At 59.5% G+C, this 55,134-nt stretch carries 56 protein-coding genes and 1 pseudogene (1 of these 57 cut by a window edge); 32 read left to right on the top strand and 25 right to left on the bottom strand.

The genetic code is table 11. From position 1 onward, the window contains the following. The 6 genes from KGB14_RS10330 to KGB14_RS10305 all read right to left on the bottom strand — a co-directional run. Positions 1-655, bottom strand: partial view of an RNA polymerase factor sigma-54 gene (locus KGB14_RS10330; protein ID WP_223486244.1) — the start only. The gene continues 839 nt to the left of window position 1, outside the view; the window shows 655 of its 1,494 coding nt (coding positions 1-655); its start codon is at positions 653-655; the stop codon falls past the left edge of the window. A gap of 184 nt (positions 656-839) precedes the next feature. Beyond that, positions 840-1,565, bottom strand: coding sequence for an LPS export ABC transporter ATP-binding protein (gene lptB / locus KGB14_RS10325; protein ID WP_007901537.1), 726 nt, complete (start codon positions 1,563-1,565; stop codon positions 840-842). Next, positions 1,565-2,113: a lipopolysaccharide transport periplasmic protein LptA gene (gene lptA / locus KGB14_RS10320; protein WP_223486242.1), complete on the bottom strand. Its 549-nt coding sequence runs from the start codon at positions 2,111-2,113 to the stop codon at positions 1,565-1,567. Before lptA ends, lptB begins: the two co-directional genes overlap by 1 nt. Continuing rightward, entirely contained in the window at positions 2,100-2,672 is a 573-nt protein-coding gene (lptC, locus tag KGB14_RS10315) for an LPS export ABC transporter periplasmic protein LptC (RefSeq protein ID WP_223486240.1), read from the bottom strand. The genes lptA and lptC overlap by 14 nt, the downstream gene beginning before the upstream one ends. A 7-nt stretch (positions 2,673-2,679) precedes the next feature. After that, positions 2,680-3,204, bottom strand: coding sequence for a KdsC family phosphatase (locus KGB14_RS10310; protein ID WP_008008625.1), 525 nt, complete (start codon positions 3,202-3,204; stop codon positions 2,680-2,682). Beyond that, the gene (locus KGB14_RS10305; protein WP_223486238.1) at positions 3,204-4,178 is read right to left on the bottom strand and encodes a KpsF/GutQ family sugar-phosphate isomerase; all 975 of its coding nucleotides are present in this window, start codon (positions 4,176-4,178) and stop codon (positions 3,204-3,206) included. The genes KGB14_RS10310 and KGB14_RS10305 overlap by 1 nt, the downstream gene beginning before the upstream one ends. A gap of 276 nt (positions 4,179-4,454) precedes the next feature. Between KGB14_RS10305 and KGB14_RS10300 the strand changes: the two genes are divergently transcribed. The 10 genes from KGB14_RS10300 to hisC all read left to right on the top strand — a co-directional run bounded on the left by KGB14_RS10300 (position 4,455) and on the right by hisC (position 12,447). Continuing rightward, the gene (locus tag KGB14_RS10300; RefSeq protein ID WP_223486235.1) at positions 4,455-5,264 is read left to right on the top strand and encodes an ABC transporter ATP-binding protein; all 810 of its coding nucleotides are present in this window, start codon (positions 4,455-4,457) and stop codon (positions 5,262-5,264) included. Beyond that, positions 5,264-6,061 (top strand): lipid asymmetry maintenance ABC transporter permease subunit MlaE, encoded by a 798-nt coding sequence (gene mlaE, locus KGB14_RS10295; RefSeq protein WP_223486233.1) that lies wholly within the window; start codon positions 5,264-5,266, stop codon positions 6,059-6,061. The genes KGB14_RS10300 and mlaE overlap by 1 nt, the downstream gene beginning before the upstream one ends. Further along, on the top strand, positions 6,061-6,528 hold the full coding sequence (gene mlaD / locus KGB14_RS10290; RefSeq protein WP_223486231.1) for an outer membrane lipid asymmetry maintenance protein MlaD: 468 nt from the start codon (positions 6,061-6,063) through the stop codon (positions 6,526-6,528). Before mlaE ends, mlaD begins: the two co-directional genes overlap by 1 nt. A gap of 11 nt (positions 6,529-6,539) precedes the next feature. Next, positions 6,540-7,211: a phospholipid-binding protein MlaC gene (locus KGB14_RS10285; RefSeq protein ID WP_223486229.1), complete on the top strand. Its 672-nt coding sequence runs from the start codon at positions 6,540-6,542 to the stop codon at positions 7,209-7,211. Further along, entirely contained in the window at positions 7,208-7,513 is a 306-nt protein-coding gene (locus KGB14_RS10280; RefSeq protein ID WP_223486227.1) for a lipid asymmetry maintenance protein MlaB, read from the top strand. The genes KGB14_RS10285 and KGB14_RS10280 overlap by 4 nt, the downstream gene beginning before the upstream one ends. A gap of 114 nt (positions 7,514-7,627) precedes the next feature. After that, positions 7,628-7,879, top strand: a complete 252-nt coding sequence (locus KGB14_RS10275; RefSeq protein WP_038978976.1) for a BolA family protein — start codon at positions 7,628-7,630, stop codon at positions 7,877-7,879. A gap of 22 nt (positions 7,880-7,901) precedes the next feature. After that, the gene (murA, locus tag KGB14_RS10270) at positions 7,902-9,167 is read left to right on the top strand and encodes a UDP-N-acetylglucosamine 1-carboxyvinyltransferase (RefSeq protein WP_223486225.1); all 1,266 of its coding nucleotides are present in this window, start codon (positions 7,902-7,904) and stop codon (positions 9,165-9,167) included. Between the two features lie 127 nt (positions 9,168-9,294). Next, positions 9,295-9,930, top strand: coding sequence for an ATP phosphoribosyltransferase (gene hisG, locus KGB14_RS10265; RefSeq protein WP_007901570.1), 636 nt, complete (start codon positions 9,295-9,297; stop codon positions 9,928-9,930). Between the two features lie 124 nt (positions 9,931-10,054). Further along, positions 10,055-11,392, top strand: coding sequence for a histidinol dehydrogenase (hisD, locus tag KGB14_RS10260; protein WP_030128002.1), 1,338 nt, complete (start codon positions 10,055-10,057; stop codon positions 11,390-11,392). Positions 11,393-11,394: 2 nt separating this feature from the next. Further along, positions 11,395-12,447: a histidinol-phosphate transaminase gene (hisC, locus tag KGB14_RS10255; protein ID WP_223486223.1), complete on the top strand. Its 1,053-nt coding sequence runs from the start codon at positions 11,395-11,397 to the stop codon at positions 12,445-12,447. A gap of 128 nt (positions 12,448-12,575) precedes the next feature. Here the strand turns inward: hisC and KGB14_RS10250 are convergent, their stop codons facing one another. Both KGB14_RS10250 and algW read right to left on the bottom strand, forming a co-directional pair. Further along, positions 12,576-12,962, bottom strand: coding sequence for a hypothetical protein (locus KGB14_RS10250; RefSeq protein WP_223486221.1), 387 nt, complete (start codon positions 12,960-12,962; stop codon positions 12,576-12,578). A 342-nt stretch (positions 12,963-13,304) separates the two neighbouring features. Then, positions 13,305-14,465, bottom strand: coding sequence for a Do family serine endopeptidase AlgW (algW, locus tag KGB14_RS10245; protein ID WP_223486220.1), 1,161 nt, complete (start codon positions 14,463-14,465; stop codon positions 13,305-13,307). A gap of 103 nt (positions 14,466-14,568) precedes the next feature. Here algW and KGB14_RS10240 point away from each other — a divergent pair, with 103 nt between their 5' ends. The 3 genes from KGB14_RS10240 (at position 14,569) to cysN (ending at position 18,404) form a co-directional block, all read left to right on the top strand. Then, a complete protein-coding gene (locus tag KGB14_RS10240; protein ID WP_018927191.1) occupies positions 14,569-15,327 on the top strand; it encodes a Nif3-like dinuclear metal center hexameric protein in 759 nt (252 codons plus the stop codon). Between the two features lie 251 nt (positions 15,328-15,578). Beyond that, positions 15,579-16,496, top strand: a complete 918-nt coding sequence (gene cysD, locus KGB14_RS10235; RefSeq protein WP_008008639.1) for a sulfate adenylyltransferase subunit CysD — start codon at positions 15,579-15,581, stop codon at positions 16,494-16,496. Positions 16,497-16,505: 9 nt separating this feature from the next. After that, a complete protein-coding gene (cysN, locus tag KGB14_RS10230; RefSeq protein ID WP_223486219.1) occupies positions 16,506-18,404 on the top strand; it encodes a sulfate adenylyltransferase subunit CysN in 1,899 nt (632 codons plus the stop codon). Positions 18,405-18,513: 109 nt separating this feature from the next. Here cysN and KGB14_RS10225 read toward each other — a convergent pair whose 3' ends face one another. The 3 genes from KGB14_RS10225 to KGB14_RS10215 are packed head-to-tail and all read right to left on the bottom strand — an operon-like array spanning position 18,514 to position 21,920. Beyond that, positions 18,514-19,422: an acyltransferase gene (locus KGB14_RS10225; protein ID WP_223486218.1), complete on the bottom strand. Its 909-nt coding sequence runs from the start codon at positions 19,420-19,422 to the stop codon at positions 18,514-18,516. Next, entirely contained in the window at positions 19,423-21,522 is a 2,100-nt protein-coding gene (gene pta, locus KGB14_RS10220; protein WP_223486217.1) for a phosphate acetyltransferase, read from the bottom strand. A gap of 59 nt (positions 21,523-21,581) precedes the next feature. Continuing rightward, positions 21,582-21,920, bottom strand: a complete 339-nt coding sequence (locus KGB14_RS10215) for a DUF3565 domain-containing protein (protein ID WP_223486216.1) — start codon at positions 21,918-21,920, stop codon at positions 21,582-21,584. On the opposite strand from KGB14_RS10215, the gene KGB14_RS10210 reads away from it, so the two are divergent. The 3 genes from KGB14_RS10210 (at position 21,889) to KGB14_RS10200 (ending at position 24,264) form a co-directional block, all read left to right on the top strand. Next, positions 21,889-22,374, top strand: coding sequence for a peptidylprolyl isomerase (locus tag KGB14_RS10210; protein WP_201195774.1), 486 nt, complete (start codon positions 21,889-21,891; stop codon positions 22,372-22,374). The two genes, KGB14_RS10215 and KGB14_RS10210, sit on opposite strands and share 32 nt — an antisense overlap. Positions 22,375-22,497: 123 nt before the next feature. Continuing rightward, positions 22,498-22,980 carry a glutathione peroxidase gene (locus KGB14_RS10205; RefSeq protein WP_223486215.1) on the top strand — a complete coding sequence of 161 codons (483 nt, stop codon included), beginning with the start codon at positions 22,498-22,500 and terminating at the stop codon, positions 22,978-22,980. A 180-nt stretch (positions 22,981-23,160) separates the two neighbouring features. Beyond that, positions 23,161-24,264, top strand: coding sequence for an NADH:flavin oxidoreductase (locus KGB14_RS10200; RefSeq protein ID WP_223486214.1), 1,104 nt, complete (start codon positions 23,161-23,163; stop codon positions 24,262-24,264). A 126-nt stretch (positions 24,265-24,390) separates the two neighbouring features. On the opposite strand, the gene KGB14_RS10195 is transcribed toward KGB14_RS10200, so the two are convergent. Beyond that, the gene (locus KGB14_RS10195; RefSeq protein ID WP_223486212.1) at positions 24,391-25,590 is read right to left on the bottom strand and encodes a glycosyltransferase family 4 protein; all 1,200 of its coding nucleotides are present in this window, start codon (positions 25,588-25,590) and stop codon (positions 24,391-24,393) included. Between the two features lie 40 nt (positions 25,591-25,630). After that, positions 25,631-26,386, bottom strand: a complete 756-nt coding sequence (cysZ, locus tag KGB14_RS10190) for a sulfate transporter CysZ (protein WP_223486210.1) — start codon at positions 26,384-26,386, stop codon at positions 25,631-25,633. Between the two features lie 315 nt (positions 26,387-26,701). Here cysZ and trxB point away from each other — a divergent pair, with 315 nt between their 5' ends. After that, a complete protein-coding gene (gene trxB, locus KGB14_RS10185) occupies positions 26,702-27,658 on the top strand; it encodes a thioredoxin-disulfide reductase (RefSeq protein WP_030128629.1) in 957 nt (318 codons plus the stop codon). 187 nt (positions 27,659-27,845) lie between these two features. Here the strand turns inward: trxB and KGB14_RS10180 are convergent, their stop codons facing one another. The 7 genes from KGB14_RS10180 to KGB14_RS10150 all read right to left on the bottom strand — a co-directional run bounded on the left by KGB14_RS10180 (position 27,846) and on the right by KGB14_RS10150 (position 32,396). Further along, on the bottom strand, positions 27,846-29,096 hold the full coding sequence (locus KGB14_RS10180) for an aspartate aminotransferase family protein (RefSeq protein WP_223486208.1): 1,251 nt from the start codon (positions 29,094-29,096) through the stop codon (positions 27,846-27,848). A 194-nt stretch (positions 29,097-29,290) separates the two neighbouring features. Continuing rightward, positions 29,291-29,629, bottom strand: coding sequence for a HopJ type III effector protein (locus tag KGB14_RS10175; RefSeq protein WP_223486206.1), 339 nt, complete (start codon positions 29,627-29,629; stop codon positions 29,291-29,293). After that, positions 29,622-29,918 carry a DUF1244 domain-containing protein gene (locus KGB14_RS10170; RefSeq protein ID WP_223486204.1) on the bottom strand — a complete coding sequence of 99 codons (297 nt, stop codon included), beginning with the start codon at positions 29,916-29,918 and terminating at the stop codon, positions 29,622-29,624. The genes KGB14_RS10175 and KGB14_RS10170 overlap by 8 nt, the downstream gene beginning before the upstream one ends. Positions 29,919-29,986: 68 nt before the next feature. Then, the gene (gene folX, locus KGB14_RS10165; protein ID WP_007942179.1) at positions 29,987-30,358 is read right to left on the bottom strand and encodes a dihydroneopterin triphosphate 2'-epimerase; all 372 of its coding nucleotides are present in this window, start codon (positions 30,356-30,358) and stop codon (positions 29,987-29,989) included. 2 nt (positions 30,359-30,360) lie between these two features. Continuing rightward, positions 30,361-30,936: a GTP cyclohydrolase I FolE gene (gene folE / locus KGB14_RS10160; protein ID WP_223486202.1), complete on the bottom strand. Its 576-nt coding sequence runs from the start codon at positions 30,934-30,936 to the stop codon at positions 30,361-30,363. Positions 30,937-30,958: 22 nt separating this feature from the next. Then, positions 30,959-31,669: a dihydromonapterin reductase gene (gene folM, locus KGB14_RS10155; RefSeq protein WP_223486200.1), complete on the bottom strand. Its 711-nt coding sequence runs from the start codon at positions 31,667-31,669 to the stop codon at positions 30,959-30,961. A gap of 157 nt (positions 31,670-31,826) precedes the next feature. Further along, on the bottom strand, positions 31,827-32,396 hold the full coding sequence (locus tag KGB14_RS10150) for an antibiotic biosynthesis monooxygenase (RefSeq protein ID WP_223486198.1): 570 nt from the start codon (positions 32,394-32,396) through the stop codon (positions 31,827-31,829). 191 nt (positions 32,397-32,587) lie between these two features. Between KGB14_RS10150 and KGB14_RS10145 the strand changes: the two genes are divergently transcribed. Beyond that, positions 32,588-33,553 (top strand): MerR family transcriptional regulator, encoded by a 966-nt coding sequence (locus tag KGB14_RS10145; RefSeq protein ID WP_223486196.1) that lies wholly within the window; start codon positions 32,588-32,590, stop codon positions 33,551-33,553. Positions 33,554-33,556: 3 nt separating this feature from the next. Here KGB14_RS10145 and KGB14_RS10140 read toward each other — a convergent pair whose 3' ends face one another. After that, on the bottom strand, positions 33,557-34,162 hold the full coding sequence (locus KGB14_RS10140; protein ID WP_223486194.1) for a hypothetical protein: 606 nt from the start codon (positions 34,160-34,162) through the stop codon (positions 33,557-33,559). Positions 34,163-34,216: 54 nt separating this feature from the next. Then, the gene (locus tag KGB14_RS10135) at positions 34,217-34,693 is read right to left on the bottom strand and encodes a PAS domain-containing protein (protein ID WP_223486192.1); all 477 of its coding nucleotides are present in this window, start codon (positions 34,691-34,693) and stop codon (positions 34,217-34,219) included. A 103-nt stretch (positions 34,694-34,796) separates the two neighbouring features. Here KGB14_RS10135 and KGB14_RS10130 point away from each other — a divergent pair, with 103 nt between their 5' ends. The 7 genes from KGB14_RS10130 (at position 34,797) to KGB14_RS10100 (ending at position 44,577) form a co-directional block, all read left to right on the top strand. Beyond that, positions 34,797-35,252: a flavodoxin gene (locus KGB14_RS10130; RefSeq protein ID WP_223486190.1), complete on the top strand. Its 456-nt coding sequence runs from the start codon at positions 34,797-34,799 to the stop codon at positions 35,250-35,252. A 184-nt stretch (positions 35,253-35,436) separates the two neighbouring features. After that, a complete protein-coding gene (locus KGB14_RS10125) occupies positions 35,437-36,219 on the top strand; it encodes a class II aldolase/adducin family protein (protein ID WP_223486188.1) in 783 nt (260 codons plus the stop codon). Further along, positions 36,220-37,122, top strand: a complete 903-nt coding sequence (locus KGB14_RS10120; RefSeq protein ID WP_223486186.1) for an alpha/beta fold hydrolase — start codon at positions 36,220-36,222, stop codon at positions 37,120-37,122. A 110-nt stretch (positions 37,123-37,232) separates the two neighbouring features. Further along, positions 37,233-38,144 carry an SDR family oxidoreductase gene (locus tag KGB14_RS10115; protein ID WP_223486184.1) on the top strand — a complete coding sequence of 304 codons (912 nt, stop codon included), beginning with the start codon at positions 37,233-37,235 and terminating at the stop codon, positions 38,142-38,144. A gap of 549 nt (positions 38,145-38,693) precedes the next feature. Beyond that, positions 38,694-40,487 (top strand): DUF1302 domain-containing protein, encoded by a 1,794-nt coding sequence (locus KGB14_RS10110; protein ID WP_223486182.1) that lies wholly within the window; start codon positions 38,694-38,696, stop codon positions 40,485-40,487. Positions 40,488-40,510: 23 nt separating this feature from the next. Further along, positions 40,511-41,878, top strand: coding sequence for a DUF1329 domain-containing protein (locus tag KGB14_RS10105; protein WP_223486180.1), 1,368 nt, complete (start codon positions 40,511-40,513; stop codon positions 41,876-41,878). 140 nt (positions 41,879-42,018) lie between these two features. Further along, positions 42,019-44,577: a LuxR C-terminal-related transcriptional regulator gene (locus KGB14_RS10100; protein WP_223486178.1), complete on the top strand. Its 2,559-nt coding sequence runs from the start codon at positions 42,019-42,021 to the stop codon at positions 44,575-44,577. Positions 44,578-44,591: 14 nt separating this feature from the next. On the opposite strand, the gene KGB14_RS10095 is transcribed toward KGB14_RS10100, so the two are convergent. Then, a complete protein-coding gene (locus KGB14_RS10095) occupies positions 44,592-45,383 on the bottom strand; it encodes an IclR family transcriptional regulator (protein WP_223486176.1) in 792 nt (263 codons plus the stop codon). A gap of 163 nt (positions 45,384-45,546) precedes the next feature. Between KGB14_RS10095 and hmgA the strand changes: the two genes are divergently transcribed. The 3 genes from hmgA to maiA are packed head-to-tail and all read left to right on the top strand — an operon-like array spanning position 45,547 to position 48,807. Next, positions 45,547-46,851, top strand: coding sequence for a homogentisate 1,2-dioxygenase (hmgA, locus tag KGB14_RS10090; RefSeq protein WP_223486174.1), 1,305 nt, complete (start codon positions 45,547-45,549; stop codon positions 46,849-46,851). Between the two features lie 3 nt (positions 46,852-46,854). After that, positions 46,855-48,159, top strand: coding sequence for a fumarylacetoacetase (gene fahA / locus KGB14_RS10085; protein WP_223486172.1), 1,305 nt, complete (start codon positions 46,855-46,857; stop codon positions 48,157-48,159). Positions 48,160-48,171: 12 nt separating this feature from the next. Continuing rightward, complete coding sequence (gene maiA / locus KGB14_RS10080) at positions 48,172-48,807, top strand: maleylacetoacetate isomerase (protein ID WP_223486170.1); 636 nt, start codon at positions 48,172-48,174, stop codon at positions 48,805-48,807. A gap of 513 nt (positions 48,808-49,320) precedes the next feature. On the opposite strand, the gene KGB14_RS10075 is transcribed toward maiA, so the two are convergent. Further along, positions 49,321-50,124, bottom strand: a complete 804-nt coding sequence (locus KGB14_RS10075) for a SirB1 family protein (RefSeq protein ID WP_223486168.1) — start codon at positions 50,122-50,124, stop codon at positions 49,321-49,323. 183 nt (positions 50,125-50,307) lie between these two features. On the opposite strand from KGB14_RS10075, the gene KGB14_RS10070 reads away from it, so the two are divergent. From KGB14_RS10070 to KGB14_RS10055, 4 genes are all read left to right on the top strand, one after another. Then, complete coding sequence (locus tag KGB14_RS10070) at positions 50,308-51,327, top strand: Glu/Leu/Phe/Val dehydrogenase family protein (RefSeq protein ID WP_223486166.1); 1,020 nt, start codon at positions 50,308-50,310, stop codon at positions 51,325-51,327. A gap of 131 nt (positions 51,328-51,458) precedes the next feature. Further along, on the top strand, positions 51,459-52,553 hold the full coding sequence (pdhA, locus tag KGB14_RS10065) for a pyruvate dehydrogenase (acetyl-transferring) E1 component subunit alpha (RefSeq protein ID WP_223486164.1): 1,095 nt from the start codon (positions 51,459-51,461) through the stop codon (positions 52,551-52,553). Next, the gene (locus KGB14_RS10060; RefSeq protein WP_223486162.1) at positions 52,546-53,535 is read left to right on the top strand and encodes an alpha-ketoacid dehydrogenase subunit beta; all 990 of its coding nucleotides are present in this window, start codon (positions 52,546-52,548) and stop codon (positions 53,533-53,535) included. Before pdhA ends, KGB14_RS10060 begins: the two co-directional genes overlap by 8 nt. 28 nt (positions 53,536-53,563) lie before the next feature. After that, the gene (locus KGB14_RS10055) at positions 53,564-54,673 is read left to right on the top strand and encodes a dihydrolipoamide acetyltransferase family protein (protein WP_223486160.1); all 1,110 of its coding nucleotides are present in this window, start codon (positions 53,564-53,566) and stop codon (positions 54,671-54,673) included. Positions 54,674-54,847: 174 nt separating this feature from the next. Here KGB14_RS10055 and KGB14_RS10050 read toward each other — a convergent pair. Next, positions 54,848-55,087: pseudogene (locus tag KGB14_RS10050) on the bottom strand (YebG family protein); the annotation flags it as partial. Between the last annotated feature and the right edge of the window lie 47 nt (positions 55,088-55,134).

Here is a 55,134-nt window from a genome sequence, read left to right as displayed (position 1 = left end):
GGCATTCACCGAGATTGCGAGCGCCGATGCCAGCGGGTTCGAATTGCTGGATGCGGTGCAGGACGGCTTCGATCTCGTCCAGCTCGATGTCCAGCTCCGGATCGAAGGCTTCGAGGATTTCCTCAAGGGTTTCGTCCAGGTAGCCCTGATTGTTGATGCAGTCGATCAGGGTCACGGCGATCAAGCGATCGGTGTCGGACATCGGCGCCAGGTTCAGTTGCCAGAGCAAATGGCTTTGCAGGCTTTCACCGGCCGATGTGCGAGTGGTGAAATCCCATTCGTCGTCATCGTTGCTTGGCAGGCTGCTGGCGCTGGTCTGGTAGACGTCTTCCCAGGCCGTGTCGACGGGCAATTCGTTGGGGATGCGCTCGTTCCAGTCGCCTTCCTCGAGGTTGTCCACCGTCGGAGCGGTTTCCTGGTAGGAGGGTTCCTGAATGTCGGCGTTGGGTTTCTGTTCGGCGTTGTCGGCCAAGGGGTCGGCGTTATCGAAGTCGTCGCCTTCTTCCTGGCGTTCGAGCATCGGATTGGACTCCAGGGCCTCCTGGATTTCCTGTTGCAGGTCCAGGGTCGACAATTGGAGCAGGCGGATAGCCTGTTGCAGCTGCGGTGTCATCGTCAGCTGCTGGCCCATTCTCAAGACTAGCGATGGTTTCATGGCAGGGGCTTAACACCTTATTCGCCGGCGCACATGCGCCATCCACTACAGGGCGCCGAAGCGCCAAACATAAGCAAATTATATGCCTGAAACTGAAGTGTTTGCCTAGAGCGCTGTAACAATAAAAAACTATTGATTTTTTATTGAAACGAGCGCCTGGGCAATTGGCCAGACACCTCAGTGCTTACAGGCGGAACTCATGGCCCAGATACACTTCCTTGACCAGTTCGTTGGCCAGGATGGTGGCGGAGTCACCTTCGGCGATCAGCTGGCCATCGTTGACGATGTAGGCGGTTTCGCAGATATCGAGGGTTTCACGGACGTTGTGGTCCGTGATCAGCACGCCAATGCCCTTGGCCTTGAGGTGATGGATGATCTGCTTGATGTCGCCCACCGAAATCGGGTCCACGCCGGCGAAGGGTTCGTCGAGGAGGATGAATTTCGGGTTGGTGGCCAGTGCCCGGGCGATTTCCACGCGGCGACGCTCACCGCCGGACAGACTCATGCCGAGGTTGTCGCGGATGTGGTGGATGTGGAATTCCTGCAGCAGGCTTTCCAGCTCTTTGCGGCGACCGGCCTTGTCGAGTTCCTTGCGGGTCTCGAGAATGGCCATGATGTTATCGGCCACCGACAGCTTGCGGAAAATCGACGCTTCTTGTGGAAGATAGCCGATACCGGCCTTCGCACGACCATGCATCGGCTGGTGGCTGACGTCCAGGTCGTCGATCAGTACGCGACCCTGATCGGCCTGTACCAGGCCGACGATCATGTAGAAGCAGGTAGTCTTGCCGGCGCCGTTAGGGCCCAGCAGGCCGACGATTTGACCGCTGTCGATCGACAGGCTGACGTCACGCACGACCTGGCGGCTCTTGTAGCTCTTGGCCAGATGCTGAGCTTTCAGAGTTGCCATTACTGGGCCTTTTGCTCGTCGGTTTTCTTCTTCGGCTGGATCACCATGTCGATGCGTGGGCGCGACTCAGTGACCTTGTTGCCTGTCGCACGGCCCGCGCTCGCGAGCTTCTTGATCGTGTCGTAGACGATTTTCTCGCCTTGGGTGGTGTTGTTGTCCTTGTCGACGACTTTTGCCTTGTCGATCAGCACGACGCGGTTTTGCGCGGCGTGGTACTGGATGGTCACACCCCAGCCCTGAACAGGCTTGGTGTCGCCAGCGGTCTGCAGTTGTTCGAAGTAGGCGAGGTTGCCCACCGAAGTCACCACGTCGATGTCGCCGGCAGGCGTACGGGTGATGGTCACGGTGTTGCCCTTAACGATCATCGAGCCCTGAGTGATGATCACGTCACCTTTATAGGTGGCAATGCCATTCTTGTCGTCCAGCTGGGCGTCGTCGGCCTGGATGCGGATAGGCTGCGCTTGATCGGTCGGCAGTGCCCAGGCGCTCACGCTTCCCAGTGCTGCGCCCAGACTGAGCAAAATAGGGAGGGTTTTAACGAGCCTCATACTGTCCTCTTACGTTAGATAGCAGGTGTATCCTGCTTTCTTTCAAGTACGCTTTCATTCCGTTGCCTGTCGATACACCGCCAGCGCCGTCGATTCTAACGGGTTGCTCGGTCTGCGCATATTGCTGCTGCGGGAACACTGTCATACGGGTGGTGGTAATCAGGGTTTTACGGTTTTTTTCGTCGAAACGCGTGATACGTACCGAGTCAATCAGTTCGACCTGAGTGCCATCCGGGTTGACTTCGCCGCGTTCGCTCTGGACGTGCCAGGGGAATTCGGTGCCACGGAACATGTTCAGGTCTGGATTGCTCAGCAACGTCACTTCCGTCGCTTTCAGGTGTTCGACCTTGTCGGACGTCATTTCGTACTGCAACTTGCCATCCGGCAGGTACTGCACGCTGTGGGCGTTGATGGCGTAATAGTCGATCGCGCTTTCATCGACCTTGACCACTGGCTTGTCGAGGAAGCGTTCCGGGCTGATGTTCCAGTAGCCAACCGCCGCAAAAATCGCTGCGATGCAACCGAACATCAGGATGTTGCGAATTTTTTTGCTCAGCATGATGGGCTCACAGGTACGCAGCATTAGCCGCATCGAGGCGGCCCTGGGCGCGCAGGATCAATTCACAGAATTCGCGAGCGGCACCCTCGCCACCGCGGGCCTGGGTGATGCCGTGGGCGTGTTCGCGCACGAAACTGGCAGCGCTGGCCACCGCCATGCCAAGGCCGACGCGGCGAATCACCGGCAGGTCTGGCAGGTCGTCGCCAAGGTAGGCCACTTGTTCATAGCTCAGATTGAGCTGGGCAAGAAGTTCGTCGAGCACCACCAGCTTGTCTTCGCGACCCTGATAAAGGTGTGGAATACCCAGATTCTTCGCTCGCCGCTCAACCACCGGGGTCTTGCGACCGCTGATGATAGCGGTCTGCACACCGGCTGCCATCAACATCTTGATGCCCTGGCCGTCGAGGGTGTTGAAAGTCTTGAATTCGCTGCCGTCTTCGAGGAAGTACAGGCGCCCGTCGGTCAGCACGCCGTCGACGTCGAACACCGCCAGTTTGATCTGTTTGCCGCGTTGCAGCAGGTCCGTGCTCATTACATTACTCCCGCACGCAGCAAATCGTGCATGTTCAAGGCGCCGACCGGACGATCTTCGCTGTCGACCACTACCAGCGCGTTGATCTTGTGGTCTTCCATGATTTTCAGTGCCTCGGCGGCGAGCATCTCGGCGCGGGCGGTCTTGCCGTGGGCGGTCATGACCTGATCGATGGTGGCGCTGTGGATGTCAATGGTGCGGTCCAGGGTGCGACGCAGATCGCCGTCGGTGAAGATTCCGGCGAGTTTACCGTCCGCTTCCAGTATCACGGTCATGCCCAGGCCCTTGCGGGTCATTTCCATCAACGCGTCCTTGAGCAGGGTGCCGCGCTGAACCTGCGGCAGCTCTTGCCCGGCGTGCATGACGTTTTCCACTTTCAGCAGCAGGCGTCGGCCCAGTGCGCCACCGGGATGGGAAAAGGCGAAGTCTTCAGCGGTAAAACCACGGGCTTCCAGCAGCGCCACTGCCAGGGCGTCGCCCATGACCAGGGCGGCGGTGGTCGACGAGGTCGGCGCCAGGTTCAGCGGGCAGGCTTCGTGCTCGACGTGAACATTGAGATTGACCTCGGCAGCCTTGGCCAGCGCTGAATCGGGATTGCCGGTGATGCTGATCAATTTAATGCCCAGACGCTTGATCAGTGGCAGCAGGGTGACGATTTCATTGGTGGAGCCAGAGTTTGACAGTGCCAGGATGATGTCGTCGCGAGTGATCATGCCCATGTCGCCATGGCTGGCCTCGGCCGGATGCACGAAGAACGCCGTGGTGCCGGTGCTGGCCAGGGTGGCGGCAATCTTGTTGCCGATGTGCCCCGATTTGCCCATGCCGACCACGACCACGCGGCCTTTGCTGGCCAGAATCATCTCGCAAGCGCGTACGAAATCTGCGTCGATATGGGGCAACAAGCCTTGTACGGCTTCCAGTTCGAGGCGAATGGTGCGTTGTGCAGATTGAATCAGGTCGCTGGATTGGCTCATGTCAGAAATCGTATAGCCTGATGAAAAGGCGGCGATTATAGCGGTAATGATCAAAACCCTCACGCAAGTTCGTCGCGGTTTGTCATTCCCTGTTACCGAATCCCTCTATATAGATGATTTCAGGCGATCATGTTGCTGAACATGCCCGGCTTGGGCCTTGGGCGCTTGGCCTTTGCAGTGATATAGTTCGCCGCCAGTTCGGCCTGCCCGGGGAGGTATGTGCTTTCGCGAGAAAGCCAGGCGTCCGAGTGAGAGGCTGCATCGCAAGGAGTTTAGATGAGTGCCGATAACGCCTACGCGGTCGAGCTGAAGGGACTGACCTTCAAGCGCGGTGCGCGCAGCATTTTCAATAACGTCGATATCCGCATACCACGCGGCAAGGTCACCGGCATCATGGGGCCTTCCGGGTGTGGCAAGACCACGCTGTTGCGGCTGATAGGCGCACAATTGCGCCCCACCAGCGGCGAAGTCTGGGTCAATGGACAGAACCTGCCGACGTTGTCGCGCAGCGATCTGTTCGATGCGCGCAAACAAATGGGCGTGCTGTTTCAGAGCGGCGCACTGTTCACCGATCTTGATGTGTTCGAGAACGTCGCCTTTCCGCTGCGTGTTCATACCGGGCTGCCGGAAGAAATGATCCGCGACATTGTCCTGCTCAAATTGCAGGCCGTGGGCTTGCGTGGCGCCATCGACCTGATGCCTGACGAATTGTCCGGCGGCATGAAGCGTCGTGTCGCGCTGGCCCGGGCAATTGCTCTTGATCCGCAAATCCTCATGTACGACGAACCCTTTGTCGGGCAGGACCCGATCGCCATGGGCGTGCTGGTGCGCCTGATCCGCCTGCTCAATGATGCGCTGGGCATTACCAGCATCGTGGTTTCCCACGACCTGGCCGAGACCGCGAGCATCGCCGATCACCTCATTGTGGTGGGCGACGGGCAAGTGTTGGGCCAGGGCTCGCCCAAGGATTTGATGAAATCGGACGAGCCACGTATTCGTCAATTCTTGACAGGCGAACCCGACGGCCCGGTCGCATACCACTTTCCAGCGCCGGATTACCGCGCAGATCTTCTGGGGAAGCGCTGATGCGCAAGATTTCACTGATAGAAAGAGTGCGCCGGTTCGGCCGCGCCGGCATCGATGTGCTGGAGGTGTTCGGCCGTTCGGCGCTGTTCCTGTTTCATGCCTTGCTCGGTCGTGGCGGCATCGGCGGCGGTTTTGGCCTGCTGGTCAAACAACTGCACTCGGTGGGCGTGATGTCCCTGGTGATCATCGTGGTCTCCGGGGTATTCATCGGCATGGTGCTGGCACTGCAGGGCTTCAACATCCTGTCCAGCTACGGTTCGGAGCAGGCAGTCGGGCAGATGGTTGCGCTGACGCTGTTGCGTGAACTGGGTCCGGTGGTCACGGCTTTGCTGTTCGCCGGGCGCGCGGGGTCGGCGCTGACCGCCGAAATCGGCAACATGAAGTCCACCGAACAGTTGTCCAGCCTGGAAATGATCGGGGTCGACCCGCTCAAGTACATCATTGCCCCGCGGCTGTGGGCCGGTTTCATTTCCCTGCCGGTGCTGGCAATGATTTTCAGCGTGGTGGGCATCTGGGGCGGTTCGTGGGTGGCCGTCGACTGGCTGGGTGTCTATGACGGCTCTTACTGGTCGAACATGCAAAACAGCGTGACGTTTGTCGACGATGTGCTCAACGGTATTATCAAGAGCGTCGTTTTTGCCTTCGTCGTGACCTGGATCGCCGTATTCCAAGGCTATGACTGCGAGCCCACTTCCGAGGGGATCAGTCGTGCCACTACCAAGACCGTGGTGTATGCCTCATTGGCTGTACTCGGCCTGGACTTTATTCTGACCGCCTTGATGTTTGGAGATTTCTGATGCAAAACCGCACCCTGGAAATCGGTGTCGGCCTTTTCTTGCTGGCTGGCATCCTGGCTTTGTTGTTGCTTGCGTTACGGGTCAGTGGTCTGTCCCCAAGCACAACCACCGATACTTATAAACTTTATGCATATTTCGATAATATCGCCGGTTTGACGGTCAGAGCTAAAGTGACCATGGCCGGTGTGACCATCGGCAAGGTCACGGCGATCGATCTGGATCGTGACAGCTTCACCGGCCGGGTGACCATGCAACTGGAAAAGCGCGTAGATAACCTGCCGACTGATTCCACTGCATCTATCCTGACGGCTGGCCTGTTGGGCGAGAAGTACATCGGTATCAGCGTGGGCGGGGAACAAGCCCTGCTCAAGGATGGTGGAACCATCCATGACACCCAGTCGTCGCTGGTGCTCGAAGACCTGATCGGTAAATTCTTGCTCAATACCGTTAGCAAAGACGCCAAATGAGGAATTTTTAAATGATCTCTACCTTGCGAAGTGGCCTGTTGGTATTACTCGCGGCATTGCCGTTGATGGCTAACGCGGTGGCGGCACCTTCGGCGCATGATCTGGTTCAGGACACTACGACCCGGATGCTTGCCGACCTGTCGGCCAATAAAGAGAAGTACAAGCAGGATCCACAAGACTTTTATACGGCGCTGAACACCATCGTCGGACCTGTGGTGGATGCCGAGGGCATTTCCAAAAGCATCATGACGGTCAAGTATTCGCGCAAAGCCACGCCCGAGCAGATGCAGACCTTTCAGGAAAACTTCAAGAAAGGCCTGTTCCAGTTTTACGGTAACGCCTTGCTTGAGTACAACAACCAGGGCATCACCGTTGAACCTGCCAAGGATGAGTCGGGAGACCGCACAAGCGTTGGCATGACGGTCAAAGGCAGTAGCGGCGCGATCTATCCTGTGTCCTACACACTGGAGAAGATCAACGGCGAGTGGAAACTGCGCAACGTGATCATCAACGGCATCAACATTGGCAAGCTGTTCCGCGATCAGTTCGCTGACGCGATGCAGCGCAATGGCAATGATCTGCAAAAGACCATCGATGGTTGGGCCGGTGAAGTCGCCAAGGCCAAGGAAGTTGCAAAAACCCAGGAAACCACTGGGCAATCTACCGAGAAGCAAACCCAATGAGTGAGTCGGCCATTCGCATGAGCGAATCCGGCGAGTTGCTGCTCAGCGGCGTGCTGGATTACCGCACAGGCCCGAACCTGCGCAAGCAGGGGCAGGCACTGATCAAGTCCAGTAAGGCGGCGGCGCTGGTGGTCGATTGCTCCGCAGTGGAGAAGTCCAGCAGCGTCGGCTTGTCGCTGCTGCTATGTTTCATGCGCGATGCCCAGGCGGCCAGCAAGGCCCTGAGCATTCGTGCGATGCCCGAAGACATGCGCGAAATCGCTCAGGTCAGCGAACTGACCGAGCTGTTGGCGCATCCCTGAACCGCATCTATAAAGAAGCCCCCCGTCAGAGTCCTGCTTCGCGGGGTTCGCAGGCGCGGGGCTTTTTTGTATGATGTCCGACCCGCGCGCACAGGGCGCCGATTGAGGTTGAGCATGCAGGCCAACGAAGTAAAGAGCTTCCTTGAAGGAAAGCTGTCCGATTCTCTGTCACAAGTGCAGGTAGAAGTTGAGGGCGAAGGCTGCAACTTTCAGCTGAACGTGATTAGCGATGAACTGGCGGCGTTGAGCCCGGTGAAGCGTCAGCAGCAGATCTATGCCCATTTGAACCCATGGATCACCGATGGCAGCATCCATGCGGTCACTATGAAATTTTTCAGCAGCGCGGCCTGGGCCGAGCGCACCTGAGCCCAAGGGCGTCGAGATTCTTATGGATAAATTGATTATTACCGGTGGCGTTCGTCTTGATGGCGAAATCCGCATCTCCGGGGCAAAGAACTCTGCCCTGCCGATCCTGGCTGCAACCCTGCTGTGCGATGGCCCGGTTACCGTTGCCAACCTGCCGCACCTGCACGACATCACCACCATGATCGAGCTGTTCGGTCGTATGGGCATCGAGCCGGTGATCGACGAGAAGCTCAGCGTCGAAATCGACCCGCGCACCATCAAGACCCTGATCGCGCCGTACGAACTGGTGAAAACCATGCGTGCCTCGATCCTGGTGCTGGGCCCGATGGTTGCCCGTTTCGGTGAAGCCGAAGTTGCACTGCCTGGCGGTTGCGCCATCGGTTCGCGTCCGGTCGACCTGCACATCCGTGGCCTCGAAGCCATGGGTGCGGTCATCGACGTCGAAGGCGGCTACATCAAAGCCAAGGCCCCTGAGGGTGGCCTGCGCGGTGCGCACTTCTTCTTCGACACCGTCAGCGTGACCGGTACCGAGAACATCATGATGGCCGCTGCTCTGGCCAAGGGTCGCAGCGTCCTGCAAAACGCCGCTCGCGAGCCTGAAGTCATCGACCTGGCGAACTTCCTGAACGCCATGGGCGCCAAGATCACTGGCGCCGGCACCGATACCATCACCATCGATGGCGTCGAGCGTCTGCACCCAACCACTTACAAGGTGATGCCTGACCGTATCGAGACCGGCACCTACCTGGTGGCGGCGGCGGTAACCGGCGGGCGTGTGAAGGTCAAGGACACTGATCCGACCATCCTCGAAGCCGTCCTGGAAAAGCTTCGCGAATCGGGTGCCGAAATCACCTGCGGTGAAGACTGGATCGAGCTGAACATGCACGGCAAGCGGCCGAAAGCCGTCAACGTGCGGACCGCTCCGTACCCGGCGTTCCCGACTGACATGCAGGCGCAGTTCATCTCCCTCAACGCCATTGCCGAAGGTACCGGTGCGGTGATCGAGACGATCTTCGAAAACCGTTTCATGCACGTTTACGAACTGCACCGCATGGGCGCTCACATCCAGGTCGAAGGCAACACCGCCATCGTTACCGGCATCGAAAAGCTCAAGGGCGCGCCAGTAATGGCCACCGACCTGCGTGCTTCGGCCAGCCTGGTGATCTCGGCGCTGATCGCCGAAGGCGACACCCTGATCGACCGCATCTACCACATCGACCGTGGTTACGAGTGCATCGAAGAGAAACTGCAGATGCTCGGCGCGAAGATCCGCCGCGTACCGGGCTAGTTTCTGCTGCATGGGCACAGGGACGTGCCCGTTGAATTGTTCAGAGTCGAGCCTGTTTCAGGCTCGATGTGTGTCCGGCGCCGTTTGCGACCGGGCATGAGTACCTTGATAAGGACTGACGTTTCCCATGTTGACCATCGCACTGTCCAAGGGCCGCATCCTTGACGACACCCTGCCGCTTCTGGCTGAAGCGGGCATCGTGCCGACCGAGAATCCGGACAAGAGCCGCAAGCTGATCATCCCCACGACCCAGGCCGATGTGCGCCTGCTGATCGTGCGCGCCACCGATGTGCCGACTTATGTCGAGCATGGTGCCGCGGACCTCGGCGTCGCCGGTAAAGATGTGCTGATGGAATATGGCGGCCAGGGTCTGTACGAGCCTCTGGATCTGCGAATTGCCCTCTGCAAGCTGATGACCGCCGGCCGTGTCGGCGATGTCGAGCCCAAGGGCCGTCTGCGGGTGGCGACCAAATTCGTCAACGTCGCCAAGCGTTACTACGCCGAGCAGGGCCGCCAGGTCGACATCATCAAGCTCTACGGCTCGATGGAGCTGGCGCCGCTGATCGGTCTGGCGGACAAGATCATCGACGTGGTCGACACCGGTAACACCCTGCGTGCCAATGGCCTGGAACCCCAGGATTTCATTGCCGACATCAGCTCCCGGCTGATCGTCAACAAAGCTTCGATGAAAATGCAACACGCCCGTATCCAGGCGTTGATCGACACCCTGCGCAAGGCAGTGGAGTCTCGACACCGCGGCTGATTTACCCGCGCGACCTTGAGTCGCGCCGTCTATCCGCCTCATAGCCAGAATTCTCAGGTGCCCAAGCGGATCGAATGTTAGCTTCGGGCGCCTGAGTTTTTGCCAATCCTATGAGGCTCTCGCTATGACCGCACCGACTGCAATTCGCCGACTCAACGCTGCTGACCCGGATTTCGCACATCATCTGGATCATCTGCTGAGCTGGGAAAGTGTGTCTGACGACTCGGTCAATCAGCGGGTGCTGGACATCATTAAAGCCGTGCGCGAGCGTGGCGACGCGGCGTTGGTGGAATTCACCCAGAAGTTCGACGGCCTGCAAGTGGCATCCATGGCAGACTTGATCCTGCCGCGCGAACGTCTGGAACTGGCTCTGACCCGCATCACCGTGCCTCAGCGCGAAGCCCTGGAAAAAGCCGCGGCCCGTGTGCGCAGCTACCACGAAAAACAGAAGCAGGATTCCTGGAGCTACACCGAAGCTGACGGCACGGTGTTGGGCCAGAAGGTCACGCCACTGGATCGCGCCGGCCTGTACGTGCCGGGCGGCAAGGCGTCGTACCCGTCCTCGGTGCTGATGAACGCGATTCCGGCCAAGGTGGCGGGCGTGACCGAAGTGGTCATGGTCGTGCCGACTCCGCGCGGTGAAATCAATGAACTGGTGCTGGCCGCGGCCTGCATCGCCGGCGTCGATCGAGTGTTCACCATCGGCGGCGCCCAGGCCGTTGCGGCGCTGGCTTACGGTACCGAAAGTGTGCCGAAGGTCGACAAGGTTGTTGGCCCTGGCAACATCTATGTCGCCACCGCCAAGCGTCACGTGTTTGGTCAGGTCGGTATCGACATGATTGCCGGCCCGTCGGAGATCCTCGTGGTGTGCGACGGCCAGACCGATCCGGACTGGATCGCCATGGACCTGTTCTCCCAGGCCGAGCACGATGAAGACGCCCAGGCGATTCTGGTCAGCCCCGACGCCGAGTTCCTCGACAAGGTCGCTGCGAGTATCGCCAAACTGCTGCCAACCATGGAGCGCGCCGAGATCATCGAAACCTCGATAAATGGTCGTGGTGCGCTGATCAAGGTTCGCGACATGGAACAAGCCATCGAAGTGGCCAACCGCATTGCACCAGAACACCTGGAGTTGTCGGTCGCCGACCCGCAGGCCTGGTTGCCACAGATCCGCCACGCCGGTGCGATCTTCATGGGCCGCCACACGTCCGAAGCGCTGGGTGATTACTGTGCCGGTCCGAACCACGTATTGCCGACGTCCGGCACCGCGCGCTTCTCTTCGCCGCTGGGTGTTTACGACTTCCAGAAACGTTCGTCGATCATCTTCTGCTCCGAGCAGGGTGCCTCCGAACTGGGCAAAACTGCCTCCGTGCTGGCCCGTGGCGAGTCGCTGACCGCTCACGCGCGGAGCGCCGAATACCGCATCGTTGACGAAGACTTTTTTCAAGGGCAGGGCAACTGAACATGAGTAAATTCTGGAGTCCCTTCGTCAAGAATCTGGTGCCTTACGTGCCGGGTGAGCAGCCAAAGCTGGCGAAACTGGTGAAGCTCAACACCAACGAAAACCCGTACGGTCCATCGCCTAAAGCCTTGGCGGCGATGCAAACCGAGTTGAACGACAATCTGCGTCTGTACCCGGACCCGAACGGCGATGTGCTCAAGCAAGCCGTTGCCAAATACTACGGCGTGCAAAGCAATCAGGTATTTCTCGGCAACGGTTCCGATGAAGTCCTGGCGCACATTTTCCACGGTCTGCTGCAACACGATCAGCCGTTGCTGTTCCCGGATATCAGCTACAGCTTCTACCCGGTTTACTGCGGGTTGTACGGCATCGCATTCGACGCGGTGCCGCTGGATGAACAGTTCCAGATCAACCCGGCGGACTACGCCAAGCCGAACGGCGGGATCATCTTCCCAAACCCGAACGCGCCGACCGGTTGCCTGCTGGCACTGGAAGTCGTGGAGCAGATCCTCAAGGCCAGTCCGGATTCGGTGGTTGTGGTGGATGAGGCGTACATCGATTTTGGCGGTGAAACGGCGATCACTCTGGTGGACCGTTATCCGAACCTGTTGGTGACTCAGACCCTGTCCAAGTCCCGTTCGCTGGCGGGTCTGCGTGTCGGCCTGGCGGTGGGGCATCCGGACCTGATCGAGGCGCTGGAGCGGATCAAGAACAGCTTCAACTCCTACCCGCTGGATCGTCTGGCGATTGTGGGGGCTGCGGCGGCGTTCGAGGATCGCGAGTATTTCGACAAGACCTGCCGGTTGGTCATCGAGAGCCGCGAGAAGGTGGTCGCTCAGCTGGAGGCGAAGGGCTTTGAGGTGTTGCCATCGGCGGCGAACTTCATTTTCGCCCGTCACCCGACGCACGATGCAGCAGGGCTCGCGGCGAAGTTGCGCGAGCAGGGCGTTATTGTTCGGCACTTCAAGCAGGAGCGGATTGCCCAGTTCCTGCGGATTTCGATTGGCACGCCGGAGCAGAATCAGGCGTTGATTGATGGGTTGGGTGATTTGTAACCTGCCGATTAAAAATGCAGCTCCCGACTTATGGGGCGGGTGCTGCATCACTTCCTAACGAAGTTCGTTCTTTGTTTTCTCGACGGTCATCGAGCGACCAAAGTATGTACCTTCAGGAAGTTTAAAAATTACTTATGGGAGTTGACTTCTATTGAAAAAGTACCCGTGACATATTTTTTGTCCTCTAAGGTTCCCGTGAAGTTTCCTTTAACTCCTAGCCTGAAGTTTGGGGTTTTCACTTTCATTGTTCCGCTTACGAATTTTTGTAATGTTCCTTCATGACTTTCGCTCCATTCATAAGGGAACTTTCCATCGGGATATACATACTCGAATTCCCCATCCTGATCTTGTTGGCCTGGGGTGCTCACTAAAATAAAGTCCTCACCAAAATTACCGATAATTGTCACTCCCTTGAAGCTGGTAAAGAGATAGAACACATTCGCGGTTGAGCGTACTGTGCCGTCAGAAGATTCGACGGTCATATGCCCAGTAGCAGGCGGTATGTGAGTTTTCATTGTAGCTAATTCCTTTTTTGGCTATAAGTTAATGTCCAGCTGCCAAAAAAGCCTAAGCTTATATTTCTTTATTGAGTACTGTCATAAATACTAGTGCTCTATATCTTTTTGGAATCAATTGTTTTTCAAGTTCTGCGAAATACGAATATGTCTCGCAGGTTTGGCGCCTGGCTTTCAGCCACTTGAGCCATTACCGAGATGACATTACTGTTCATTCCCACGCGGAGTGTGGGAATGATTATGGGGATGTGTGGGGCGAGCCTGCTTAACCGTCAACGATGATGTGGAATGTTACGGCCTCATCGCGAGTAGGCTCGCTCCCGCAGGGAGAGTCTCGGCTATCTACTCTTCTTCTTTTTCCTTGATCGGCGCAGGCGGCGGACGCAAACCGATTTCTGCCGTGAGCTTGAGCTCCTTGCCGTTGCGCATCACCTGAATCGTGACCTTGTCGGTCGGCTTGATGCGTGCCACCTGGTTCATTGATTTGCGACCATCGCCAGCCGGTTCGCCATCAATGCTGAGGATCACATCGCCCAGTTGCAGGCCGGCCTTCTGCGCCGGGCCGTCACGGAAAATCCCCGCGACTACAATCCCCGGCCGTCCCGACAGACCAAACGATTCCGCCAGTTCCTGACTCAACGGTTGCACTTCGATGCCGAGCCAGCCGCGAATCACCTGGCCGTGTTCGATGATCGACTTCATCACTTCCATCGCCAGTTTGACCGGGATCGCGAAACCGATGCCCTGAGAACCGCCGGACTTGGAGAAGATCGCTGTGTTGATGCCGGTCAGGTTGCCGTTGGCGTCCACCAGCGCACCGCCAGAGTTGCCGGGGTTGATCGCGGCGTCGGTCTGGATGAAATCTTCGTAGTTGTTCAGCCCGAGCTGATTGCGCCCCGTGGCGCTGATGATGCCCATGGTCACGGTTTGGCCGACGCCGAACGGGTTGCCGATGGCCAGGGCCACGTCGCCAATACGGATATTGTCGGAACGGCCGACGGTGATCGACGGCAGGTTTTTCAGGTCGATCTTCAACACCGCGAGGTCGGTTTCCGGGTCGCTGCCGATGACCCGGGCCAGGGTTTCACGGCCATCCTTGAGCGCCACCACGATCTGGTCAGCACCGCTGGTCACATGGTTGTTGGTCAGCAGGTAACCTTCCGGGCTCATGATTACGCCCGAACCGAGGCTCGACTCCATGCGCTTCTGCTTGGGCGAGTTGTCGCCGAAGAAGCGGCGGAACTGCGGATCTTCGAACAGCGGATGGCTGGGCTTGTTGACCACTTTGGTGGTGTACAGGTTGACCACCGACGGCGCGGCCGTGGTCACCGCATCGGCATAGGACACTGGGCCCTGCTGCAGACCGATGGTTTGTGGGGCTTGCTGCAGATTGACGTCCAGGCTCGGTAACCCGACCCATTGCGGGTAACGCTGAATAATCAATAAAGCGATAAGCACGCCGGCCAACAGCGGCCAGCCGGAAAAACGCAGCGCCTTGAGCATTAAGCACGTCCTACAGAGGTTGCAGGCGGTGTGAGACCGCCCATAATGTCGCGCATTATACGAGGCCGCGCGCGCCTCTGAACGGGATATTTAGGAGTCTTTTATGGCCGTCGCCCTGAGCACCCTGGTCGAAGAAGCCGACCGCTACCTGGCAAGTGCGAAGATCGCCGATTACTGCCCCAATGGTTTGCAGGTTGAGGGACGGCCGCAAGTGATGCGCATCGTCAGCGGCGTCACCGCCAGCCAGGCGTTGCTGGACGCTGCGGTGGAGGCCCAGGCCGATCTGGTGCTGGTGCATCACGGCTATTTCTGGAAAGGCGAGAACCCGTGCATCACCGGCATGAAGCAACGCCGGTTGAAAACCCTGCTCAAGCACGATATCAGCCTGCTGTCTTATCACTTGCCGCTGGACCTGCACCCGGAAGTCGGCAACAACGTGCAGCTTGCCCGGCAACTGGATATTACTGTTGAAGGCCCGCTGGATCCGGACAATCTGAAAATCGTTGGCCTGGTCGGCTCGTTGAGCGAACCGATGACCCCTCGCGATTTCGCCCGCCGCGTGCAGGAAGTCATGGGGCGCGAGCCATTGCTGATCGAAGGCAGCGAGATGATTCGTCGGGTCGGCTGGTGCACCGGTGGCGGCCAGGGTTACATTGATCAGGCGGTGTTGGCCGGCGTCGATCTGTACCTCAGCGGCGAGGCCTCCGAGCAGACGTTCCACAGCGCCCGGGAAAACGACATCAGCTTCATCGCCGCCGGCCACCATGCCACCGAACGTTATGGGGTGCAGGCGTTGGGCGATTACCTGGCACGACGTTTCGCCCTCGAGCACATCTTCATCGATTGCCCGAATCCGATTTGATTTCAGAACTGAATGGGGTTGCCCTGTAGGAGCGAGGCTTGCCCGCGAAGAACGATAACTCGGTATCCCTGATGCACCGCGTAATCGTTCTTCGCGGGCAAGCCTCGCTCCTACAGAGCCCCAAACGGGGGGGTATATTCATATACCCTTTCGATCTAGCCAGCGTCCTGATTAGAAGGAGGCGCTGTGCTAGGATTCCCCGCTCGAACACGGCCCGCAGGCCGTCCATAAGATCGTTTTCGTGAGTAGCCATGGTCGACAAACTGACGCATCTGAAACAGCTGGAGGCCGAAAGCATCCACATCATCCGCGAGGTCGCCGCCGAGTTCGATAACCCGGTGATGCTGTACTCCGTCGGTAAAGACTCCGCCGTGATGCTGCACCTGGCACGCAAGGCATTCTTCCCGGGCAAACTTCCGTTTCCGGTGATGCATGTCGACACCCAGTGGAAGTTCAAGGAAATGTACGCGTTCCGCGACCGCATGGTCGAAGAGCTCGGCCTTGACCTGCTGGTGCACGTCAATCCCGAGGGTGTTGCGCAGGGGATCAACCCGCTCACCCACGGCAGTGCCAAGCACACCGACATCATGAAAACCGAAGGCCTCAAACAGGCCCTCGACAAGTACGGCTTCGATGCGGCCTTCGGTGGCGCCCGTCGCGACGAAGAGAAGTCCCGGGCCAAAGAGCGCGTGTATTCCTTCCGTGACACCAAGCACCGCTGGGACCCGAAAAACCAGCGCCCGGAGTTGTGGAACGTCTATAACGGCAAGGTCAACAAGGGCGAATCGATCCGCGTGTTCCCGTTGTCGAACTGGACCGAGCTGGACATCTGGCAGTACATCTACCTCGAAGGCATCCCGATCGTGCCGCTGTATTTCGCCGCCGAGCGCGACGTTATCGAGATGAATGGCACCTGGATCATGATCGACGACGAGCGCCTGCTCAATCACCTGAGCGACGAAGACAAGGCGCGCATCGTCAAGAAGAAGGTCCGTTTCCGTACGCTGGGCGACTACCCGTTGACCGGTGCGGTCGAGTCCGAGGCCACCAGCCTGACCGACATCATTCAGGAAATGCTCCTGACGCGAACTTCCGAACGCCAGGGCCGGGTCATCGATCACGATGGCGCAGGTTCCATGGAAGAAAAGAAACGTCAGGGTTATTTCTAAGGGGTTGTCATGTCGCACGCATCTGATTTGATCAGCGAGGACATCCTCGCCTATCTGGGCCAGCACGAACGCAAGGAAATGCTGCGCTTTCTTACCTGTGGCAACGTCGACGACGGCAAGAGCACCCTGATCGGGCGTCTGCTGCACGACTCCAAAATGATCTACGAAGATCATCTGGAAGCCATCACCCGCGACTCGAAAAAGGTCGGCACCACCGGCGAAGACATCGACCTGGCGTTGCTGGTCGACGGCTTGCAGGCCGAGCGTGAGCAGGGCATCACCATCGATGTCGCCTACCGCTATTTCTCTACCGCCAAGCGCAAATTCATCATCGCCGATACCCCCGGCCATGAGCAGTACACCCGCAACATGGCCACCGGTGCATCCACCTGTGACCTGGCGATCATTCTGGTCGATGCCCGTTACGGCGTGCAGACCCAGACCCGTCGCCACAGCTTCATTGCCTCGTTGCTGGGCATCAAGCACATCGTTGTCGCCATCAACAAGATGGACCTCAACGGCTTCGACGAAAGCGTGTTCGAGTCGATCAAGGCCGATTACCTGAAGTTCGCCGAAGGCATCGCGTTCAAGCCGACCACCATGGCCTTCGTGCCGATGTCGGCGCTGAAAGGCGACAACGTGGTGAACAAGTCCGAGCGCTCGCCGTGGTACACCGGCCAGTCGCTGATGGAGATTCTGGAAACCGTCGAAATCGCCAATGACCGCAACTACACCGACCTGCGTTTCCCGGTGCAGTACGTCAATCGTCCGAACCTGAACTTCCGTGGTTTCGCCGGCACCCTGGCCAGCGGCATCGTGCACAAGGGCGACGAAGTCGTTGTGTTGCCGTCGGGCAAGAGCAGCCGTGTGAAATCCATTGTCACCTTCGAAGGTGAGCTGGAGCATGCAGGTCCTGGTCAAGCCGTGACGCTGACCATGGAAGACGAAATCGACATCTCCCGCGGTGACTTGCTGGTGCATGCCGACAACCAGCCGCAAGTGACCGACGCCTTCGACGCCATGCTGGTGTGGATGGCCGAAGAACCGATGCTGCCGGGCAAGAAATACGACATCAAGCGCGCCACGACTTACGTGCCGGGTTCGATCACCAGCATCGTCAATCGCGTGGACGTGAACACGTTGGCCGAAGGGCCGGCCAGTTCGCTGCAGTTGAACGAGATCGGTCGGGTCAAGATCAGCCTCGACGCGGCCATCGCGCTGGACGGTTACGACAGCAACCGCACCACCGGTTCGTTCATCGTCATTGATCGACTGACCAACGGCACGGTCGCGGCGGGCATGATCATCGCCCAGCCGTTGAGCCATGGCACCAGCACCCACCACGGCAAACTGGCTCACGTGGCTACCGAAGAACGTGCCCAGCGCTTCGGTCAGCAACCGGCCACCGTGTTGTTCAGCGGCCTGTCGGGCGCTGGTAAAAGCACCCTGGCGTACGCGGTTGAACGCAAGCTGTTCGATATGGGCCGCGCGGTGTTTGTACTCGATGGCCAGAACCTGCGTCACGACCTGAACAAAGGTCTGCCACAGGATCGCGCCGGGCGTACCGAGAATTGGCGTCGTGCGGCGCACGTTGCGCGTCAGTTCAACGAAGCCGGTCTGTTGACCCTGGCTGCATTCGTTGCGCCGAGCGCTGAAGGTCGCGAGCAGGCCAAGGACCTGATCGGCAAGGAGCGTCTGCTGACGGTCTACGTCCAGGCCTCGCCGACGGTCTGCGCCGAGCGTGATCCGCAAGGTCTGTACGCCGCGGGTGGCGACAACATCCCGGGCGAATCCTTCCCGTACGACGTGCCGCTGAATGCCGATCTGGTGATCGACACCCAGTCGCTGTCGCTGGAAGAAAGCGTCAAGCAAGTGCTCGATCTGCTGCGTAAGCGTGGCGCGATCTAAGCGTTAGCTGCAAATAAAAAACCCGCAGATGAGTGATCGTCTGCGGGTTTTTTTATGTTCTTGAGATCGCCATCGCGGGCAAGCCCGCGATGGCGCCGGTACAGGCACCTCAAACCTTGGCGGTGTACTCGCGGTGCATCTGCCCCAGCAGCGCATCCTTGTCATTCCACAGCTGATTGATCCAGCCCTGAAACTCCAGGCGATACGCACCATCCTGGTCGTAGTTCTTGCCGACGAACTGCTGTGGAATTTTCAGTTCCTGAAAGTGCACCACCACATCCCCAACATTCCCGCAAAGCAAATCCCAGTAACCTGGACGCCCGGCCGGATAGTGAATGGTCACGTTGACGATGGCCTCCAGCTGGTCGCCCATGGCATCCAGCACGAAGGCAATACCGCCCGCTTTTGGTTTGAGCAGGTAGCGGAACGGTGAACTCTGCTGTGCGTGCTTGCCCTCGGTGAAGCGCGTGCCTTCGACGAAGTTGAAAATCCCCACCGGGTTATTGCGGAACTTGTCGCACGTCTTGCGGGTAGTCTCCAGGTCCTTGCCTTTCTTCTCCGGGTACTTTTCCAGGTAGGTCTTGGAGTAACGTTTCATGAACGGAAAGCCCAGCGCCCACCACGCCAGACCGATCACCGGGACCCAGATCAGTTGCTGCTTGAGGAAGAACTTCAGCGGGCGGATTCGCCGGTTGAGCACGTACTGCAACACCATGATGTCGACCCAGCTCTGGTGGTTGCTGGTGATCAGGTACGAGTGCTGATAGTCCAGGCCTTCCAGCCCGCTGAGCTGCCAGCGTGTATGCCCGAGCAGGTCCATCCAGGCCTTGTTGTTGCTGATCCAGGTTTCGTGGATGTGGCTCATCAGCCAGTCGGTGAAACGCTGGGCGGCGGGGAAGGGCAGCAGCAGTTTGAAGATCGCCACCACGAACAGCGGGGTGCAGCAGACAATCGTGTTCAGCGCCAACAGCAGCGAGGCGATCAGGCCGCGCACGGGGGCAGGTAGAAAATCCAGCATTTAAACATCCATAGGTCGGTTGGCGGCCTGGATCGCGGTCAACGCGATGGTGTAGACGATGTCATCGACTTGCGCGCCGCGCGGCAGGTCATTCACCGGCTTGCGCAAGCCTTGCAGCATCGGCCCGAGGCTGACGCAGTCGGCGCTGCGCTGCACGGCTTTGTGGGTGGTGTTGCCGGTATTCAGGTCGGGGAACACGAACACCGTGGCACGACCGGCCACCTGACTGTTCGGCGCCAGTTGCCGGGCCACGGTTTCGTTGGCGGCGGCGTCGTACTGCAACGGGCCGTCGATCAACAACGAGTGTTGCTGTTCGTGGGCGAGCAATGTGGCCTCGCGAACCTTTTCGACTTCTTCGCCGCTGGCCGATTCACCACTGGAATAGCTGATCATAGCCACCCGTGGCGTGATGCCGAACGCCGCCGCCGAATCGGCGCTTTGCAACGCGATCTCGGCCAGTTCGCTGGCGCTCGGGTGCGGGTTCATCACGCAGTCGCCGTAAACCAGCACTTCTTCCGGAAACAGCATGAAGAACACCGACGACACGAGGGTGCAGCCCGGCGCGGTCTTGATCAGTTGCAGGGCGGGGCGGATGGTGTTGGCGGTGGAGTGAATGACTCCGGACACCAGTCCGTCGACTTCATCCAGCGCCAGCATCATGGTGCCGATTACCACGGTGTCTTCCAGTTGCTGCTCGGCCATGGGGGCATTGAGGCTTTTGCTTTTGCGCAGGGCGACCATCGGCTCGACGTAACGCTCGCGGATCAGGTCCGGGTCGAGGATTTCCAGCCCCGGCGGCAACTCGATGCCTTGGGCGCGGGCCACGGCTTCGACGTCTTCCGGTTTGGCCAGCAACACACAACGGGCAATGCCCCGCGCCTGACAGATCGCCGCAGCTTGCACGGTCAACGGCTCGCTGCCTTCAGGCAACACGATGCGCTTGTTGGCGGACTGGGCGCGCTGGATCAGTTGATAGCGGAACACTGCAGGCGACAGGCGCATTTCCCGTGGTGTGCCACAGCGCTGGTGCAGCCAGTTGGCGTCGAGATGGCTGGCGACGAAATCGGTGATGATCTCTGCACGTTCGCGGTCATCGATCGGGATTTCCTTGTTCAAACTGTTCAACTGGTTGGCCGTTTCGTAGGAACCGGTGCTCACCGACAACACCGGCAAACCGGCCTGCAAGGCGCCACGGCACAGGTCCATGATGCGCGGGTCTGGCAGGGTGTCGCTGGTCAGCAACAGGCCGGCCAGGGGCACGCCATTCATCGCCGCGAGGCTGACCGCAAGGATGATGTCGTCGCGATCGCCAGGGGTCACCACCAGCACGCCGGGCTTGAGCAGCTCCACGGTGTTGCGTACGGTGCGGGCGCAAATGATGATTTTGGTCATGCGCCGGGTTTCGTAGTCGCCAGCGTTGAGCACTTGAGCGCTCATCAGATCGGCCACGTCGCGGGTGCGCGGCGCGTTCAGTTCCGGTTGGAACGGGATGCAGCCGAGCAAGCGGAAATCGCCACTGCGCAGCAACGGCGAGTGTTCCTTCAAGCGCGAGGCGAAGGCCTCCATGCTTTCGTCGGTTTTGACCTTGTTGAGGATCACGCCAAGGACTTTCGGGTCTTTCGGCCCGCCGAACAATTGCGCCTGCAACTCCACCCGGCCGGACAATTCGGTCAGCACTTCGTTTTCCGGTGCGGAGACCAGAATCACATCGGCGTCCAGGCTCTTGGCCAAGTGCAGGTTGACCCGCGCCGCGTAACTGGCGCTACGAGTCGGGACCATGCCTTCGACGATCAGCACATCCTTGCCGATGGCGGCCTGCTGATAAAGGGTGATGATTTCTTCGAGCAACTCATCCAGCTGACCGTCACCGAGCATCCGCTCGACATGGGCCAGGCCCAACGGTTGAGGTGGTTTCAAACCGTGGGTGCGGGCCACCAGTTCGGTGGAGCGTTCAGGGCCCGTGTCGCCCGGGTGCGGCTGGGCAATCGGCTTGAAGAAGCCGACTTTGAGGCCGGCCCGCTCGAGGGTACGCACCAGCCCGAGGCTGATGGAGGTCAGACCCACACCAAAATCGGTGGGCGCGATAAAAAAAGTTTGCATGCGGATTCTCTAAGGGAGCATGGCAGTGGCGATCCTCTATAACTGACGATCTGCCCAAATCAGTCGCCAAGGTTAGCGCTAACCGAGCCTTTTGCGCACCAACCGCAATCAAAGGGCTGACCTATTTTTTCATTACGCAGTGCAGGGTCCAGGACCCAGGCCCGGGATTGCCAGGGGGGCTGGTGCCGCAGGTGTTGGGTATGGCCGCAGGAAAGCTCGGCCACCCAGTGGCCATCCTCGTCCTGATGAAAGCCGGTAACGATCGAAGCTTTCGTCGCAACCCGTCTGTCCGGGTTGTGTTCGCTTTCGGGCGATTGCTTCGCTAAACTTGGACATTCATCTTTCTTATGCAAAAGGTCTCGCCCCATGCTGATCGCCGCCAATAAGGCTGTCTCCATCGACTATACCCTGACCAACGACGCTGGTGAGGTCATCGACAGCTCCGCCGGCGGCGCGCCGCTGGTCTACCTGCAAGGCGCAGGTAACATCATCCCGGGCCTGGAAAAGGCACTGGAAGGCAAGAAAGTCGGTGATGAACTGACTGTCGCCGTAGAACCAGAAGATGCTTACGGCGAATACGCTGCCGAACTGGTCAGCACCCTGAGCCGCAGCATGTTCGAAGGCGTCGACGAACTGGAAGTGGGCATGCAGTTCCACGCTTCCGCTCCGGATGGCCAGATGCAGATCGTCACCATTCGCGATCTGGACGGCGACGATGTCACTGTCGACGGCAACCACCCGTTGGCCGGTCAGCGCCTGAATTTCCAGGTCAAGATCATCGACATCCGTGATGCCAGCCAGGAAGAAATCGCTCATGGTCACGTCCATGGCGAAGGTGGCCATCATCACTGATTTTCTGCGCTAAGCTTTCGAGATCTGGAGAGGCGCCCGAGGGCGCCTTTTTAGTCCGCGGCTGTCCTTGATGGCACCGCCAAGTGGCTGTTTTGAGAAGAACACAGGAATTTGGAGTTCGTCATGAGTGCTTTTCACGACCTTAAACTGACAGCCCTGGATGGTCAGGAGCTACCTCTGGCGCCCTTCAAGGGGCGTGTCGTGCTGGTGGTCAACGTCGCCTCCAAATGTGGTTTGACCCCACAGTACGCGGCGCTGGAAAACCTTTACCAGCAATACAAGGACAAGGGTTTCAGTGTGCTGGGCCTGCCGTGCAACCAGTTTGCCGGCCAGGAACCGGGCACCGAGCGGGAGATCCAGGAGTTCTGCAGCCTCAACTATGGCGTGACCTTTCCGTTGTCCAGCAAGCTGGAAGTCAACGGTCATGAGCGTCATCAGTTGTACCGTCTGCTGGCGGGCGAGGGTGCGGAGTTCCCGGGTGACATCACCTGGAACTTCGAGAAATTCTTGTTGGGCAAGGACGGTCGCGTGCTGGCGCGTTTCTCGCCGCGTACGGCGCCGGATGATCCGATCGTTGTTCATGCGATTGAAAAAGCGCTGAGCTGAAAATCAAATTCAAAATCAAAAGATCGCAGCCTTCGGCAGCTCCTACGCGCCTGTGGGCGCCGCCGAAGGCTGCGATCTTTTCGTTTCTAATCCTTAATCACCTAAATCAATAGTGCTGTTCAAGCCTTGCGACTCTCCATATTATCGCCGTCATAAAGTCTATGTCCCGTGGAGCGTCCAATGCCTGTCAAAGCCCTGTTCAAGCCTTTTCACCTCGGCGCCCTTGAACTGCCGACCCGCGTCGTCATGGCGCCGATGACCCGCTCCTTTTCGCCGGGCGGCGTGCCCAATTCCAAAGTGATCGAGTACTACCGTCGTCGCGCCGCTGCCGGGGTGGGCCTGATCATTACCGAAGGCACCACCGTCGGTCACAAGGCTTCCAACGGCTACCCGAACGTGCCGCACTTCTACGGTGAAGCGGCATTGGCCGGCTGGAAGAAAGTCGTCGACGCAGTGCATGCCGAGGGTGGCAGGATCGTTCCGCAACTGTGGCATGTGGGCAGCGTGCGCCGCATCGGCACCGAGCCGGATGCCAGCGTGCCGGGTTATGGTCCGTCGGAAAAATTGAAGGACGGTCAGGTCGTGGTTCACGGCATGACCAAGGACGATATCCGGGACGTGATTGCCGCGTTCGCCCAAGCCGCCAAAGACGCCCAGAGCATCGGCATGGACGGCGTGGAAATCCATGGTGCCCACGGTTATCTGGTGGACCAGTTTTTCTGGGAAGGCAGCAACCAGCGCACTGACGAATACGGTGGCAGCCTGGCCAATCGCTCTCGCTTTGCCATCGAACTGATTCAGGCCGTGCGTGCAGCGGTCGGCGAGGGTTTCCCGATCATCTTCCGTTTCTCCCAATGGAAACAGCAGGACTACACCGCGCGACTGGTGCAGACGCCAGAGGCGTTGGGTGAATTCCTCAAGCCGTTGTCCGACGCCGGCGTGGACATTTTCCACTGCTCGACGCGGCGTTTCTGGGAGCCGGAGTTCGACGGTTCCGAACTGAACCTGGCGGGCTGGACCCGCAAGCTCACCGGCAAACCGACCATCACCGTGGGCAGCGTTGGCCTGGACGGCGAATTCCTGCAGTTCATGGTCAACACCGACAAGATCGCCCAACCGGCCAGTCTGGAAAAACTGCTGGAGCGTTTGAACAACGATGAGTTCGATCTGGTGGCTGTGGGCCGTGCGTTGCTGGTGGACCCGGACTGGGCGCAGAAAGTGCGCGACGGTCGTGAAGAAGACATCCTGCCGTTCAGCCGTGAGGCGTTGATGACGCTGGTTTAAGCGGCGACCAGACTGACGCCTTCGCGAGCAAGCCCGCTCCCACATTCGACCGCATTTCTCTGAGAGAACTCAGTCACCTGTGGGAGCGGGCTTGCTCGCGAAGGCGGACTCAATGTCATTAAGGATTCAGGGCAATGTCTGAGCATCAGGAATCACCTGCTCCCCAACACAAGCCCCCCGTAATTGCCGCTCGAACTGCTCGATGATCGCCGCCCAGCCCTGACGGCTCGCATGTTGGCGCGCATTAAGGCGCACGCAACGCAAGGTTTCGCGCTCCTCCAGCAGCCAACGTGCCGCATCGCAGAACGCCTCTTCATCCCCGGGCATTGCCAGCACGCCGTTGTAGCCATGACGAATATGCTGAGCCGCCGCCGCCTGATCGTACGCCACCACTCCCAGCCCCGAGGCCAAGGCCTCAAGCACCACATTGCCGAAGGTTTCGGTCAGGCTTGGAAACAAAAACACATCCCCCGACGCGTAATGACTGGCCAAAGCTTCGCCGCGTTGTGAGCCGCAGAAAATCGCCTCGGGCAATTCCTTCTCCAGCGTCTCTCTTTGCGGACCGTCACCGACCACAATCAACTTCATTTTTCGTTGTGGATAAGTCACTTTCAGTGCGTCGAAACACCGCTTGAGCAAGCCAAGATTTTTCTCTGGCGCCAGGCGTCCTACATGAATGAGGGCGATATCACCGTCGGCCAAGCCCCATTGCTCACGCAGCGGTTTCAGCGTTTTGGCCGGATGAAACAACTGACTGTCGACACCTCGAGAGAGCAATGCCAGGCGCTCGAAACTGCGGCGCTCCAGCTCCAGTCGCTGGCTGACGCTGGGCACGAGGGTCAGGGTCGAGCGATTGTGAAACCAGCGCAGGTAGTGGGTCAGCAAACGCGTCAGTAACCCGAGCCCGTATTGGCTGGAATACTGCTGAAAGTTGGTGTGAAAGCCGCTGACCACCGAAATCCCCAAGCGACGAGCCGCGCGCAACGCGGACAACCCCAGCGGCCCTTCCGTGGCGATGTAGAGCACATCCGGGCGGTGGCGTTTCCAGCGCCGCAACAGCTTGTGCATTGATGACTGGCCCCATTGCAGGCCGGGGTAACCCGGCAGTGGCCAGCCCCGGCACAACAATAACTCATCGTTGCTGCCTATCAGCTCGTCACAGCCCTGACGTGGCCGCACCAGTTCGACCTGATGCCCACGCGCGCACAGACCGTCGAACAAGCGGCCAAGGGTATTGGCCACGCCGTTGATTTCCGGTGGGAAGGTCTCGGTGATCAGGGTGATATGCAGAGCTGTCGTCATGGCCTCAGCGTAGGCTGAGGTCATGTCTTCATTGTGACGGCTGGGTGATGGATTTATGACGAAGCTAACGGCGTGCCGGCACCAGATTTTCCGCGCCACGTTCCCGCACCCAGAACAACGTCGCCCCAGCCACGGCCGCCGGCATCATCAGAATATTGACCACCGGAATCAGCAGCACCAGATAAACACTGCCGCCGAAACTCATGCTCTGCCAGCGCTTCTGCCGCAGCCAGGCGAGCATTTCGTTCCAGCCCAGTTTGTGGTTGTCCGCCGGGTAGTCGATGTACTGGATCGCCATCATCCACACCCCGAACAGCAGCCACAGCGGCGCGGCGATGATGTTGACCACCGGGATGAACGACAGGATGAACAGCCCGATGGCCCTGGGCAGGAAGTAGCCGAGTTTGCGCATTTCCCGGGTGAGGGTGCGCGGGATCATGGCGATCAGTTCGCCCCAGCTGAAGGTCGGGAAGTCGTCGGTGCCGCGCACCACCACTTCGACTTTCTCCGCGAGGAAGCCATTGAATGGCGCGGCGATAACGTTGGCCAGCATGGTGAAGGTGAAGAACACCATCAGCACCACTAATACGACAAAAATCGGCCAGAGCACGTAGCTCAGAAAGCTCAGCCAATCGGGCAGGGATGGCATCAGCGAATCGACCCACAAACTGAACTGATGGCCAGCCAGATAGATCAATCCGACGAACAGCACCAGGTTGATCGCCAGCGGCAACAACACGAACAAGCGCAGGCTTGGGCTCAGGACCAGCTTGAGGCCCTCGCGCAGGTATTGCGGGCCAGACAGAACAGGGGCGGGCATAACGTGCTCCGAGCAAAAGGTAAACGCGCCGACCTTACCGGCTTTGCCTGACGGGCGAAAGCGCGGTAGCAGCATCGACATTAACTGTAACAAAGGCGTCTATATATTCACGGCTACGGCATAGAGACCGCCTATGAGCTGGATTGTTAAACCGTATTTCCTTAATCTTCGCCCCCTCGATACGCTGCACCCATTCTTTTTACAGGACTGTCGAGCCCAAGCCTTCCCCAAGTGCTTTCAACGGTCCTTTTTTATTCCCGCCGGCAATCCGGCGTTCCGTGCCCAGTGTTTCGGGCCGGTCAACAGGAGCAGGTCATGTCTGAAGTTCGTCATTCGCGAGTGATTATTCTCGGTTCCGGCCCTGCCGGTTACAGCGCCGCTGTCTATGCCGCCCGTGCCAACCTCAAGCCACTGCTGATCACTGGCATGCAGGCTGGCGGTCAACTGACCACCACCACCGAAGTCGACAACTGGCCGGGCGACGTCCACGGCCTGACCGGCCCGGCGCTGATGGAGCGGATGAAAGAGCACGCCGAGCGTTTTGAAACCGAGATCGTGTTTGATCACATCAATGCCGTGGACTTCGCTGCCAAGCCATACACCTTGATTGGCGACAGCGCGACTTACACCTGCGACGCTCTGATCATCGCCACTGGCGCCAGCGCCCGTTACCTGGGCCTGCCATCGGAAGAAACGTTCATGGGCAAAGGCGTTTCGGCCTGCGCGACCTGCGACGGTTTCTTCTATCGCAACAAGCCTGTGGCTGTGGTGGGTGGTGGTAACACTGCTGTGGAAGAAGCCCTGTATCTGGCCAACATCGCCAGCACCGTAACCCTGATCCACCGTCGCGAAACGTTCCGCGCCGAGAAGATCCTGATCGACAAGCTCAATGCCCGGGTTGCCGAAGGCAAGATCATCCTGAAGCTGAACTCGACCCTGGACGAAGTGCTGGGCGACAACATGGGCGTGACCGGTGCTCGCCTGAAGAACAACGATGGCAGCTTCGACGAGCTGAAAGTCGACGGCGTGTTCATCGCCATCGGCCACACCCCGAACACTTCGTTGTTCGAAGGTCAGCTGACGTTGAAAGACGGCTACCTGGTTGTGCAGGGCGGCCGTGATGGCAACGCCACCGCCACCAGTGTCGAAGGTATTTTTGCCGCCGGTGACGTGGCTGACCACGTTTACCGTCAGGCCATTACCTCGGCCGGTGCCGGTTGCATGGCGGCACTGGATGCCGAGCGCTACCTCGATGATCTGCAGAACGCTTGATTCTGATTCTGTAGAAAGCAAAAAACCGGCTTCGGCCGGTTTTTTTGTGCTCACGATTTATTGCCGATCAAAGTATCTGTGGGAGCGAGCCTGCTCGCGATAGCGGTGTATCAGTCACATCAAGATTGAATGGTAAATCGCTATCGCGAGCAGGCTCGCTCTCACATGGACTGTGTGGACTTTGGGATCAGGCCAACTTCTTCAGGCACGCCTCAAGGATATCCAGCCCTTCCTCCAGCACTGCGGCCTCAGTGGTCAATGGCGCCAGCAGCCGAATGATATGGCGCGACTTGCCGCTGGGCATCAGCAGCAAGCCCGAATCTCGCGCCAGGGCCAGTAGCTGCGTCAGTTGTGCCGAGGCAGGTGTGCCGTCGGCGTTGATCAGCTCGATGCCGCGCATTGCACCGACGCCGGTCAAGCGGCCCAGATAGGGTGACAGTTCGCGGGCTCGCCAGGATTCATAACGGCTGACAATCGCTTCTTCCTGTTGCGTGCCCCAGGCGTGCAGGTGTGCATCACTCATTTCGTCCAGTGTCGCCAACGCGGCGGCGCAGGCGATGGGGTTACCCGAATAGGTGCCGCCCAATCCGCCCTTGGGCAAGTTATCGAGCAGCGACTTGCGCCCGACCACCGCACCCAACGGCACGCCGCCGGCAATGCTTTTGCCCAGCAGGATCAGGTCCGGCTCAATGCCCAGTCGCGAGAATGCAAACCGCTGGCCGGTACGGCCGAAGCCGGACTGGATTTCATCGGCGATCAGCAGGATGCCTTTGTCATCACAGAAACGTCGTAGCGCCTGGGCAAACTCCACGTCCATCGCCAGGAAGCCCGCTTCGCCCTGCACCGGTTCGAGGATAAAACAGGCCACGTCATCAACGTCGATCTCGACGCTGAACAGACGGTCCATGGCTTTCAGGGTCTCGGCACAGGTCACGCCGTTGTCTTTGCTGGGGAAGGGCAGATGAAACACCGGCCCCGGCAGCACACCGACTTTCTGTTTGTAGGGCGCGACTTTGCCGTTGAGGTTCAGAGTGGCGAGTGTGCGACCGTGGAAGGCACCGTCGAAGGCGATGACTGCCGTGCGACCGGTGGCGCCACGGACGACCTTCAGGGCGTTTTCCGCCGCTTCCGCGCCGCTGTTGGTGAGCATGCCGCTGACCGGATAGTCCACCGGAATAAACGCCGTCAGGCGATCCATCAGTTCGATGTAGGGCGCATGCGGGGCGGCGTTGAACGCGTAGTGGGTCAGGCGGGTGGCCTGTTCGCGAATGGCCTCGACGATGCGCGGATGGCAATGGCCGAGGTTCAGCACGCCGATCCCACCGACAAAATCGATGTAGCGTTTGCCGTCGGTGTCCCAGACCTCGGCATTTTTGCCGTGGCTGAGCGTGACGGGATGAACGATGTTGATCGACCGACTGATGTTTTCGCTGCTCATGGATACCGGACTCAGAAGAAGGGATGCTTCTTTTTATCTAAGCCGTGAGCAGTGGTACCCGGCAAACGAAATAAAGTTGCCGGGTCAATCTTAAAAGTCGGGATGTGCCGCTAATACCTGTAGGAGCACGGCTTGCCGGCGATGGCGTCCTTGAGATCGCCTTCGCCGGCAAGCCGTGCTCCTACAAAAAGCTTTTAGCGGCGAGTCAGCGGCTGCTGCGCGAACTTCACACCCGCCAACCCATGGGCAATCAGCGCGCGGATATTGCCGTGGTCGCTGCCTTCAGGCGTGGCCACCACCGAACGGTAATGCTCGCCGAACGCCAACAGTGCTTCCTCATCGCTCAGACCTTCCAGCAATGCCAGACCCAAGGTCTTGCACGAACCTTCGTTCTGCCCTGCCGCGTTTTCCACGCCGCCGTTATTGAACGACTGGGGCTGATAGTCGTAACCGGCGGCAATGAACGCCAAGGTGTCGGCGAAAGCATGTTCGCCGCTCTTGAGGCTGGCGCGCAGGGTGTTCAAATTACTCATTGGGTTTTCCTTTGGCGAACGCCGCTTGTTGTTCGGCGCTGGCTTCTTTCTGGTATTGGGCTTTCCACTCGGCGTACGGCATGCCGTAAACCACTTCGCGGGCTTCGTCGAGGCTGACGTCGATCTGGCGTTCGTCGGCGGCGGCCTTGTACCACTTGGACAGGCAGTTACGGCAGAAACCCGAGAGGTTCATCAGGTCGATGTTCTGCACGTCCTTGCGGCTGTCCAGGTGGGCAACCAGCCGGCGAAAGGCGGCGGCTTCAAGTTCCAGGCGTTGTTGATCGTTCATGATGGGCTCTGTGCAATCAAATCGTGGCGCGGATGATAAAAGCCTGGCGAGCGATGCGCCAGACGCGGTCAGCGGCTCGCGGCCAGGGTAATCGATACCGACTCGGCGAAGCGCAAGGCATGGGGTTTGTCGACTTCGACTTCGGCGTACAGCACCGACTCGTTGGCCATGATCAGGTCCAGCAATTCCTGGGTCAGGCGCTCGAGCAGGGCGAAGCGATTGCCCTCCACGTGGGCGATGATCGCCTTGGTGATGGTGCGGTAATTCAATGCGTGATCGATATCGTTGTCACGTACCGCATCCTGGGCGGCGTACAGAATGGTGAGGTTGATCAGCACATCCTGCTTGTTGAGGATTTCATCCTCGTTGATCCCGATGAAAGTTCGCAAACACAGGTCCTTGACCCGGATGCGTGCCATTCCTGGTTGAAGTTGTGGCATTGCTACTTGCTCCGTCCAATCAATTGCAGGAACTCCTGGCGGGTGTTGCTCGACTCGCGGAAGGCGCCGAGCATCACCGAGGTGTTCATGGTCGAATTCTGTTTTTCGACGCCGCGCATCATCATGCACATGTGCTGGGCTTCGATGACCACCGCGACACCGGCGGCGTCGGTCACTTGCTGCACGGCGTCGGCGATTTGCCGGGTGAGGTTTTCCTGGATTTGCAGTCGGCGGGCGAACATGTCCACAAGCCGCGCAATCTTCGACAGGCCCAGCACCTTGCCTGTCGGAATATAAGCCACATGAGCCTTGCCGATGAAGGGCAGCATGTGATGTTCACAGAGCGAGTACAGCTCGATGTTGTCGACAATGATCATTTCATCGTTGTCTGAGGCAAACAGCGCGCCGTTGACGATTTCGTCGACACTTTGCTCGTAACCATGACACAGGTATTGCATCGCCTTGGCGGCGCGCACCGGGGTGTCTTGCAGTCCTTCGCGGTCGGGGTTTTCCCCGAGGCCGATGAGGATCTCGCGATAGCTCTGGGACAGGGTGTTCTGGGGCAGGAATAACGTCATGGGACATCCTCGCGGGAGCGGCTTATTTGACGTGCCGTCCGCCGTTGACGGTCAGGGTCGTGCCGGTGACATAAGGGTTGTCGAGCAAATAGCGCAGGCTCCGGTAGATCACTTCGCTGCCGGGCTCGATGCCCAGTGCCGATTTGGCCAGAACCCTGGCGCGGTACGCCGCGTCGTCGTCGGGATTGAACAGTAGCAGGGCTGGGGCGATACCGTTGACCTTGATGTCGGGCGCGTATTTCGCGGCAAAGGACAGGGTCAGGCTGTCGAGCCCGGCTTTGCTGGCGCAGTAGCCGACATGCTTGCTGCTGCCCTTGCGGGTCACGTCATCGCTGATGTGCACGATGTCGGCGGGGCTCGAGCGTTTGAGCAAGTCGGCACAGTTCAGGTTGATCAGGTAGGGCGCCAGCATGTGCACGCTGAACATGCGGGTGAAGGCTGCGGCTTCGGTGCCCGGGGTTTCGGCCAGCCATTCGGAGGCGTTATGGACAATCGCCCGCAAACGGTCGGTGTGGTTTTTCAGTTCGCCGATGAACGCAAGGATTCCGGCCTCGCTGGAAAAATCCGCAAACACCGCGATCGCCCCCAGATCGCGCAGGGCTTGCACGCCAGGGCGTTCGCTGCGGTAGCTGAAAATCACCGGATGGCCGTCTTCGAGCAAACGCTGCGCACAGTGCAGGCCGACACGCTGGCCGGCACCGGTGATGAGAATGGGGGCTGCGGAGGAGGTCATGAATGGCTCGCGTCGCGGTTAGAGCAAAACTATACCAGCGACGGGAGTTGTTCACCTATGTCCTGTAGGCGCGAGGCTTGCCCGCGAAGGGAACGACTCGGTCTATCTGTCAAACCGCGTCATCGTTCTTCGCGGGCAAGCGTCGCTCCTACAGGGGTTACTGATTTTGGGTGGTGGGTGCTGCGGGCAACGGACGCGCAGAGGCAGTGTGCAGCCAGCCGGCCAGCAGGTGGGTCGACAGCGGGATGAAGAAGTAAACCATCAACGGCGTCAGGCACAGGGTGCTGACGAACACTCGGGTCAGCAACCCTGTCTCAGCCAGTAGCGGCCCCAGAACAAAATTGAACAGCAGGGACACCGGAAAAAACGCCAGCCAGATGGCCACAGCCTGTTTCCAGCGTGGCGGACGTTGGCCGATCGCGCCGAACCAGCCGTCAATGCCGCTGACCCGATGCTCCGAAGGGTGGGCAAACAGATCACTGCCGCGTCCCAGCCAGGCAGTACGCGACGCGGAATGCTCCCAGGCGTGTAACGTCTGCTCGTCGGCGAAGCGGAAGATAATCTGGAATTCGTCATCATCGGGTGGCGGAGCCAGCACGCCGGAGCCGAGATAACCGGGGAAGTCGGTGGCCAGTTGTTCGCCTTCGCGCAACCAGGTGATCAGATCCTGATAACGTCCATCGGCGACGCGACGCGCAACCATCAGCGTGACGGGTGAGGTAGACATTGTGTATCTCCACTTGATTAACGCGTCGCTCCGGGTAGGAGCTTCGCCAGACACAGCGCCGGGGTAGTGGGCTGCGTCTTGGGACAAGCAAGGATTATTCCTGATTCTATCTGGGACGTCAGTGCTAATTAGTTCAACGAAGTGTTGAATGCTACCGGGGCATGAGAGTTAGAATGTAACCAAACATATACATGGACGATCCTGTGCTGACAGACCTTGCACCTGACTTGCCCCTCAGCACCTCCCTGATTCGAGAAGACCTGTTTCCGATTCGTGAGGTGGCGCGTCTGACGGGGGTCAACCCGGTCACGCTGCGCGCCTGGGAGCGACGGTACGGTCTGATACAGCCCACGCGCACCGAAAGTGGGCATCGTTTGTATTCGTTGACCGATATCGAGCGGGTTCGCAGCATCGTTGGCTGGATCGAGCGCGGTGTTGCAGTCAGCAAGGTCGGCAAGATACTGGCCAAGACCGAACCGCTCAAGGTGCTGGTGCAGACCACTGCCAACGAACTCGTTCAGGCTGACTACGACCAATGGCAGCAGCAGGTCAAGGCGGCGGTGAGTGTTTTTGACGAAGTTCAGCTGGAGCAAGTCTACGGTCAGATTTTTTCCAGTTACCCGCTGACGGTGGTGTTTCAGGACATTCTGATTCCGATCTGGAGGCTACTGCTACAACGCCATGAAGCGTTCGGTCAGACCAGCGAGTGGCTTTTTCTGGATGGTTTTCTGCGTTCTCGAGTGTTGCAACGCCTGCTGCTGGTACGTGTCATGCAACCGCGACGAGTGGTTGTCTGCACCCTGGCCGATCAATGTCGTGAACTCGATGTACTGGTCACGGCGCTGTATCTGAGCAGCGTCGATTCGGCTATTCAGCTGTTGGCGATCGGTCAGCCCTTCGACGAGTTGATCCTGGTCTGCGAGAAGATCAAGCCCAAGGCACTGGTGCTGGTTTCCAATCAAGCACCGGCCGCCGAACTGCCTCGACGTTTGAATCGTCTGGCCATGAGCCTGGATTGTCAGGTGTTGCTGGCTGGGGATGCATCGGACCTGGCACAGGAGAGCCTGGCCGGATCGTCGATCGGTTGCCTGGGAAACGAGGGAGTGTTAATGCGCCAGCGTCTGAAACAGTTCCTGGCGGGGAATCTGGATACCTGAGATTCAGATATGCAGTGCGGGATGGGTCAGGCGATGTTGCTGAAGAATGTACTGACGCAGACGTTCGGTTTCATCCTTGTCACTCTGGCTCAACTCATAGGCGTAGAAACCCTGCTCGGTTTCGCGCTCGAAGGTGCCGCGCAACGCAATTCGTTCATAGCCTGACGGGCTGAACCACAGCGCGAAATGTTTTGGTGCCTTGGTCTTGTTACGAACTTCCAGCAAGACCCCTTTGAACGATATTTCATGCACCCACATCGTGCCGGGTTGGCCTTTGGCATTTTCCAGCGCCACGGGTTCTTCGAGCGCCAGACGCCATGGCCGAATCATCGGCCCGTCTTCATAAATGCTGGGGACACCGAGGCGCAGATGCATCGCATGGAATTCATCTTCCACCAGGTGCAGTGGAAAGGTCATTTGCTGATTTTCGAAATTGGCCTGGATGGTGACTTGCTCATGAGCGGCCAGACGTGTGAGCAAGTCACGAATCTGCGAACCGCCGTTGACGAGCAGGCTCGACGTTGCATCCCGCACATTGAGTTGCGGGTTGTGCTGCATGTTCTGGATAAAATCCAGCTCATCCTGGGTCAAGAGTGCATCGCGCTGCATGATTTGCTCGAAAGGAATAATTACAAAGTCATCGGTGATTGTAGTAAATGACCGTTAATTCGCAGATTGGTTTTTGCCGTTCGTCGTTTTGAATGCAATAAGTTCAGCCTGCACCTCGGCCAATTGCGCTTCCAGCTGCGCGACTCGTAGTTGCGCCTTGACCTGAGCCGTGACGTCTTTCTGCACACCGACAAAATAGGTCTGGCCGTCGTGCGGGTTTTTTACCGTGGAAAGCGATAGCTCGTTCCAGAATGGCGTGCCGTCCTTGCGGTAATTCCTGAGGATTTCCCGGCAGGAGCCGCCATTGCTCAGCGCCTGGCGAATTAACGTCAGGGCTGCCTGATCCCTGTCTCCCGCCTGCAAAAAACGGCAATCCTGATAGAGGATTTCTTCGCTGGTGTAGCCCGTCAGGCGTTCGAACGCCGGGTTGACGTAAATCAGGATGTTGTCCTGCTCGCCTTCCTTTTCGGCAATCACGATGCCGTCGTTGGAGGCGTTGATCACCATTTGCAGCAGTTGGGCATTGATCATCGCAGCGTCCTTTGCGTGTTGATTGATGCGCTGCATTCTAAAAGATCAATGAAGGCGGTGCTGTTAATATCTCGATCTTTTACTCAGCTTCAGGATCAGATTGATGAAAGTCGCCATCCTTTCCGGCTCGGTGTACGGCACGGCTGAAGAAGTCGCCCGTCACGCTGCAAGCATTTTGAACGCCGCCGGTTTTGAAACCTGGCACAACCCGCGTGCGACACTCGCCGATGTTCAGGCCTTTGGCCCCGAAGCATTTCTGGCGGTGACCTCAACCACCGGCATGGGCGAGTTGCCGGACAATCTGCAGCCGTTGTATTTCGCCATTCGCGACCAGTTGCCGGCGGCCTGGCGTGGTTTGCCGGGTGCGGTGATCGGTTTGGGCGACGCCAGTTATGGCGATACGTTCTGCGGCGGCGGTGAGCAAATGCGTGAACTGTTTGGCGAACTGGGCGTGCGCGAAGTGCTGCCGATGCTGCGCCTGGACGCCAGCGAAAGCGTGACGCCGGAAACCGACGCCGAGCCTTGGCTGGCGGAACTGGTCAACGTTTTGCGGGGCTGACCGGCCGCTCACGCCTTTATTGGCAGCGATGCTTTGACATGGATCCAGGCTCACCCGCGCACTGACTCGCTCGGCCATCAAGCTGGCTGCCAATGCAACTACACGAAGTCAGGGGGCTGACTAGACTGTTGTAACGTCAGTAAAACAATAAGAACCGAGAAAAATAAAAAACAGAGGTCTTGCCGTGAGCGTTACTCCCGTTCAATCGCCACAGAGTGTAAAAGACCAGGTCAGTGCCGCCGAGTGGCAGACCCGCGTCGACCTGGCTGCCTGTTATCGACTGGTCGCGCTGCACGGTTGGGACGACCTGATCTTCACGCATATTTCGGCGAAGGTGCCGGGCACTGAAGATTTTCTGATCAACCCGTTCGGGCTGATGTTCCATGAAATCACTGCGTCAAGCCTGGTCAAGGTCGATCAAGCCGGCAACAAGTTGATGGACAGTCCCTACGAGATCAACCCGGCGGGTTACACCATTCACAGCGCCGTGCATGAAGCCCGCCATGACGTCGTGTGTGTGCTGCACACCCATACGGCGGCGGGGGTGGCGGTTTCAGCGCAGAAGCAGGGCATCTTGCCTATCAGTCAGCAGTCCTTGTTCGTCTTGTCGAGCCTGGCTTATCACGCCTACGAAGGCGTTGCGCTGAACCATGAAGAGAAGGCGCGGCTGCAAGCCGATCTTGGAGAAAACAACTTCCTGATGCTGCACAACCACGGTCTGCTGACCTGTGGCGGCACCATCGCCGACACGTTCCTGATGATGTTCACCTTCCAGCGCGCCTGCGAGATTCAGGTGCTGGCGCAGAACGGTGGCGCAGAACTGATCGCCATCGAACCGCAGATTCTGGCGGGTGCCAAGGCGATGATTGCCGGTGTCACCAAAAGTGCTCAAGGCATGGGTGGCGCGCTGGCCTGGCCGGCGCTGCTGCGCAAACTCGATAAACAAGACCCGGGTTATAAACTCTAAATGGCACTCGCCGAGATCCCGTTGTGTGTCTGGCGCAAACGCGGCCAGACCTTCATATTTCGCGGTCAGACCATCCGCTATTGGACAGCGGGGCAGGGCGAGCCGCTGTTGCTGATTCATGGCTTCCCGACCGCCAGTTGGGACTGGCATTACCTGTGGCAGCCGCTGGCGCAGCGCTATCGGGTGATTGCCTGTGACATGCTCGGTTTCGGCGATTCGGCCAAGCCGGTGAATCATGACTACAGCCTGCTGGAACAGGCCGATTTGCAACAAGCGTTACTGGCGCATCTCAATGTTGAGCAACCGCTGCATGTGTTGGCACACGATTATGGCGACAGCGTGGCCCAGGAACTGTTGGCCCGGCACTACGAAGCGCGTATTCACGTCGCCAGTTGCGTGTTCCTCAATGGCGGTCTGTTTCCCGAAACCCATCGCCCGGTGTTGATACAGAAACTGCTGCTCAGCCCCTTGGGCTGGGTGATCGGGCGAGCCTTTAACCGTGATGGTCTGGTAAAGAGTTTCCAGCAAATCTTCGGTCCGCAGACCCGGCCCACGGAAAGTGAACTGGATGATTTCTGGAGCCTGGTCGACAGCAATCACGGGCAACGGATCATGCACAAGTTGATCAGCTATATCCCGCAGCGGCGTGTCCAGCGTGAGCGCTGGGTCGGTGCCATGCAGCGCGGCGAAGTGCCGCTGCGAGTCATCGATGGCGAGGTCGACCCGGTTTCCGGCGCGCACATGGTGGCGCGCTATCGGCAACTGATTCCCGCTCCGGACACCGTCCTGCTGCACGAGATTGGCCACTACCCACAGATCGAAGCGCCGGCGCAGGTGCTCGAGCACTATCTGGAATTCCGTGATCGACTGGTGTCCCCGCCGCTCAAAGTGGCGTGTTCCTGACTATCCCGCTGTCTTATTGCGCACCATTCAGCTTTACCCGTGTTTATTGTGACCGGCAGCTCCGTGCCTGACACTCGGCTCCATTGTTCCCTGGCCTGCTGGAGTTCTCCATGAATGAGTCTGTGCGCTTCGAAAATAAAGTGGTGATCGTCACCGGTGCGGGCGGCGGCTTGGGGCGGGCGCATGCGTTGCTGTTCGCCAGACAGGGCGCCAAAGTGCTGGTCAATGATCTCGGCGGCTCGGCTCAAGGTGAAGGCGCCAACGCTTCGGCGGCCGATCGCGTGGTGGCGGAAATTCGTGAAGCGGGCGGTACCGCCGAGGCGAACCATGACTCCGTCACCGACGGTGACAAAATCGTCCAGAATGCCCTCGACACATTCGGCCGTGTCGATGTTGTGGTGAACAACGCCGGCATTCTGCGGGACAAGACCTTTCACAAAATGGACGACAGCGACTGGGACCTGGTTTACCGCGTCCACGTCGAGGGCGCCTACAAGGTCACCCGCGCCGCCTGGCCACACCTGCGCGAGCAAAACTATGGTCGTGTGATTTTCACCGCGTCGACCTCGGGTATTTACGGCAACTTCGGCCAGTCCAATTACGGCATGGCCAAACTCGGTCTCTATGGCCTGACCCGCACACTGGCCATCGAAGGCCGCAAACACAACATCCTGGTCAACGCCATCGCCCCGACCGGTGGCACCCGCATGACCGAAGGCCTGATCCCGCCGCAAGTGTTCGAACAACTCAAACCGGAACTGGTCAGCCCGCTGGTGGTGTACCTGGCCAGCGAGCATTGCCAGGAAACGTCCGGGCTGTTCGAAGTGGGTGGCGGCTGGATGGGCAAGGTGCGCTGGGAGCGCAGCCTGGGCGCCGGGTTTGATCCGCGGGTGGGGTTCTCACCGGAAGATGTCGCGGCACATTGGCAGCAGATTTGTGATTTCGAAGGCGCGGCGCATCCGAAGGACAATATTGAGGCGTTGAAGGAAATGATGGAGAACTTGCAGAAGTATTCCATCTGATTGCGCGACATCCTGCCATCTGCCCCGTGAAGACTTTCCCCTAAAACCTTTCGCCCATAAAAAAGGCCGCTGCAAACGCAGCGGCCAAAGCAAGACGTGGATCAAGGAGCAATAGATCAACGTCAGTGAACACGGGGCGATGAGTCGAAAAATACGCTTCAAATCATCTGGATGCTGTTGCCGATGGGGCATGTCTATCATCCCCATCGCTTCGTGCTTTCGGCCGTTTGCCGTGAAAGCCCGGCAAGAATAAGGCCTTGAGTACAAAGGAAAAATAGCGATTCCAGACATGCACTGTTGCAGGCTGAGCAACAGTCTCGGGTTGACCCCTGCAGCAGCCTTCGGCAGCAGCTACACCCCCCGGCTTCAGCCTGTCCCATGCGTTGCATTGATAACCCCCCATCCAGCTCATCCATGCCCCGCGCAAACCCCCGTCCCATGCGGGCATTCATCCTTTAGAGGTACACCACGAATACCTCCTTGGTGCGCTTATCGCTCTCTGCGTGCGGCAGTAGGGTGGGGCCTTCTGTCACTCACCGGGGAAGACGCATGACAAAAACAACAATGCGCGCCATCTTCAAACCGCAGGCGCTGGCCGCTGCGGTGGCCTTGGGTTGCTGTGCCCAGGCGCAGGCTGTTTCATTCAACATCGGCGAAATCGAGGGGCAGTTCGATTCTTCGTTGTCCGTCGGCGCGAGCTGGGGCATGCGCGATGCCGACAAGTCTCTGGTGGGCACCGTCAACGGCGGCACCGGCCAGTCTTCGACCGGTGATGACGGACGCCTGAACTTCAAGAAAGGCGAGACCTTTTCCAAGATCTTCAAAGGCATCCACGACCTCGAATTGAAGTACGGCGACACCGGTGTGTTCGTCCGTGGCAAGTACTGGTACGACTTCGAACTGAAGGACGAAGACCGCGAGTTCAAGCAGATCAGCGACAACGGTCGCAAAGAGGGCGCCAAGTCTTCGGGCGCGCAGATCCTCGATGCGTTTATCTATCACAACTATTCGATTGCCGATCTGCCGGGCACCGTGCGTGCCGGCAAGCAGGTGGTCAGCTGGGGTGAAAGTACCTTCATCGGCAACTCGATCAACAGCATCAACCCGGTCGACGTTTCCGCGTTCCGGCGTCCTGGCGCGGAGATCAAGGAAGGCCTGATTCCGGTGAACATGTTGTTCGCCTCCCAGGGCCTGACCGATCAGCTCACGGTGGAAGGCTTCTACCAACTGGAGTGGGATCAGACCGTTCTCGACAACTGCGGCACCTTTTTCGGCGTCGATGTGGCGGCGGATGGCTGCAACACCGGTTACACCGTCGGCAGCCCGGCGATTGCCCCGTTGGCGCCACTGGCGGCAGCCTTTGGCCAACCTATCCAGGTCACCCGTGAGGGTGTGATCGTGCCCCGTGGTGGCGACCGTGATGCACGGGACTCGGGGCAATGGGGCACGGCCTTGCGCTGGCTCGGTGACGACACCGAATACGGCCTCTACTTCATGAACTACCACAGTCGCACACCGACCGTCGGCACCACCACCGCCGGGTTGTCGACGCTGGCCAGCCTGCCGGGCATGGTCAGCACCGCCAACCGTCTGGCGCCGGGCAGCGGTTCGGGTCTGGCCCAAAGCGTGATGCTCGGGCGCGGCCAGTACTACCTCGAATACCCGGAAGACATTCGCCTGTACGGTGCGAGTTTCTCCACCACCCTGCCCACCGGTACGGCGTGGACTGGCGAAATCAGCTACCGGCCCAACGCTCCGGTGCAGGTCAACACCAACGACCTGACCCTGGCATTGCTTAACCCGATCGCCGGCGGCGCCGCATCGCCCGTCGCGACCCGGCCAGGTGCCGACAACACCGGTTACCGCCGCAAGGAAATCACCCAGGTGCAAAGCACCCTGACGCACTTCTTCGATCAGGTGCTGGGCGCCCAGCGCTTGACCCTGGTCGGTGAAGCAGCTGTGGTGCGGGTCGGTGGTCTGGAGTCGAAAACCAAACTGCGTTATGGCCGTGACTCGGTCTACGGCCAGTATGGTTTCGGTGGCGACACCGACGGCTTCGTCACCTCAACGTCCTGGGGCTACCGCGCCCGGGCGATCCTCGACTACGCCAACGTGATTGGCGGGATCAACCTCAAACCCAACCTGTCCTGGTCCCATGACGTCAGCGGTTACGGCCCCAACGGCCTGTTCAACGAAGGCGCCAAGGCCATCAGCGTCGGCGTCGATGCCGACTACCGCAACACCTATACCGCGAGCTTGAGTTACACCGACTTTTTCGGCGGGGACTACAACACCCTGACTGACCGCGACTTCGTGGCCTTGAGCTTCGGCGTGAACTTCTGATCTGGCTGAGAAGGATGATTTAAATGCGCAAGATGATTCTGCAATGCGGCGCCCTGGCCCTGAGCCTGCTGGCGGCCAACGTGATGGCGGCGGTCTCGCCGCAAGAAGCCGAAAAGCTCGGCACCACACTCACGCCGCTGGGCGCCGAGAAGGCCGGCAACGCCGATGGCTCGATCCCGGCGTGGACCGGCGGCATCCCGAAAAACGCCGGCGCCGTCGACAGCAAAGGCTTCCTCGCCGACCCGTTCGCCAGTGAAAAACCACTGTTCACCATCACCGCCGCGACGGTCGACAAGTACAAGGACAAGCTCTCGGATGGCCAGGTGGCGATGTTCAAGCGCTACCCGCAAACCTACAAGATCCCGGTCTACCCGACCCACCGCACCGTGGCCGTGCCGCCGGAAATCTACGAGTCGGCCAAGCGCAGCGCGCTGAATGTGAACAGCATCAACGACGGTAACGGCTTGGCCAATTTCACCGGCAATCGCTATTACGCATTCCCGATTCCGAAGAATGGCGTTGAGGTGCTGTGGAACCACATCACCCGTTACCACGGCGGCAACCTGCGACGCATCATTACCCAGGTGACCCCGCAAACCAACGGCAGCTACACACCGATCCGTTTCGAGGAAGAGATCGCCGTACCGCAACTGATGAAGGACCTGGACCCGGAAAAAGCCGCCAACGTGCTGACCTTCTTCAAGCAGTCGGTGACCGCGCCGGCGCGGTTGGCGGGCAACGTATTGTTGGTGCACGAAACCCTCGACCAGGTGAAAGAGCCGCGTCTGGCGTGGATCTACAATGCCGGTCAGCGCCGGGTCCGTCGCGCGCCGCAAGTGGCCTATGACGGGCCGGGCACCGCTGCCGATGGTCTGCGCACGTCGGATAACTTCGACATGTTCTCCGGTGCGCCGGATCGCTACGACTGGAAACTGATCGGCAAAAAGGAAATGTACATTCCCTACAACAGCTACAAACTCGACTCGCCAAGCCTCAAGTACGATGACGTGGTGAAAGCCGGGCACATCAACCAGGACCTGACCCGTTACGAGTTGCACCGGGTCTGGGAAGTGGTCGGCACGGTCAAGCCGAGCGAGCGACACATCTACGCCAAACGCCACATGTACCTCGACGAAGACAGCTGGCAAGTGGCGTTGGTGGATCACTACGACGGTCGCGGTCAACTGTGGCGAGTGGCTGAAGGTCACGCTCAGTATTACTACGATCACCAGACGCCGGCCTACACCCTCGAGGCGCTCTACGACATCATTGCCGGCCGATACATTGCCCTGGGAATGAAGAACGAAGAGAAGCACAGCTTCGAATTCGGCTTCGATGCCAAGGCTGCCGACTACACCCCGTCGGCCTTGCGCACCGAGGGTGTTCGGTAAGGGTTTTGATACATGGGCAGCACGAGAGGCGACCCGCGGGTCGCCTTTTTTATGGGCGCCAATCAGCGTCCTGAATACTTCTCAACAAGCGGGTTGGAGAGGGCTAGGGTGGCCGGACAATTATAAAAAGGCACGCCGCAATGACCGCCATGACTCCGTGTCTGGACCGTTCTGGATTCCTGCCCCGTCTGTCCTCTCATCACCTGTCGCGGGCTCGCTTGAGTGAGCCGTTACTGGCTTCCACGGCACGGGTCAAATTGCTCTGCGCTCCGGCTGGCAGTGGCAAGAGTTCGCTGCTCGCCGAGTGCCTGTTGCAGGCACCCAGCCAGTGCCGGGTGCATTGGCTGCCCTTGTCTGGCGTGGCGTCGAGCGCGGCTGATTTTCGTCAGCGCCTGGCAGAGACGTTGGGGCTGGCCTCCTCGGACGAAGCCGGGTTGCTTGGGTATCTCGCCCGATTGCAGACACCGACCTGGCTGTTTCTCGACGACTATTGCCGCCTCCCGAACCCGGAACTGGACCAGCTTCTGGATCGCGTGCTGACAATCGGCAGTCCGATGCTCACCTGGTGGATAGGCGCTCGTCGCCGACCGCAATGCAACTGGCCAAGGTTGCTGCTCGATGACGAGTTGTACGACTGCGAAAGCGCTTCGCTGGCGTTCACTTCAGGTGAGGTCGAGCAGATAGTGCAGCCCTGGGTACCGGAGCAGGCCAGTAAGGTGGCCAGTCGGATCATCCAGCGCACCGGCGGCTGGTGTGCCGGTGTGCGGATTGCATTGCTGCAAAAGTGCGACTGGTCGCGTCAGGACAAACCCATGGGACGGGCGGACACCTTGCTCGATTACCTGGAGCATGAATTATTCAGCTCGCTGACGCCTGAGTTGAGTGAGGTTTGGCGCGTGCTGGCCCACTTGCCACGCTTCAATGCCCGGCTGTGCGATCACCTGTTTGGAACGGGGGAGGGCGCGCAGTACCTGAAGACATTGCAAGTGCTGGGCTGCTTTATCGAACCTTGGCGGGACTCCACCGACTGGCTGCAGATTTTCACCCCGTTCACTCAGTTGTTGCGCGATGAGCCATGGCCGGCAGGACGCTCCTGGCATCGCCGTGCCTGCCAATGGTTCTGTGCCGAACAGGATTGGAAGTTGGCCTTCGAACAGGCATTGCTGGCCGAGGAATACGAAGTGGCGGTCAGCCTGTTGCAGCACTTCAGTTTCGAGCAGTTGTTCGAAGAGCAGACGGTGGTGCTGTTGCTGCGTTTGCATGAGCAGCAAGGCGAGGAACTGACGTTGGGCAGTCCGCAGTTGGTCGGATTGCTGACAGCCGCTCTGTTGTTCGCCGGACGTTTTGAACAAGCGACCCTGTGCATCGCTCATTTGGCGAATTTCACCCCTCAACCCTCGGCGGTACTCCAGCGTCAATTGATTGGACGCTGGCAGTCTCTGCAGGGTTGGTTACTGCATTTGCAAGGGCAAATGGAGACTTCACGCGCGCACTTTCTTGAAGCCTTGAGCGCGCTCGATCCCCAATGCTGGACGGCGCGGCTGATGTGTTTGTCGGGGCTGACGCAACAAGCCTTGCTAAGGGGCGAACTCGACGTGGCGCATGCCCATAACCGCGAGGCTTTGTGCCTGGCGCGGGGACAAGGTTCGCTGGTGTTCGAGGGGTTGATGGAACTCGATCATGCACAATTGCTGGAACAACGGGGCGCGGCGATGCGGGCCGAAAGTCTGCTCTGCAACATTGATGAATTGCTCCGTCAGCGCTCGGATCCACCGACACCGCTGCTGGGGCGAATTGCGTTGCGCCGAGGGCGGTTGGCCTTGTGCCAGGGCGCAGACGAGCGCGCTGCCGAGTTCTTTCAGGCAGGCTTGGACGATTGCTTGCGCAACCACGACAAGCGCGTGCTGTATGGGTTTCTCGGTCAGGCGCAACTGGCTGCAAACAAGGGTGATTACGCCCAGGCGTTTGTCCGGTTGCGCGACGCAGAACGTTTGATGCAACAACGGCACATCCCCGACACCGTCTACCGCAGCGCTCTGTTGCAAGTCAGCAGCCATTTCTGGTTGCAACAAGGTCGCCCGGAATTGGCGCATGAGGCATTGAGCCGAGTGCTCAAGCACTACCGGGGACCTGGGGCGCGGCAAGCACCACCGGCGACCCTGGAATTGATTCCGCGGATCGAGTACTTGTTGATACTGGCCGAGGTTCAGAGCGGGCAGGCCAATGCCCAGGCGCTGGCCTCTCTTCAGTCATTGTTGGCGCATGCCCGGGAACATGGGATGCATGCGCTCAATACCGAACTGCAATTGGCCATGGCCGAAGTGCTATGGCTCAGTGGCGACACCCTGCAGGCCACTGAGGTATTGCGTGAAGGCCTGCGCATGGTCGCTCGTTTTCAGGGGCATCAGGTGTTGCACGAGTTACGCCTGCGTCAGGCGCCATTGCTCGAGGCATTGACCGGGTTGGGGGCGCCCGCTGGAAGTGATGTCACCCCGCAACAGTCCAATCCACTGAGTCAGCGTGAACTGGAAGTGCTGAAGTTGATTGCCCTCGGTAATTCCAATCAGCAGATTGCCGAGACGCTGTTCATTTCATTACATACGGTGAAAACCCATGCCCGACGAATACATGGAAAGTTGGGGGTCGAGCGCAGAACCCAGGCGGTAGCCAAAGCCAAGTTGTTGGGACTGTGGGGCTAACGTGTAAGACGTGGCTAGCGACTGGCGTCTTCGCTCTGATAACCCATCCGCCAACTCACGGCCCGGGTCGCCGCCAGCAAACGCTGCGCCGCCGGGCCGTTTTCATCGGCATGGAATAACGAGGTCGGGCCGACGATGGTCATCACCGCCGCCACCTGGCCGACCGCATTGAACACCGGTGCCGACAACGCATCCACGCCGGGCATCAGCAAACCGTGAACATGGTGCAGGCCGCGTTCGCGAATCTGCTCGCACAATGTGGCGTAGGTTTGCTCATCAGCCAATGGATGAACGTCGGTGGCGCGGACCTCGAGATCGCGCAACTCATCGGTTTCGCGGTGAGGCAAATAGGCACTGAACACCAGCCCTGTCGACGAACTGAGCAAGGGTAAAACCGATCCCAATTGCGTGACCACCGTCACCGCCCGCACCGCCGGTTCGATGTGCACCACCGTCGCGCCCTGATTGCCCCACACCGCCAGAAAGCAGGTTTCGTTCAGTTCATCACGCAACTCGGCCAAGGGCAGGGCGGCGACTTTCAGCACGTCCATACTGTTCAGGGCAGCCAGACCGACCCGAAGCGCTTCACGACCGAGGCCGTAATGGTTGGTGGCGGTGTTCTGCTCAGCAAAACCGCTGGCGATCAATGCCTGCAAATAGCGGTGAACCTTGCTCGCCGGCATCTGCACGTGTTCGGCCAGGCGCGACAACGAGGTCGAGGGCGACAGTTCGGCAAGCGCCTTGAGGATGTCGGTGCCGACCTCGGCCGAGCGGACTTTCTGTTTACCGTTGCTTTCGCTGGTCATGAGGCGGTGTGATCCCGGGACGAATGGGCGTCTTTATAGCTTGACGGTCAATACCAATCAAATTACGTTATGCGTAATTGAATTACGATAAAAATAACCCGGCATGTCTGGACCTCTTCAGCAGAGCGACAGGCCATTGCCCACTCCCCGTTCAGGAGGCTCCATGAACCTCGATTCAACGGCGCCAGCGCTGGCTTACCAGTCAGGCTTTGGCAACGAATTCAGCAGCGAAGCGTTGCCCGGCGCACTGCCCGTCGGCCAGAACTCCCCACAAAAAGCGCCTTACGGCCTGTACACCGAATTGTTCTCCGGTACGGCCTTCACCATGCCTCGCAGCGAAGCGCGGCGGACCTGGATGTACCGCATTCAGCCGTCGGCCAATCACCCGGCATTCGTGAAGCTGGATCGGCAACTGGCCGGCGGCCCATTGGGTGACGTCACCCCCAATCGCCTGCGCTGGAACCCCTTGGACATCCCGACCGAGCCCACCGATTTCATCGACGGGCTGGTGAGCATGGCCGCCAATTCGGGCGCGGAAAAACCGTCCGGGATCAGCATCTATAACTACAGCGCCAACCGTTCCATGGAACGGGTGTTTTTCAACGCTGACGGCGAACTGCTGCTGGTGCCGGAACTGGGGCGCCTGCGCATCGCCACCGAACTGGGCGTGCTGGAGCTGGAGCCGCTGGAAATCGCCGTCCTGCCTCGCGGGTTGAAATTCCGTGTCGAACTGCTTGATCCGCAAGCCCGCGGCTACATGGCCGAAAACCACGGCGCGCCATTGCGCCTGCCGGATCTGGGGCCGATTGGCAGCAACGGCCTGGCCAACGCTCGCGACTTCCTGACGCCAGTGGCCCATTACGAACACCTCAAGCAACCGACCACCCTGGTACAGAAATTCCTCGGCCAGTTGTGGGGTTGCGAACTTGATCATTCGCCACTGAACGTGGTCGCCTGGCACGGCAATAACGTGCCGTACAAATATGACCTGCGCCGTTTCAACACCATCGGCACGGTCAGTTTCGATCACCCGGACCCATCGATTTTCACCGTCCTGACCTCGCCGACCAGCGTGCACGGTCTGGCTAACCTCGACTTCGTGATCTTCCCGCCACGCTGGATGGTGGCCGAGAAGACGTTCCGTCCGCCGTGGTTCCACCGCAACCTGATGAATGAATACATGGGCCTGATCCAGGGCGAATACGATGCCAAGGCCGAAGGTTTCGTGCCTGGCGGCGCCTCGTTGCACAGCTGCATGAGCGCCCACGGCCCCGACGGCGAGACCTGCACCAAGGCGATCAACGCGGAACTGGCCCCGGCTAAAATCGACAACACCATGGCCTTCATGTTCGAGACCAGCCAGGTGTTGCGCCCGAGCCGATTCGCTCTGGATTGCCCGCAACTGCAAAACAATTACGACGCCTGCTGGGCCACGTTGCCCACCACTTTCGACCCGACCCGGAGATAACCCATGACGCAGACTTCCATCACTCGTAGCTGGGTTGCCTCCGCCAACGGCCACGGGGATTTTCCGCTGCAAAACCTGCCATTGGGCGTGTTCAGCGTGAAGGGCTCCGCGCCGCGCGCTGGCGTGGCGATCGGCGAGCATATCTTTGATCTGGAAGCGGCATTGGAGGCCGGGCTGTTCGAGGGTGCTGCGCGCACCGCCGTAGAAGCCACCCGTGGCGGTCAGTTGAATGCGTTCTTCGAATTGGGCCGCGATGCTCGCGTCGCCCTGCGCGAACGTCTGCTGGAACTGTTTGCCGAAGGCAGCACCCTGCACGGCAAGATCGAAGCCCAAGGCGCAAAACTGCTGCCGCTGGCGGCGGATTGCGAAATGCACCTGCCGGCGAAGATCAACGACTACACCGATTTCTATGTCGGCATCGAGCACGCGCAGAATGTCGGCAAACTGTTCCGCCCGGATAACCCGTTGCTGCCGAACTACAAGTACGTGCCGATCGGTTACCACGGTCGTGCCTCGACCATTCGCCCGTCCGGCACTGGTGTGCGTCGGCCGAAAGGCCAGACCCTGCCGGCCGGCCAGACCGAGCCGGTTTTCGGCCCGTGCGCACGTCTGGACTACGAACTGGAATTGGGTATCTGGATTGGTCCGGGCAATGAGATGGGCGACTCCATCGCCATCGGTGACGCCGCTGATCACATCGCCGGTTTCTGCCTGCTCAACGACTGGTCGGCACGGGATATCCAGGCTTGGGAATACCAGCCGCTGGGGCCGTTTTTGTCCAAGAGTTTCATCACCAGCATCTCGCCATGGGTGGTGACGGCCGAAGCGCTGGAGCCGTTTCGTCGTGCCCAGCCTGCGCGCCCAGAAGGCGATCCGCAGCCGTTGCCATACCTGTTCGACAAACGCGATCAGGCTGCCGGCGCCTTCGATATCGAACTGGAAGTGCTGCTGCTGACCGAAGCGATGCGCGAGCAAAATCTGCCGGCCCAGCGCTTGACCCTGAGTAACACCCAACACATGTACTGGACTGTCGCGCAGATGGTGGCTCACCACAGTGTTAACGGCTGCCAGCTGCAGGCCGGTGATCTGTTCGGTTCGGGCACCTTGTCGGGACCGGAAAACGGTCAGTTCGGCAGCCTGCTGGAAATCACCGAGGGCGGTAAAAAGCCGATCGAACTGGCGTCGGGCGAGGTGCGTAAATTCCTCGAGGATGGCGATGAAATCATCCTGCGCGCGCGTTGCAGCCGCGAGGGTTTTGCTTCCATCGGTTTTGGTGAATGCCGCGGCAAAGTATTGCCGGCACGTTGAGAGGGTCGGGTCATGGAACTCTATACCTACTACCGTTCGACCTCGTCATACCGGGTACGTATCGCGCTGGCGCTCAAGGGGCTGGATTACCAGGCGCTGCCGATCAACCTGATCGCGCCGCAAGGTGGCGAACATCGGCAACCGGCGTATCTGGGCATCAACCCCCAAGGTCGGGTGCCTGCCTTGCGCACCGACGAAGGCGAATTGCTGATCCAGTCACCGGCGATCATCGAGTATCTGGAGGAACGTTATCCACAGGTGCCGTTGCTCTCGAAAGACCTCGCCGCCCGCGCCCATGAGCGTGGCGTGGCGGCGGTGATCGGTTGCGATGTTCACCCGCTGCACAACGTCAGCGTGCTCAATAAATTGCGGCAATTGGGGCACGACGAGCCGCAGGTGGTTGAGTGGATCGGTCACTGGATCAGCCAAGGCTTGGCGACGGTGGAGCAATTGATCGGCGATGCCGGTTATTGCTTTGGCGATCAACCGGGGCTGGCGGACGTCTATTTGATCCCGCAGTTGTATGCGGCCGAGCGCTTCAATATTTCACTGCAAGCCTACCCGCGAATTCGTCGAGTGGCGGCGCTGGCGGCGACACATCCAGCATTCTTCCAGGCCCATCCGTCGAATCAGCCCGATACCCCATAACGAGGTAGCAAATGCCACAACCGTTCGGTCAGGCGAATCCGCTGGATCGGATCTGGCCCTGCAGGAGCGAGGCTTGCCCGCGAAGAACGATAACGCGGTGTTCCTGATGGACCGAGGCGCCTGGTTCGCCGGCAAGCCTGGCTCCTACAAGGAACAGTGATTAGTGGACGATCGAATTGGGCGGCAGGTGCCCTAATCGCTCGCTCAGGCGAATCCGCTGGATCGGATCTGGCCCTGTAGGAGCGAGGCTTGCCCGCGAAGAACGATAACGCGGTGTTCCTGATGGACCGAGGCGCCTGGTTCGCCGGCAAGCCTGGCTCCTACAAGGAACGGTGATTAGTGGACGATCGAATTGGGCGGGCAGGTGCCCTAATCGCTCGGTCAGGCGAATTCGCTGGATCGGATCTGGCCCTGTAGGCGCGAGGCTTGCCCGCGAAGAACGATAACGCGGTGTTCCTGATGGACCGAGGCGCCTGGTTCGCCGGCAAGCCTGGCTCCTACAAGGAACAGTGATTAGTGGACGATCGAATTGGGCGGCAGGTGCCCTAATCGTTCGGTCAGGCGAATTCGCTGGATCGGATCGTCGCTGAGCAGCAGCGCGTGTTCCAGGTCAAAACGCTCGGCATTCGGGCAGTCCAGCCGTTGATAGAGGCTGGCTCGTGCCAGGTAATCGGACGCGCTGGCGTTACCCAGTTCCAGCACGCGCTCGGCGTCGACCAAGGCGTCGATGTAGTCATCGTTCGTCAGGTACAACTGGCGCAGGTTGCGTGACAGCCGTTGCAGCATCTGCCCCGGTTCGGCGGTCTGCAAATGCTCGGCGCTGAGCTTCATGTTCGGGCCGTACTGGCGTTGCAACAATTCACGGCAATCATTGGGGTACAACCGGCGACCGCCGCACGGATCGAGCAGATGATCGTCTCCCGGTACCCGCAGCAGGAAATGCCCGGGGAAGTTGACCCCGACCATGGGGATCTCCAGCCTTCTGGCCAGTTCCAGCGCAATCAGCCCCAGCACCAGCGGCTGCCCCCGCCGACGTTCCAGCACTTTATGGAGCAACGCCACTTGCGGGCGCAAGGGCGTGGAATCGTCCTGAGCGAAGCCCAGATCATTCATGCGTCGCAACAACGGTTGCGCCAATTCATTCACCGGCAGCATCGGCAATCCGTAGCTGACCCGCTGTTGCAGGTCCGTGAAATCTGCCAGCACGGCCTCGGGATTCAGCTCTTTATCATGTTCGGCGGCAATCCACAGCGCCGCCTCGAACAGCGCGGGCGGCGATCGTTGCAGACAGTCGAAAAAGCATTGGCGCGGGGTCATCAAAATCTCCGGGGAATGCCTCGTTTTAGCCCCGTCCCGCGTTTTCGTCCAGTGCCGCACACAGGCAGTAACAGGTTATGTCAAAAAGCCTTTAAAGCAGCGTCGCTTATTCCGGTGCGCTTCTGCAATTTTTGTGCGCAAGCCTATACTGGCGACTACAAGAAGTGATTCGGGAGCCTTACGATGTTCGCTCTCATGCAAAGCACTCGCCTTGAATCGCTGCACCTGAGCGTCGACCCCGTCACCGGGTTGAAGGCGGTGATCGCCATCCATAACAGCCGTCTGGGACCTGCCCTGGGCGGGTGCCGTTATCTTGCCTATCCCACCGACGAATCCGCGATCGAGGATGCTGTGCGCCTTGCCCGGGGCATGAGTTACAAGGCAGCCCTGGCCGGTCTGGCCCAGGGCGGTGGCGTTGCGGTGATTATTCGCCCGCTCCATGTGGCCGATCGCGCCGCACTGTTCGAAGCCTTCGGGCGTTGCATCAACGAACTCGATGGTCGCTACATCACCGCCATCGACGCCGGCACCTCAGTGGCGGACATGGATTGCATCGCCCAACAGACTCAATTCGTCACCAGCACCACCGCCGCGGGCGACCCTGCACCCCACGCGGCCATGGGCGTGTTCGCCGGCATCCGCAGCACCGCCATGGCGCGATTGGGCAGCGATAATCTCGAAGGCCTGCGCATCGCCATTCAAGGCTTGGGCAACGTCGGTTATGCGTTGGCCGAACAGCTGCATGCCGCCGGTGCCGAACTGTTGGTCAGCGACATCGATCACGGCAAGGTGCAACTGGCCATGGAGCAACTGGGCGCTCATCCGATTGCCAATGACGCGTTGCTCAGCACGCCATGCGACATACTCGCGCCCTGCGGCCTGGGCGGTGTGCTCAACACCAACAGTGTGTCGCAACTGCGCTGCGCGGCGGTCGCAGGTTCGGCCAACAACCAATTGATCCATCTGGAAATCGCCGATCAGCTGGAACGCCGGGGCATTTTGTATGCGCCCGATTACGTGATCAATGCTGGCGGGCTGATCTACGTGTCGCTCAAACACCGTGGCGAAGAGCTGACGACCATCACCGCGCACCTGTCGAAAATCAGTTCACGGCTGACCGAAGTCTTCGCCCATGCCCAGGCGGAAAAACGTTCCCCGGCTCGGGTGGCGGATGAGTTGGCGGAGAAAGTGTTGTACCGGTGACGTTGTACGGGTGAAACGTTTGAATCGATAAAGGAGTGAGCGCCTATCCGGCCAACTTGCTCCCCAAGCCCCGCGCCATAAGCGTGGGGCCTGACCACCGCACGCCGACCCCGCGTGCCAGGAGCCCTGTGATGCTTCACAAGGTCGAGCTGCCTTACACTCGATTTTTATCCCCTGACGGCCAGCTGCTTGGCAATCTTCCTTCTTGGGCCGACGACTTCAATCTGCTGACGCGCCTGTATCGGCAGATGGTCCTGACCCGTCTTTTCGATCAGAAAGCGGTCGCCCTGCAACGGACCGGACGCATCGGCACCTACGCGCCGACCCTGGGCCAGGAAGCCATTGGCGTCGCGATCGGCAGCCTGATGCACGCCGAAGATGTGCTGATTCCGTATTACCGCGACACCGCCGTGCAGTTGATGCGCGGCGTGCGCATGGAAGAAATTCTGCTGTATTGGGGCGGCGATGAGCGTGGCAGCGACTTTGCCGACCCGGCAGTGGCCGAGGATTTCCCGATCTGTGTGCCGATTGCCACTCAAGCCCTGCATGCCTGCGGCGTTGCCAGCGCCTTCAAGATCCGCGGCGAGCATCGGGTCGCGGTCACCACTTGCGGCGACGGCGGGACCAGTAAAGGTGACTTCCTCGAAGCGCTCAATGTTGCCGGTGCCTGGCAGTTGCCGGTGGTGTTTGTGGTCAACAACAACCAATGGGCGATCTCGGTGCCGCGCCGAATCCAGTGCGGTGCACCCACCCTGGCGCAGAAAGCCATTGGGGCCGGCTTCCACGGTGAACAGGTCGACGGCAACGACATGCTCGCCGTTTACGACCGCGTGCAAGCGGCACTCGAACGGGCGCGCCACGGTAAAGGCCCGGTGTTGCTCGAATGCCTGAGCTATCGCCTCGGCGATCACACCACCGCCGACGATGCCACGCGCTATCGGCCGGCGGAGGAGGTCAAGCAGGCCTGGCTCGAAGAACCGATCAAACGCCTGCAACGCTTTATGGCCGGGCAGGGGGTGTGGGATGAAAGCCGCGAGCAGGCGCTGATCAGTGAATGTCAGGGCCTGGTGCAGCAGGCTGTGGATAACTTCGACGCGGCGGGCATGCAGGCACCCGAATCGGTCATCGATTATGTGTACGCGCAGTGGCCGCACGCCTTGGCCGAACAGCGCGAAGAGTTTCTCGAACGGGTGGCGCGCCGAACGGGAGGTTCGGGCCATGAGTAACGGTAAGGTGACGCTGCTGGAAGCGGTGAATCTGGCGTTGCATCGGGCCATGAGCGAAGACGAAAACGTCATCGTCCTCGGTGAAGACGTCGGGGTGAACGGTGGCGTGTTTCGCGCCACGCTGGGATTGCGCGACAGCTTTGGCTTCAAGCGAGTGATTGACACGCCGCTGGCCGAAACCATGCTCGGCGGGCTGGTGGTGGGCATGGCGGCCCAAGGCCTGAAACCGGTGGTGGAAATTCAATTCATGGGCTTCATCTACGCCACCATGGAGCACTTGGTGTCCCACGCCAGTCGCATGCGTAACCGCACGCGGGGGCGGATCACTTGCCCGATGGTGATGCGCTCGCCGATGGGCGCGGGTATTCGTGCGCCAGAGCATCACAGCGAAAGCACTGAAGCCCTGTTCGCGCATATCCCGGGGCTGCGGGTGGTGATCCCGTCCTCGCCGGCCCGGGCCTATGGCTTGTTGCTCGCGGCCATCGACGACCCGGACCCGGTAATATTTCTCGAACCGACCCGACTCTATCGAATGAACCCGCAACCGCTGCTGGATGACGGCAAGCGTCTGCCGCTGGACAGCTGTTTCACCCTGCGCGAAGGCAGCGACATCACCTTGATCAGTTGGGGCGCCAGCGTGATGGAAACCCTGCAAGCCGCCACGCAACTGGCCGAACAGGGGATTTCTGCGGAAGTGATCGATGTTGCCAGCATCAAACCGCTGGACCTCGACACGATGGAAGCCTCGGTGCGCAAGACCGGTCGCTGCGTCATCGTGCATGAAGCGCCACGCTCTTGCGGTGTCGGCGCGGAAATCGCCGCCAGTCTCTACGAGCGAGTGTTGCTGGAATTGCAGGCACCGATCCAGCGAGTGACCGCGCCGGACATCCCGCCGCCGTTGTATCGACTGGAATCGCTGTACATCCCCAGCGTCGAAGACATTCTTCATGCCTGCGATACCGTCCTGTTGCACCACCCCTGAAGAGACGCCTGAGGCCGAGGAGGTTGCGATGAAATATTTCAAACTGCCGGATCTGGGCGAAGGTTTGCAGGAGGCGGAAATTGTCCGCTGGCACGTCAAGGTCGGCGACAGCGTCAAGGCCGACCAACTGTTGGTGTCCGTGGAAACCGCCAAGGCGCTGGTGGACATCCCCGCGCCCTATGACGGCGTAGTGGCAAAAACTTTCGGTGGCGAGGGCGACATCCTTCACGTTGGCGAACCACTGCTCGGTTACGAAGGTGAAGCGGATGCGGGCACCGTGGTGGGACGGCTTGAGGGCGGCGGCACGAATCAGGAGGATGCATTTTTTATCGGCGCTGCGCCGTCGACCCGCGAACACCTGGCAAGCCGTGCCACGCCGGCAGTGCGTCAACTGGCTCGGCAGCTCGGCATTGAACTGAGCGCATTGGTCGGCTCCGGCCAGGACGGTCTGATCACCCGTAGCGATGTGGAAAACGCGGCCGAGGCGGAACGTGAGCGTTTTGGTGGCGAGAAACTGCGCGGTGTGCGACGCAGCATGGCGCTGAACATGGCCCGGTCCCATGCCGAAGTGGTCCCGGTGACGATTTTCGGCGACGCCGACCTGCATCGCTGGGGACAGGCGCGAGAACCGCTGATTCGTCTGGCCAAGGCCATGGCGGCGGCCTGTGCCATCGAGCCGGTACTCAACAGCGCCTTCAACGGTAAAACCTTTTCACTTAAACAACACGAACGGCTCGACCTGGGCATTGCCGTGGACACCCCGGACGGCTTGTTCGTGCCGGTGCTGCGCGATGTCGGCAATCGCACGTCAGAGGATTTGAAAGAGGGCGTCATGCGCCTGCGGGCCGATGTGCAGGCACGCTCGATCCCGCCTAAGGAAATGATGGGCGCCACCCTGACCCTGTCGAACTTTGGCACCTTGTTCGGTCGCTACGCCAACCCGGTGGTGGTGCCACCGCAAGTGGCGATCCTTGCCGCCGGCGCGATTCACGATGAACCGGTGGCGGTCGAGGGCGCGGTGGTGGTGCACCCGATTCTGCCGCTGTCCCTGACGTTTGATCACCGTGTAGTCACCGGAGGCGAGGCGGCGCGGTTCTTCAAAGCGTTGGTCGAAGCGTTGGAACAACCTGAGGCTTAAATTTTCCACGGGCATGAAAAAGGCCCTGAGCCATTTGACTCAGGGCCTATTCAATTCGGGCATTGCTTACTTTGGCGTCTTGGCGGCTTTGGCTGGCTTGGTCGGCTCAGCGCCCGCGGCTTCAACAGGTGCAGCGACTTCAACAGGTTCAGCGACTTCAGCGGGTACATTGAGCAATTCGGACAGCGCGTCCGGCTGGCTCTTGAACGCCTTGGCGAACACATCGCGGTTTTTCGCCATGTAGATCCCGGCTTCTTCCACTTGCTGTTCGGTCAGGGACGGAACGGCTTTTTGCAACACTTCGGCCAGCAATTCGGCCAGTTCGAGCATTTTGTCATGACGGTCAGCTTCGGCTTTATCCATGAACAAGCGCTCCAGATCTCGGCTGCTGCGGTATACCACTTCGACGGCCATTCACCACCTCACATGCCTTCACATTAGTTGTCTGTTTCGACTACTGT

This window comes from Pseudomonas sp. A-RE-19 (assembly GCF_019956555.1).
Classification (GTDB): Bacteria; Pseudomonadota; Gammaproteobacteria; order Pseudomonadales; family Pseudomonadaceae; genus Aquipseudomonas.
This window is presented reverse-complemented; position numbering and strand designations above follow the sequence as displayed.

What these genes read in the sequence shown, in the direction of transcription:
- lptB (WP_007901537.1), bottom strand. Translation starts at nt 1,565, where the DNA reads ATGGCAACTCTGAAAGCTCAGCATCTGGCCAAGAGCTACAAGAGCCGC.
- lptA (WP_223486242.1), bottom strand. Translation starts at nt 2,113, where the DNA reads ATGAGGCTCGTTAAAACCCTCCCTATTTTGCTCAGTCTGGGCGCAGCA.
- lptC (WP_223486240.1), bottom strand. Translation starts at nt 2,672, where the DNA reads ATGCTGAGCAAAAAAATTCGCAACATCCTGATGTTCGGTTGCATCGCA.
- KGB14_RS10310 (WP_008008625.1), bottom strand. Translation starts at nt 3,204, where the DNA reads ATGAGCACGGACCTGCTGCAACGCGGCAAACAGATCAAACTGGCGGTG.
- KGB14_RS10305 (WP_223486238.1), bottom strand. Translation starts at nt 4,178, where the DNA reads ATGAGCCAATCCAGCGACCTGATTCAATCTGCACAACGCACCATTCGC.
- KGB14_RS10300 (WP_223486235.1), top strand. Translation starts at nt 4,455, where the DNA reads ATGAGTGCCGATAACGCCTACGCGGTCGAGCTGAAGGGACTGACCTTC.
- mlaE (WP_223486233.1), top strand. Translation starts at nt 5,264, where the DNA reads ATGCGCAAGATTTCACTGATAGAAAGAGTGCGCCGGTTCGGCCGCGCC.
- mlaD (WP_223486231.1), top strand. Translation starts at nt 6,061, where the DNA reads ATGCAAAACCGCACCCTGGAAATCGGTGTCGGCCTTTTCTTGCTGGCT.
- KGB14_RS10285 (WP_223486229.1), top strand. Translation starts at nt 6,540, where the DNA reads ATGATCTCTACCTTGCGAAGTGGCCTGTTGGTATTACTCGCGGCATTG.
- KGB14_RS10280 (WP_223486227.1), top strand. Translation starts at nt 7,208, where the DNA reads ATGAGTGAGTCGGCCATTCGCATGAGCGAATCCGGCGAGTTGCTGCTC.
- KGB14_RS10275 (WP_038978976.1), top strand. Translation starts at nt 7,628, where the DNA reads ATGCAGGCCAACGAAGTAAAGAGCTTCCTTGAAGGAAAGCTGTCCGAT.
- murA (WP_223486225.1), top strand. Translation starts at nt 7,902, where the DNA reads ATGGATAAATTGATTATTACCGGTGGCGTTCGTCTTGATGGCGAAATC.
- hisG (WP_007901570.1), top strand. Translation starts at nt 9,295, where the DNA reads ATGTTGACCATCGCACTGTCCAAGGGCCGCATCCTTGACGACACCCTG.
- hisD (WP_030128002.1), top strand. Translation starts at nt 10,055, where the DNA reads ATGACCGCACCGACTGCAATTCGCCGACTCAACGCTGCTGACCCGGAT.
- hisC (WP_223486223.1), top strand. Translation starts at nt 11,395, where the DNA reads ATGAGTAAATTCTGGAGTCCCTTCGTCAAGAATCTGGTGCCTTACGTG.
- KGB14_RS10250 (WP_223486221.1), bottom strand. Translation starts at nt 12,962, where the DNA reads ATGAAAACTCACATACCGCCTGCTACTGGGCATATGACCGTCGAATCT.
- algW (WP_223486220.1), bottom strand. Translation starts at nt 14,465, where the DNA reads ATGCTCAAGGCGCTGCGTTTTTCCGGCTGGCCGCTGTTGGCCGGCGTG.
- KGB14_RS10240 (WP_018927191.1), top strand. Translation starts at nt 14,569, where the DNA reads ATGGCCGTCGCCCTGAGCACCCTGGTCGAAGAAGCCGACCGCTACCTG.
- cysD (WP_008008639.1), top strand. Translation starts at nt 15,579, where the DNA reads ATGGTCGACAAACTGACGCATCTGAAACAGCTGGAGGCCGAAAGCATC.
- cysN (WP_223486219.1), top strand. Translation starts at nt 16,506, where the DNA reads ATGTCGCACGCATCTGATTTGATCAGCGAGGACATCCTCGCCTATCTG.
- KGB14_RS10225 (WP_223486218.1), bottom strand. Translation starts at nt 19,422, where the DNA reads ATGCTGGATTTTCTACCTGCCCCCGTGCGCGGCCTGATCGCCTCGCTG.
- pta (WP_223486217.1), bottom strand. Translation starts at nt 21,522, where the DNA reads ATGCAAACTTTTTTTATCGCGCCCACCGATTTTGGTGTGGGTCTGACC.
- KGB14_RS10210 (WP_201195774.1), top strand. Translation starts at nt 21,889, where the DNA reads ATGCTGATCGCCGCCAATAAGGCTGTCTCCATCGACTATACCCTGACC.
- KGB14_RS10215 (WP_223486216.1), bottom strand. Translation starts at nt 21,920, where the DNA reads ATGGAGACAGCCTTATTGGCGGCGATCAGCATGGGGCGAGACCTTTTG.
- KGB14_RS10205 (WP_223486215.1), top strand. Translation starts at nt 22,498, where the DNA reads ATGAGTGCTTTTCACGACCTTAAACTGACAGCCCTGGATGGTCAGGAG.
- KGB14_RS10200 (WP_223486214.1), top strand. Translation starts at nt 23,161, where the DNA reads ATGCCTGTCAAAGCCCTGTTCAAGCCTTTTCACCTCGGCGCCCTTGAA.
- KGB14_RS10195 (WP_223486212.1), bottom strand. Translation starts at nt 25,590, where the DNA reads ATGACCTCAGCCTACGCTGAGGCCATGACGACAGCTCTGCATATCACC.
- cysZ (WP_223486210.1), bottom strand. Translation starts at nt 26,386, where the DNA reads ATGCCCGCCCCTGTTCTGTCTGGCCCGCAATACCTGCGCGAGGGCCTC.
- trxB (WP_030128629.1), top strand. Translation starts at nt 26,702, where the DNA reads ATGTCTGAAGTTCGTCATTCGCGAGTGATTATTCTCGGTTCCGGCCCT.
- KGB14_RS10180 (WP_223486208.1), bottom strand. Translation starts at nt 29,096, where the DNA reads ATGAGCAGCGAAAACATCAGTCGGTCGATCAACATCGTTCATCCCGTC.
- KGB14_RS10175 (WP_223486206.1), bottom strand. Translation starts at nt 29,629, where the DNA reads ATGAGTAATTTGAACACCCTGCGCGCCAGCCTCAAGAGCGGCGAACAT.
- KGB14_RS10170 (WP_223486204.1), bottom strand. Translation starts at nt 29,918, where the DNA reads ATGAACGATCAACAACGCCTGGAACTTGAAGCCGCCGCCTTTCGCCGG.
- folX (WP_007942179.1), bottom strand. Translation starts at nt 30,358, where the DNA reads ATGCCACAACTTCAACCAGGAATGGCACGCATCCGGGTCAAGGACCTG.
- folE (WP_223486202.1), bottom strand. Translation starts at nt 30,936, where the DNA reads ATGACGTTATTCCTGCCCCAGAACACCCTGTCCCAGAGCTATCGCGAG.
- folM (WP_223486200.1), bottom strand. Translation starts at nt 31,669, where the DNA reads ATGACCTCCTCCGCAGCCCCCATTCTCATCACCGGTGCCGGCCAGCGT.
- KGB14_RS10150 (WP_223486198.1), bottom strand. Translation starts at nt 32,396, where the DNA reads ATGTCTACCTCACCCGTCACGCTGATGGTTGCGCGTCGCGTCGCCGAT.
- KGB14_RS10145 (WP_223486196.1), top strand. Translation starts at nt 32,588, where the DNA reads ATGGACGATCCTGTGCTGACAGACCTTGCACCTGACTTGCCCCTCAGC.
- KGB14_RS10140 (WP_223486194.1), bottom strand. Translation starts at nt 34,162, where the DNA reads ATGCAGCGCGATGCACTCTTGACCCAGGATGAGCTGGATTTTATCCAG.
- KGB14_RS10135 (WP_223486192.1), bottom strand. Translation starts at nt 34,693, where the DNA reads ATGATCAATGCCCAACTGCTGCAAATGGTGATCAACGCCTCCAACGAC.
- KGB14_RS10130 (WP_223486190.1), top strand. Translation starts at nt 34,797, where the DNA reads ATGAAAGTCGCCATCCTTTCCGGCTCGGTGTACGGCACGGCTGAAGAA.
- KGB14_RS10120 (WP_223486186.1), top strand. Translation starts at nt 36,220, where the DNA reads ATGGCACTCGCCGAGATCCCGTTGTGTGTCTGGCGCAAACGCGGCCAG.
- KGB14_RS10115 (WP_223486184.1), top strand. Translation starts at nt 37,233, where the DNA reads ATGAATGAGTCTGTGCGCTTCGAAAATAAAGTGGTGATCGTCACCGGT.
- KGB14_RS10110 (WP_223486182.1), top strand. Translation starts at nt 38,694, where the DNA reads ATGACAAAAACAACAATGCGCGCCATCTTCAAACCGCAGGCGCTGGCC.
- KGB14_RS10105 (WP_223486180.1), top strand. Translation starts at nt 40,511, where the DNA reads ATGCGCAAGATGATTCTGCAATGCGGCGCCCTGGCCCTGAGCCTGCTG.
- KGB14_RS10100 (WP_223486178.1), top strand. Translation starts at nt 42,019, where the DNA reads ATGACCGCCATGACTCCGTGTCTGGACCGTTCTGGATTCCTGCCCCGT.
- KGB14_RS10095 (WP_223486176.1), bottom strand. Translation starts at nt 45,383, where the DNA reads ATGACCAGCGAAAGCAACGGTAAACAGAAAGTCCGCTCGGCCGAGGTC.
- hmgA (WP_223486174.1), top strand. Translation starts at nt 45,547, where the DNA reads ATGAACCTCGATTCAACGGCGCCAGCGCTGGCTTACCAGTCAGGCTTT.
- fahA (WP_223486172.1), top strand. Translation starts at nt 46,855, where the DNA reads ATGACGCAGACTTCCATCACTCGTAGCTGGGTTGCCTCCGCCAACGGC.
- maiA (WP_223486170.1), top strand. Translation starts at nt 48,172, where the DNA reads ATGGAACTCTATACCTACTACCGTTCGACCTCGTCATACCGGGTACGT.
- KGB14_RS10075 (WP_223486168.1), bottom strand. Translation starts at nt 50,124, where the DNA reads ATGACCCCGCGCCAATGCTTTTTCGACTGTCTGCAACGATCGCCGCCC.
- KGB14_RS10070 (WP_223486166.1), top strand. Translation starts at nt 50,308, where the DNA reads ATGTTCGCTCTCATGCAAAGCACTCGCCTTGAATCGCTGCACCTGAGC.
- pdhA (WP_223486164.1), top strand. Translation starts at nt 51,459, where the DNA reads ATGCTTCACAAGGTCGAGCTGCCTTACACTCGATTTTTATCCCCTGAC.
- KGB14_RS10060 (WP_223486162.1), top strand. Translation starts at nt 52,546, where the DNA reads ATGAGTAACGGTAAGGTGACGCTGCTGGAAGCGGTGAATCTGGCGTTG.
- KGB14_RS10055 (WP_223486160.1), top strand. Translation starts at nt 53,564, where the DNA reads ATGAAATATTTCAAACTGCCGGATCTGGGCGAAGGTTTGCAGGAGGCG.